The following is a 57,671-nucleotide window of genomic DNA, read 5'->3' on the forward strand; positions in this document are numbered from 1 at the left end:
CGCAACATCAGGGATAGCGCCATCAGGCTTTTGAGCATATTTTATATCATCAAGCCATTTCGTATACAGCCGGGCATTATCGAACAAAAAGCTTTCACTGTAAGCAACCATAGCACGATCACCCAGCCAGGGTTGCCTTTCGTTACGTTGGGGACAATCAATAGGCATCCCTTTATAATTAGAAGCTATTGCCCACCAGGAATTCTTATATATCTGGTTTAATACAGCATTAGATGATTCAAATGTGCTCACTGTAGCAATATCATCGTATACCAGTCTGCCTGTAATATCATTTTTTGAAAGTGTTCCGGGATAGCCGCTTACTTCAATATATCTGAAACCATGATAGGTAAAGCGGGGCTCCCAGCTTTCCATACCTTCCCCTTTTAAGGTATAGATATCCGTAGCTTTTGCATCGCGTAGATTCGTAGTGAATATTTCGCCGTTATCCTGCAAAGATTCAGCAAAGCGCAATGTTACTTTCTGGCCTTTTTTTCCTTTCACCTGAAGTTTTACCCAACCAGCCATATTCTGTCCCAGATCTACAATATACCTGTCGCCACCTTTTTTAATGATTGCTACGGGTGTCAGGTCTTTCATCACCTTCATATTCTCATTCATCTGCGCTTCATACCTTCCACCCGGCTCCTGTACAAATTCGGCTTTCAGCCATGACTTATCATCGAAGCCGGCTTTATCCCATCCCTTCATTTCCTTTTGTGCATCATACTCCTCACCATCATATTCGTTATTAGTTCTGATGGGGCCGTCAGCAGTTCCTTTCCAGGAATCATCCGTTTTTATAACAGCCCGTGAACCATCGGTGTACGTGATTATAAGCTGAAACATCAGCTTGGGATAACCGAACGAATTATTCTTATAGGCTTTGGTCTGACGCATGGCGTAAAAACGTCCATTTCCTAAAACCACCCCTATAGCGTGTTGTCCCTGTTTCAGTTGTTCTGTCACATCAAAGGTATTGTACTTGATATTCTTTGTATAGTCAGTTGGAGCAGGAGCTAACACCTGATCTCCCACCTTCTTACCATCGATAGACAATTCATAAAGCCCAAGTCCCATAATATAGGCGGTAGCCGATTTCACCTGTTTTGCTACAGCAAACTCCTTTCTAAAGTAACGGGCCGACAAACGGGAAGCAGCCGCGTTCTCCCAGGGAAAAAGACGATCAAAACCAATCCAACGTCCTTCCCAGTCCTTATAATACCGCAATCCGGTACCCCATTGCGCAGGACCACTCCATTCTGTTAAGCCTTTGTTGGTGTAAACACGTACTTTCCAATAGCAGGCTTTGTTACTTGCCAGGCGTTTACCCTGGTAGGCGATATAAACTGAATTATCAGTTTCAACTTTGCCGGAATTCCAGAGATCCCCCTCGCCTGCTGCAAGCTTTGCCGGATCAGAAGCCACTAATATTTCATAGGCCTCCTGCTTAAGGCCACGCTCTTTTCCTACAATCTCCCAGCTTAACCGGGGATTTTCAGCTGTTACACTTAAAGGATTCACCAGCATCTCGCAACGGAGGTTACGAAGATTTATCTGCGCTTTTACTGTCAGTAACGGAAGAAGGAATAATATACTAGCTAAGAATCTTTTCATCATTATTACTATTTACCTGAAAAATCGAAGTACAAAGTCATGTGTAATGCCCTTGTAGGATCTTTCTCGTAGTCATAGAAAATATTTTTCATACCCATTGGACCTGTTGTTTCATTCCGCTGTGTTTTAGTACCAATACTACTGATACCCTGCATAAAGGAAATGTCACCTGAAGGGAAGATAGGCTCATAATTATGCCATTGATCCGTTTTCCACGCAGGTGTAAATAAACGCAGGAAGAGATCTTCATTGTCAGTATATACTGTAAAAGGTTGTGTGGTGGTTTGAAACTTACACCAGTACATGCGGGAATGATAGCCTTTAAACTCCGGATATATCCATGTTTCACCGGTTTCTGTGGTATTATAGGTTTTATTCCATACTCCAAAACGATTTCCTTTCAGCCTGTTCTTCCATACACGGTAAGGACCATCGCCCATATACGTCACACCTTTTATTTCTTTTTCAGGAAAGGAAAAGTTAACACCTACCACCGAAGTAAAGTAAGCTGCCGGGAAATAACTCACGTGCATTTTCACAATACCGGAAGGGTAAACCATCCATTGTAAGGTATTATAGCTTTCTTTGCGGTCAAATGTTGAAGTAATTACCAGGGTATCTCCCTGGAACTTGTGGTTAAACTGGCGAAAGTTATTAGCGCCTTCCTGCAGTACAGGACCATTATCTAAAGGCAACAGTCCCTTGGCATTTTCCACCTTTATTAAAATACCCGTATTCTTGTTAAAGCTGAGATGAATACCATTGGCAGTAACGAGTATTAAAGAATCCTTTTCCTGTAAAACCGGACGCCCCCCGGCATTGACCGGCAACAAGCCAGCTGTCACAGCCACAGGCGTAACGATGGGATAAGACCAGGTAAATAATTCTTTATTATTCCTGTCAACTGCTGTTACATATAATGCCTGGTATTGTGCCCAATTGGCAGGTAATTGCAGTTGCAGGCTACCTTTTTCTCCGGGCTTCAATGAAGGAGCAACTATGTTTCCTGAAATAACACCCTTCACTATAGTATCAGGATAACCTAGTTTCACCAGTTTCCAATTGAAACGGCATTGATCCATATTGGTGAAATGATAACGGTTTTCAATATTGAACTTTCCATCAAATGTTGCAGTAATTTCCCGGCGTTCCATATGAACCGGGCTCCATACCTCCTTAATGGTAAAAAAGCTTGCTTCTTTTTCATGATAAGGCCCTACAATACCATCAGCTCCTCTGTCTTTATCTGTATCCAGAGAGTCATGTTTATCTTTCCGGACTACGCCCTGGTCTGCAAAATCCCAGAGAAAACCACCGGCACTCAGCGGATTATGCCACATCTTTTCCCAATAATCGTCAATGCCGGCACCATGACCACCATCGTATTGGCCATGTAAAAATTCGGTAGGCATCACTATCTCCCTCCCATTCTCGTAATTACCTATGCCATAATTATACTCACGGTAATGCTGTGTTTCTATGCCATTGAAAAGCTGCCAGGGATGTACAAGCGGGCGCTGTTGAGGATCAAGCTCGGGAAACCAATGATCCAGTTCAAAATTATGTCCGCCTTCATTTCCATTAGCCCAGAAAACAATGGAAGGATGATTTACATCATGCGCCAGCATCTCCTTTACCAGCTTACTGCCGGTTTCAGTATCATAATTGCCATGCCATCCTGCAAGTTCGTCCATCACGTATAATCCAAGAGAATCACATACATCAAGAAAATGAGCATCCGGGGGATAGTGCGACATGCGAACTGCATTCATGTTCATCTCCTTCATTAGCAATGCATCGGCAATGCTTATATTTTTATTGGTTGTTCTCCCCGACTCAGGATGAAAAGAGTGACGGTTAACACCTTTGAATTTTATTTTAACACCATTTACATAAATGCCATCACGTTGCTTTAACTCAACAGTACGAAAACCCAATCGTTGATCAACCGTATGCACCAACCTGCCATGCTGTAGCAGTGTAAATGTTGCCTTATATAAATTCGGATATTCAGATGACCAGGCTTTAACATTGTTAAAGACAGTAGATATGCTTATCGGCCCAGACTCTCCCGCTATAGGCTTTTTAACGGGTTCGCCAATCTTATTACCATTTAAATCATAAAGCTGTACAGCTATCTCATCAGCTTTTTTTGATTTTATAAATACATTAGCCTTAAAGCCACCATTTGCTTTGGCATCTATTTCTGTTCTAACAATATGTTCAACGGGTAGCGCTTCAAGATATACTGGCCTGAAAATGCCACCGAAAATCCAGAAATCAGCTTTACGTTCTGCTTCATTTACAGAAGCATTAGACGAATGTTTGGCAACTGTAACTTCCACAAGGTTTTTAGCATTCCCATATTTCAGCAGGGAGCTAATGTCATAGCTAAAAGTATAAAACGCTCCCTGATGAATAGGACCGGCCAGCTTACCGTTAATCTTCACGGTAGCATCAGTCATTACCCCCTCGAACACAATGTTGATCTGCTTTCCCTTCCAGGATGCAGGTACAGAGAAATTATGCTTATATAAGCCACTTTCCTTGCCCCTGATACTATCCTTGGCAAATCCATAATCATACTTTCCAAATCCTTGTAATTCCCAGCAGGAAGGCACGGGGATAGTAGCCCATTTACCGGAGTTGCTGCCACCGGTACAGTAAAATTGCCAGTTAACGGTATTATCGCTACCTGTACCTGAGAGGTATAACTGTTCAGTAGACTGCGCGGCAGCTACAGTAATGCCACCCGCCAATGCCAGCAGTCCGGTTACTCGCCTGATAATATATCTCGTCTTTTGTATCATACAGTTTGTTATAACGATGCAGAAGGGATTGCAGGAACTGTCCATTGCAAAGCACCGTCAGTACGGAACGGCAGTGCCGGCAAGCCTTCCTTGTTATATAAATTAGGTTGTGCCGCCTCATGAAAAGCGAATTTTACAGCGGTCGGATTTTTAACACCGGGCGCAGACACCAATACTTTGCTGCCTTTGATAAAGGCACTGGCAGCTACATATTTGCCATCCGCCCCTGCCACAGAAAACCAGTTCAAAGGTTTGCCGTCATGAGAGATCAATCCGCTGCCAGTATACTTAAAGCTGATCTCTATTTGATTCCCTTTTCTTTTCATACTCGCAAACATAGGGCCGCTATACACTATATTTTTTCCATAAGTATTTGCCAATGCCCATTTCGACAGACGTTCACCTATTACCCATTTGTAGGAAGGATGCAAATCATTCAGATCATCATTCAGATCGGTTGTAACAACCATACCTGTTGAAGGGATCTTCATACCTAATGCCTGTGCTTCACGGAAAACCGCTTCGAAACATGTATCAAGTACTACGGCATCTTTTGTTTTTGAATAAAAAAATGGCGCTATCTGAGTGTAGTAAAAAGGTAATTGCGCATTCCCCCAGGCACTGCGCCAGCTATTAATCAACGCCAGCATCTTAGTCGTATACTGAGTGGTATCTCTAAGAAAACAATTACTTTCTCCCTGGTACCATAAGAAGCCCTTTATGGCAAAAGGCACCAATGGGGCAACCATTGGCTCATAGAATTTACCTGGATCTCCTTCCTGCTTCAGATCGTAAGCAGTAAAAGCCTGTTGTGGGATCCAGGGCTCGATACGACTGCCAGGAACGGCAGTGGAGATCATACCTACAGGCACCTTAAGTTGCTGCTGAAGTGCTTTACCGAAGAAATAACCGGCCGCCGAAAAGGAACGTAAGGCAGAATCTTCAGCCACACTCCAGTCACGATGATCAGGATTGGATTTTACTAACGTTTTCCTGTTCACAAGGAAGATTCTGAGATTACTGTTATTTGCATTAGCCACTTCATCTTTTGGGAAAGGTTGTCCGTTGGCCGGAGGCTTTATCTTAACCAGTTTACGCATGGCATATTCCATATTGGACTGGCCGGAACAGATCCAGACCTCTCCTACCAGGATATTTTTCAATACGATAGTTTCAGACCCTGTAATACGCATGTCCCGGTTCTCAGTGCTGGCTCCCATGGGATCCAGCATCAACTTCCACTTGCCAGCGGCGTCTGCTGTTACCTGCTTTTGCTGGCCTGCAAAACGCACTGTTATTAATTCACCTGCATCCGCAGTTCCCCATATGGGAACCCGCTGATTGGCCTGCAATACCATATCATGCCCTATAATACGAGGCAATAGGATGGTTGCATGCGCCTTTTTAGCGGTGGTAAGACCTAACAACACTAATGCTATACTATAAATTCTTTTCATCTTTTCCTATTGAACACTCAGATTCTCTAAATAATAAACTGCTTCTCTATCGATACGACCTGCATCAGGCACATCCCACATTTGATCGGTAGGAGTATCGGCATCAGGAAAACGCCTGATATCACCTGTACGGAAAGAAATACGGTGTACTGCATCAATAGGTGCAAACAACAGGTTGGCCCCACCTTGTACCTTCCCATTAACAGAAACAGTATAAAAACGATTGGCAGTATTCAGTTCAACTTTTATATCCAGTTTTTCTCCCGCCTTATAAGTATAAAGCTTTTTATTTCTATAGCCTGCCTTGGTCTGTAATGAACCGGTACTGTCGAACATCAATCTGAGGCCCGCATAACCGCGTGCATCCTGGAATTCCACCTGCAGAGATCCATGATTATCTTGCTGCGGTATAACAGTGAAAGAAGCTACCAGTCGTTTAGACGCAGGAATCACTCTTTCTGCTTTTGCATAATCGAAAGGATCTTTATCGTGAATGGCAAGTACCTGCTTGCCTTTAAACTGCTCAATAGTAACTCTGGCCCATACAGGACTAAAGATGTTCCACTCATCAAGAGCTTTATCGGCTGGCATTGTACTGAACACGTCATTTACAGGACCTGCAACTTTGTCACGAACAGGTGTAGGAATAGAGGAAACCCATAAATCTTCTTTATTCATACTGTAAGTAACCCAGAACCTGTTTCCCGGAGGCACACCGTCCCCTTCCTGAATACCTCTAACATACTGCGGGCCATAAGATTTATAATTACCACCATAGCGCATCGTGCTGATTTCGCCATTTACCAATAACAGATTCTTATAGTCCAGCCCATTGTCACTCACAGATATGGCAAGCGGCCAGCGGAATTCAGATGGATTGTAAACCGTTGCAAATTTGCCGTCAGGCATCTTCTGCCCCCATATTTTCGCATTTGCATTTACAAAGCCAGGCGCTCTCAGAGGCACATATTGCCATGTTTTACCATCATCCTTGCTGATGCTGGTCAATGCATATTTCCACAGCCCAACCGTCCGTCCGTCCGGCAGGTGATAAAAACTGAATGCTTTATATTGCTTTTTCAGTGGAATCAATACATCGTCACGATCAGCTTCTTCCACCCATTGCTGCATCATCAGTGGTTTGGAAAGCAGTTCATTGCAAGCCGCAACAAAAGCTTTATCCTTGCTTGATGCATAAAATGGATAAGATGTGTTTTTGGGATTGAAGGCGTGGTTATAACGGATAAAATAAATGGGACCGAATGTACCATCGGTCTTTATCTCACGAACGACCCTGCCTATGCCATTACCATCATTAGGATCATCTTTTGCATCTAGCGTAATGCCGTAAAAACCCAGCGCCAGTAATTTTTTGTTCGAGGCAGTATAAAACCCAATACGCTGGTGCATGGTAGCATACAGATCTTTTGCAACGACCGGATTGCCTTCCTTACGTGTGCCGTCAGGAATTTTATATTGCGGGAAAATCACAACCGGTTTAGACCAGTTTGCACCGTCTTTGGAAGTCAATAACGAGGTTTGACTGGGAGGAATGTGCTCACCAACAGGATCGGCAAGATACTCCAGGTAAAAGGTTTCATTCCAGTAGGCAAGCATGGGCGCGTGATTATAAGTCCAACCAAAGCCATCTGTTAATTCAGGATGCTCACGACTGGCACGCAAAACCTGGATGTTATGCACTCCTACAGCGGGACTAAGTTGCCCGTGATGGTAATCAACGTTACTAAGGGTCGAACCTGTGTAACGAACCGTATCTTGTGCCTGCGCCATGGTTAATGCAGCCATAGCGAATACACTGTATCCTAATTTATATATAAAACCGTTCATCAAGTCAGGGGAAGCAAGGGGATCACAGGAGAAAATATCCTATGATCCCTTTCCTTCTATTTCACTGCTTTCAACCAGGCTTCAGCCATAAGCTGAGCACCAGCCAACGTGGGATGTACCCCATCGGTAGTCCAGTAAGAAGCAGGAGCCTGCTGTAACGCCTTATCAAATACAGATTGATATGGAACGAATACAGCACCGTGAGCATTCGAAAGCTCACGGGCAACCTTACGGTATTCATCGAACGCAGGATACCATTTTGCATCTACCGCACTCACGCCGGTCAGCGCAAAAGGCTCCCCTATGATCAGTTTCACACCCGGAAGGTTTTCTTTGGAACGCTTTAAAAGCGCATCGAAATCGCTTCTGTAAGTTTCAATAGTTCCTTTATAGGTGCCTAATAAAAGATGCCAGAAATTATTCACCCCAACCAAAATACTTAACGTAGTGGGTTTCAATTCCAGGCAATCGGCATCCCATCTTTCTGCCAGCTGGTAAACTTTATTACCACTGATTCCTCTGTTATAAATACGGAGGCCTTTGGCAGCATGATCAAATAATAATTGAGATGCGGCAATACAGGCATATCCCCTGCCAAGGGCAACAGCACTGTTAACATCGTTGTCTCCCTTTTTTCTACCGGCATCTGTGATTGAATCGCCCTGAAAAAGCACTATTTCATTCTTCTCAAGGGACAGTTTTTTTACTTTCTGCTCCCCCGCATAAGCAGAAGATACAATAGCAGGCAAACTAATCGCGGCCGCAGTTCCTAAAGAGAACTGGCGGATAAAATTCCTACGGCTGCTTTGCTTATTATCCATTTTGAAATTTTTAATACGCGTTAAAGTTGCTGCTTTTTATGCAATAAATCCTTTTGCAATTGCTTTAGCTTTTTACAGCTTATAGGAACGATAGTACCATGTTTATGCCCCTCAGGAACGTGAACGCTATCGCTGATATCACGAAAACTACGAAAGTCGGTAGTAGCTGCCGCTCCAAACCTTTTTTTACCATAGTCATCATAATAAATCACCCATTCCTTACCTGTATTCACCACCGCCGGCCCTTCGGTCAACAAACCGGTAAAAGCCGGTGAAATATTGTTGTAGGGCCCCAGAGGACTTGCAGCAAAAGCAACCTTCAGATTGCGGTTAGGTCTTGTGTTATCCTTTAACACTAAAACATAATCTTTGGCAGCCCGTTTCAGAATCACCGCGTCAATAACGCTAAACCCAGGTTCCAGGAATAAACAACCCGGCGTAAAAGTTTTAAAGTCCTTGGTCACAGTATAATACATACGGTGGTTATTCTTCTCCTCTTCCACTCCTTTCGGATAACGGTTAGGAATGGTTGAAGCCCAGATAATGATATACCTGGCGCTATCAGCATCATAAAACAATTCCGGAGCCCAGACATTAACTGTTTCAGGCTCGTTTTTCATCACAGGCAGGAATTGTTGTTCCGACCAATGAATAAGATCTTTGGAACTGGCATAGCCAAATCCATTATCACCACGCCAGGCTGTAGTCCACACAAGATGAAATGTCCCATCAGGCCCCTGTACCATCGACGGGTCACGCATGATCTTCTGGCTTCCTATAGCCGGCGCCAGCATGTTGGAATCGAGATGTTCCCATTTATATCCATCACGACTATATAACATGCGCAAACCCGAAGTGGCCGGCTCGTTAAAAGACGTGAAGAGATATGCTTTCTTCGCTGTACCACACGAGGCCAGTAAACAAACTAATATGATATAAATGCTGTTCCTCATTTGCTGCTAATTCCCATGGTGGATATTGTATGTGGTTCATTTGTTCCATCTAGAACCAGCACCCAGTCATTGCCGTTTGCAGGTTCACCCGGAGGATTGAACTCCCTGGTTCCTTTGTTTTCAAAATCGCCAATCTGCTTATACTGGCCTGTACGCGGGTCGTACCAGCTGGCATGTACCAGTTTACCTGTGATCTTACCCAAGGCAATATTCATGTTACGGCCGGTGTACGTGTACACATAAACATAGTTTTTACCCCTGGTAGCCAACAGTCTTTCATATTTCTCACCCTGGCCTGAAGCTATCAGCGACTGATCGGGTATCCTTTCAAAATAAGGCCTCGCCAGCATCAGGTTTTTCAAATGAATCATCTGACCTGCTCCGGGATCATTGATAGCTTCATCCCAATAATCGTGCGCACCATAAGCACCAGTAGCAGTTTCGCTATGTTTACGCATTTGCATCACGGCATTATTGCCATAAGTGTATCCGCACCCGCCGGCAAATACCGACCAGTATCCATAACGACGTACATCTTCTGCTTTCCAGCGAACCTCCAGCGTATCATGCAATCCCTGAGGAATGCCTTCATAAGATGGTTCCGCATCAAAACTTGGCTTAAGTGGTTTCAGCTTAAGATCTGCTTCAACAAACTTCCAGTTGTCCTCGCCATAATGCAGAGGCTCATTCTTAGTGGTGTCCTGGTCATAACGACGGTGACCGGATTGGAAAGTATTAAAGTGCAACCAGGGTTGTTTATGAAACCAGATGGAAGAGGTAGTCCGGCCGCGGGGATGGAAAGTAATAAGATGCTTTTTATCCAGTTTGTATAAAGTATTACCTATTGTATTCCATACAGCCAGAGAATCACTCCCCTTAATATCACCGCCATTCATCCAGATGATATTAGGACGGGGGCCGTAACGTTTGGCAAGAAAACTTGCATATACAGCCGCCTGCTTACTATTCACATAGCCTTCTTTCACATCTGTACCCCAGATAGGCACCATAGCTACATAAATACCCATGGCTGCTGCCTGGTCTACAATATAATCTACATGTTGCCAGTAATCATGATCTTTCTTTAATAAAGGAGTAGCAACATTCCTCTTTATAAGAGCGCTGTCTCCATACACATTTGCCGCTTTAACTGTATGCAATACCATTGCCTGTATTACATTAAACCCTTTAGCCTTTCTGTCGCTTAAATATCGAACAGCCTCTTCACGCGTAAGCTTCGAAAACAGTAACCAACCTGTATCGCCAAGCCAGAAAAATGGACTGCCGTCGGCATTTGCAAAAAAACGATTATTCGACGAAATTTTTAGTGCAGGAGTGGTCTGTTGCGCTTCAACCGCAATACCTGCCATCAATAATAAGCAAAGCCAGGCTGTTCGTAATCTGTTCATCTTTTTATTATTTAAACGTTGAATACTTTGTGTATTCAGCATAATTATAATTTAGTTACCCAGGCCACAACAGTACCCTTGCGTGGCGATTTTAACGGTATTGCCTTTCCTCCCTGTACCTTCTGCTCTTCTTTCAATACCGCTCCATCTGATGGATTTATCCAGCGAACACGGAATTTCCCGTTAACACCTGTCAGATCAAGGTCCACATCCCCAGATTCACTATAAAAAATATAGGTTTTACCAGGATTTGCCAACAGATAAATCCCCCTTCCTTCTTCTTTAACAACAGGAGAAGTAGTAGCAGCATCAGCCAGAAACGCCTTGTTAATAGCAGGAACGTTAGCCAAAGATCCACCAGCCATAAAAACAGCCCATCCATTGCCATATGCATTATCTCCTGAATACATTACCGCCTTTCCGGAATAAGCCCTCCGGTACTCGCTTACCGCGCGATACACAGTTTCAGCTGAAGCACCCTTCGGACGTAAGATACGCGCCCATTGACGGGGAGCCAGGTTTTTACCTCCTTCAGGAGCATATAATTTACCATTTGTCTGATAATGCCAGTAACGGATATCTATAATGTCTATCACCTTTGAGCGTACAGGATCAGCCAGTATCGCATCCTGAACATCTTTGGTAGTAGCCAGGCCAACTAATGCATGTTTACCCGTCTCTTTCTCCCATTCAGCAACTACATCCAGCCAGAACTGTACAAAATGCAACGGCCCTGTGAATTCTTCACCTATAAGATGTATTACGCCATTATTAGATACGAAATTATTTAAGCACTGCCTGATATAAGCTCTGTGCAATTCGCGGCGTGCCGGCACTGAAATATCATAAAATTGCTCCGCCAGGAAAAGACGCTTATCACCCGCATAAGGCACAGGTTCAGGGAATCCTGTATGATTGATATTGTTAGCACTCCTCCAGGGAAAATCAGCATAATGTGCGCCGGCTTCTATAATATTATGTTGGAAATAATGTTGATTCACCAGAAGCAAACCTTTCTGATCCGCCAGGTCAGCATATTGCTCCAGCCGGTCAAAATACCACGTATTATATTTGGTAAGATCATACTTGCTGAGTCCATCCCATGCCAGCTCTTTGCCGCTGCGCGCAAAAGGAAGCTCATAAAAAGGTGGCCATACTTCACCATCCATCCTTCTGATACGTTCATGGTCATCACGGCGACGTTCGTACCATAAGCCATAATTCTGCTCCATGCCAGCCTGATTGTTAGCTACCATTGAATCAGTTAATTCTTCCAGGTCATCAGTTAATCCCGCTCCGGTACGGCCAGGTACAAAACGGGTAATTGCCGGTTTTGCCTTCAAAAGATCTGGAGCCAGCACGCCGCCTGTCCACCAGGGTACAGATAACCTGCTGCCGGTAAGCAGAGCTGCTCCGCGCACTACCCAGCTATTGTTAACCTGGAGAGTCGCAGCATAGGTCTTTGCTGCCGGCTTTTTTATTCCTATCTGGTCGATAGTCTTCACACCACCGGCAGCTACCGGTATTGTATGCTGGCGCATCATCTGGGGAATCCACTCCTTCATCGTCAGTTGTGGTTTGGCAGACCAGGCTGTTAATTCTGTCGCCTGTTCTACAGAAGGACTGCTTGAAGCATTCGTATTATTAACCAGTAATTGTGCTCTGTCATTTACATTGGCTTTCAAACGGTCTGCCAACTGAGCATAGTATAAGCTTCTGGGGTTTATACTTTCATTGGATGCATCCCAGAAACCATCTCCGGCAAATTGCGCCCAACTACCAAATGCCCAGTTTTGAGCAGTTGGTGGTTTATAACAATCTATTCTTGCCGCTGTACATTGCCATAGAACACTATTAGCTGCGCTCCATCCTGCTCCCTGGCCATCCTGACCACGGTTGCCAAAACGTAACGCATTGCCATCAATATTTACAATATCAAACAATACTCCCGAAGCCCAGCTGTCGATAGTTCCGCTGAACTGGTTCGCATTTGAAGCATCGCATTGTACAAAAACATTAGGACCAGGTGCACAAAAACCAACCGCAAAATCATGATAGCCGGCTTCTGAATATAAACGTTGGAATAAGGTCTGCCCACCGGAGGTAAAGAAAGTATACCTCCGCTGTCCTCCGATTTCAGAAACCGGATCAAAAGACATACAGTCCTCAACGGTTATTCTCCTTGCGGTTTCCAGCACATTCACAGCAGATCCTGCAAAATGTGAAAACTTAATCTGTCTTACCCAGGCGTCTTCTGCATTCTCCAGAGTAATAGCCATCCACCGGTGTGCTTCGTCTTTTGGATTAGTATTATCAAAAGCAGATTCCAATGACAAATTTTCAACGCCAACCTGGTTAATTCTGCCCGGCCAATCGTAGACAGCTATGGTAGCTCCCCCGTAAGTTGTATCCAGAGCAGTTGTCAATGGCGCATCAAGCGTTACAGTATTACCATTTACTGCTGCTACGGTACGGTCCCAGATGATATCGCGTTCGCCCGGTTTCCAGCCCAGCGCCGATACTCCACCTCCAAAGGTTACCGTACCCAGTGTTTGTATCCAGGCTGCTGTGGAAGGACGATGAATAACTACTTTATCACCGGCTTTAAAAAGTCCGGATTTAGCCACCCGGACCATCATGGCATTTACTGCCACATATGGGTCAGTAATAGCCTGTGCCATTTTTACCACCCTGTCTTTTTTCCCGGCAATACGTATCAGGGTCTGACGATCATGCCCCATTCCTTTCACTACCGTTTCCGCCCCACTGCCCCGGAGTATCACACCAGAGGCGCCGATGCGTAAAGCACCGGCAACCTCATAAACACCTTTTTCCAATAACACAGCCCCACGAATTCCATCGCTGCCCGGTTGTAAACCAGCAACATAATCCAATGCCGACTGTATACGTAAAGTAGCATCTTCCTTCGTTACAGGTACAACTACTTTTACTGCAGCATCAGGAATAGCCACCATTCCTGCTTTATATCCACTATAGGAGAAATCAGGAATACGGTCGCCGCGTTCATCGGCTGAATAAACCAGACGGCCATCCGCAGCAAGCTCAACCGGCAACGCAGGCCGGGCCTTCTTCTGGGCCTGAACACCAGAACCAGCAACCGCAAACACCAATGCCAGCAGACATCCTTTCCGGAGCAAAAGCCGAACGCTATAAAAGGAATAAGAATCGTTTAACAACATTTTGCTTATTATTAGTTGCGTGAAACAACAGGTTTTACCTGCTGCAAATTCACCACACTGTTCAGATACACCTCAATATTGGTATATCCTCCACCATTTTTTGCTAAAACAGACGCATCAGCAGGATCTTTCGGATTCAAACCATGCGCCTTTTCCCAGCTGTCAGGAATACCATCACCATCGCTGTCTTTATAAGGACTGCCTTTGTATTCCGGATAACCACCAACCTGACTGATATCTGAAATAATACCCTGCTTGTAAGAGTCCGCCGGTAACCTCCGTTTAATGAATTGACCGCCTACAGGAGGCTTTGCAGCTTCGCTGTATACGATCTTACCGGTGCGCACCTCCTCTACAATACGGCGATCAACGGGATCACGTTTAGGTAACGCAGCGCCTGCATTATCCAGTACATATTTAAAAGACGCTTCAGCCGTTAAAGTAGTAACCGCAGCCATGGGGAATGGCTTATCCGAACGGATGCTCTCAGTATAGCTGCCAGCATCAGGAAGATCCTCTATCTGCACACCACCATTCCAGTTATCTTTCGTTACCGCTTCGTTTCCTTCTACGATATTCCCATGTACATAAGCACGCCCGTAAGTATTCTTCTTATCAGCAGCACGACCAGACTCAGGCTTCAATATTCTGTGGGAAATTGGTTTGTCCGCCGGAGTTATAGGACCAGGCTTATAGTAATTATTAATAAAATTGAACAAAGAATTATTGTCGCCACCATCAGCAGAACGATTCCACCAGTTGAAAATAACATTGTTCACAAAACCAAAATCACCATACATGCCTACGGAAGGATTACGCGCTACGTTGTTTGCCCAGAGGTTACGCATAAACGTACTGTTTAATCCACCAATTGTACTTCCGAAAGCATGATTATAAGTATCGAGTGCTTCTGCAAAAATAGAATTCTGGATAGTGATATTCACCGCCGGCAACTTCTCTTGTTTTGCCCCTCCTCTATCATAAACATGCCTGTAAATAGACATGTTTTCATCTAACCCCCAGCTGGCAGAAACGTGATCTATAATAATGTTACCGACAGGATTACCGCCGAGTCCGTCATCACGACGTAAAACATCGGTAGCACCCCTGCGAAAACGCATATAACGGATCACTACATCATGCGTATCAATCCAAACAGATTCACCTGCAATACAAACACCATCACCGGGAGCCGTTTGACCAGCTATGGTGATATAAGGTGCACGTATAATAACAGGTGACTGTAATTTGATGATACCTGCTACGTTAAAAACAATAGTTCTGGCACCACCTTGTTCACAGGCATCTCTGAAACTACCCGGACCACTATCAGCCAAATTGGTCACCACATATACTTTCCCGCCACGGCCTCCAAAAGAAAAGGCTCCGCCACCTTCCGCACCCGGAAAAGCCACAATAGCAGCTTGTGGAAGATCAGAAGGCTTTGACGCCCATGGCACATATGGTTTGCCTTCTTTTTCAATAACCGGCAAAGCTTTTTGCCATGCCAGGTCTGAACGTTTTTTTGCTTCTGCTAATGCAGAATCACCCTTTGCTTCCAGTGCTTTTGGAATCGTGGGATACTGGGCCTCCACCCTCAGAAACATACCAACACTGCAAATACCCAGCGCTATTGCCAAACATTTATTCATAACTGGTAAACTTCTATTGGTTTTAATTATTTGGAAGCAGTGGTTACAGGTCTTACTGTATTAATATCCACTACACTATTCAGATATACTTCGATATTAGTATAGCCTTTGCCATTACGGGCCAGCTTCGAAGCATCAGAAGCATCTTTAGGATTCAATCCCATCTTCACTTCATAAGCATCAGGCATACCATCATTGTCGGAATCTTTATAAGGAGTTCCTTTATATTCAGGATAACCACCTACCTGCGCAATCTCGGTGATGATACCCATTTTGTAGGAGTCACGTGGTAAACGTCTGTGTTCAAAATTGAATTCAGGCAGTTTTACATTTTCCAGGTACTTGATCTTGCCGGTTTTTACTTGCTCGATCACACGTGTATCAACAGGATCCCTCTTAGGCAAATTAGCACCAACATTTGTCAGCACATAACTATAAGCATCTTTGGTAGGAAGGATCGTAAACTTAGGCATCGGAAGAGGCTTGTTCACTTTCATCGCAGCAAAATAAGCGCTGGCTTGCTCAAATGTCATCAACTCGCCTTTCTTATCTTCAAGCTGCACACCGCCGTTCCAGTTATCTTTAGTAACCTTGTCATTACCTTCAATGATATTACCGTTCACATAACAACGTCCGAATACAACGTATGGCAGCTTACTGCGGCCTGATTCAGGTTTCAGAATACGATAGCTGATAGGATCGCTCAGGTTAGTTACCGGACCTGGCTTGTAATAGTTATTGATGATATTATATAAAGCGGTGTAATCACCACCATCGGTAGAACGGTTGTTCCAGTTAAACACTACGTTATTGGCAAAGTTGAAAATACCATTCCAGCCAATAGAGGGGTTACGGGCAGCGTTATCGGCCCACAGGTTACGCATGAATGAACAGTTTTCACCGCCTAATGTACTGCCAAATGCATGGTTCCAGTAATCCAGTGCTTCAGAGAAGATAGAGTTTTGAATAGTGATGTTCACTGTGCCCTTTTTCTCCTCCATTTTCCCGGTGCTGTCGTTATACATGTGACGATACATAGACATGTTCTCATCTAGTCCCCAGCTTGCAGAAACGTGGTCGATCATGATATTACCAATGGGATTTCCACCGATAGCATCATCGCGACGGCCCACAAACGTTTCTCCACGACGGAAACGCATGTAACGGATCACAACATCATGCGTGTTGATCCATACCGATTCTCCGGCCACACATACGCCATCACCCGGAGCAGTTTGCCCCGCAATGGTGATATAAGGCGCTCTAATGATCAAAGGAGTTTTCAAACGGATAATACCTGCTACATTGAACACAATGATACGCGCACCACCTTGCTCACAAGCCTCACGTAACGTACCCGGACCATTATCTTCCAGGCTTTTTACCACAATCACTTTGCCACCGCGGCCACCAAAGCTATAAGCACCGCCACCTTCTGCACCCGGAAAAGCCAATAATTCAGATTGAGGAAGATCGGTAGGACGGCCAGCCCAGGGAATATAAGGCTTGCCTGCTTCCGCTTCTTTCTTAATAACGGGCAATGCTTTTACCCAGGCCTCATCCGATTGTCTTGTAGCCGCTTTCATCAAACTATCAGATACACGTTTTGCTTCCTCTGGCACTTTAGGATATTGAGCCATAACTGGCTCTACTGCTAGAGAAGCTAGCACTACTGTTCCTAAAATATAATTTTTGATATTCATTCTTAAAACCTTTTTAATATATACGCAAGAAGATGTTAATTTTTTTAGCTACGTTTTAAATTAAAAAAGAACATCAAACAAATCATAAGATACGCATATGATTTGTTTGATATTCTCTATAGAAGAAGATGAATGACAGACAATTGAAATTAATAGTTCTGTCTGTCATTCATGCGGAATTATTTCCGGTATTCAAATGTACCAGGTACACCACTGTAATCCAACCAACCCTTGGTTTGTTGCAACCATGTATTATTGGAAAGAACAGAAGCGTTTAAACCAGAAATATAATAATGTGGCCTGAACAGGATGGTCAATGGCTGGCTGCTGGCATCCTTATCCATTGGGACATCTGTATCGGTAAGAACGAGGTTATCCTTATAAAATGTTCTCAGTTTTACAAGCTGATCCTGGAAGGTAGATGCATCAGGATCAATTGAGATACCAGTTCTTGCTGATGCCAGAGGATCGGCAGAGGCAGCGCCACCTGTTACTGTTTTATATTGCCAGTATTTACCTGTACGTTTTGTACCATTTAATGGAGTTACACCCAAGGCAGTACAGGTATTTCCGGTAGAAGCATCATCACTATACAGCATCCAACGGTGAAGATCCCAGAAACGTTTCCCTTCATAAGCAAGTTCAATACGACGCTCATACAGGCAAGCTTCAATTGCTGCATGCCTGCTGGCAAGAGTACCTATACCATAATGATTAGCAGCAGGAATCCCCACACGCTTACGGATTTGTTCCAGATAAGAAACAGCACTATTAATATCACCTGTAGCAGCATAACATTCAGCTATATTAAGCAGTAATTCGGCGTAACGATATTCAAAGATATCGGTACCGGAAAACGCTAAACCAGTAGAAGTACTTGCATTAGGATTAGACATTTTACGCACAACAACAGGACTCATCGTATTGTTATTGTCAGAATAGGTCACTGCAGATGTCGCAGCACCGTACTTCCACCTGTAAATCCACACTACAGCATCTGGACTTTCTTTGGTGCCCCATTTACATCCGGAGAAAGCGAACGTACGATAAAACCGGGGGTCTCTTTTCATAAAAAACGTGTCAGTAGCATAATTAACGCCTTTGACAGGGCGTGAACCATCCGCCATAGGGAATGCATCAATCATTTCCAGAGGAACAGAAACACCACCACTACCAGTTTGTGAGGTCAGTCGGATACTCCTTTCCCAGCCATTGCTATTGATACCTGAAGAAGCGTTCGAGCTGGAAAGTAATTGCACAATAATAGCCTCAGGATTGAATGCATTATCATTGGCATAAGTCATCTGCCCCCACTCTTTTGCAGTAGATCCATATAAGCCATAACCCGCAGTTTTAGCAGCAGTTTCCGCTGCAAGACCAGCAGCAAGTGCTTTCTGCCAGCGACTGTTACCTGCATTATCCCAGTCAGGATTAAACAAAGGACTTGCAAAAGTCAATAATACACGACTTTTTAAAGCAAGCGCTGCTACGCTTGAAAGGCGGCCCCAGCTATTGGCATTGGCTACTTGGTCCCATCTTGCTGGTAACAGGTTGGCTGCAGTATCAAGATCAGCCACTATCTGGTTAACAACTTCCTCAGGAGTAGCACGGGGAAGCTTAATGCTTTCATCGTAAGCATCAGCGTTCTGAACTGTAGTAACAATTGGCACACCACCGTATACACGCATCAGATCAAAATACTGCATGGCACGCATCACTAAAGCCTGGCCACGGGTAGTATTCCTAAAGCTCTGTGAAAGCGATTGGGCACCAACAGTGTTAATTTTATCAATGAGAAAATTCAGGTTGCGGATACGTGAATAAGAGTTGTTGGTAATACCAGTTGATGGTGGAGCGCCATAATAGTCGCTTGCATCAGACGCATTGATCAGCGTCTTTTGTGGGTTGATCCAATCTCCAATACCACCAATCTCCTCTGTCATTCCAGACCTGTCACCATTGTAGACCCCAACAAGAGTTTGGGTGGGAGATTTATAGGCATAAAAGAAATCGTAGTACATCCGGTCCAAATACCAACCGGTTTGAGTTTCATTTGTAAATATAGTTTCACCATATTTATCATAGCTCTTCATATCCTCCATGAATTTCTTGCTACAACCAGTAGCTACGAGAATAGCGAATGATAAAAAATAAAGTAATTTATGCTTGTTCATAACCTTTACAATTAATGATTAACAGCCAATTAGAATGACAGATTTACGCCCAGTGCCCAGGTTCTGAGTGTTGGGTATCCAAGTGTTGGAACATCGTACATATTCCTGTATTTATCAGGATAAGGGTTGTACAGGTCCCACAGATTCATTCCAGAAAGAAATACACGTGCATTATCAAGGCGCGCCTTTCTCACTAAATCCTTAGGCAAGGCATATCCAACACTGAGGCTGCGGATTACGCAACGGAAGGAAGATATTTGCCAGAAATCCGAATTAACCGAGTTTTGATCATAATAAGCCAGGTTAGGATATTTGCCGTTAGGATTATCAACCGGATCAAACATGTCATTCAGGTAAGACTCATGAGACCAGAACAAACTGGTTGAAGCAGTGTTCTGCTTAACATAATCGATGGAATTATATCCACCCCATGATGTGGCAATCTGAGCCTGAAAAGTCAATCCCTTCCAATCAAGGTTCAGGTTAGTGGTAATAGCTCTCGTTATATTCTTCTTAGCAAGTTTCACAAAATCCTGATCTTTAAGAATCTGGCCGTTCTTGCCCGCAATAGTCTTGTCAGTTGAATTCAGATTACCAGCCTGATCTTCATAAGCCAACATACCTGTTTTTAGGAAAGATTTTTGCGTATTTCCCATGTAAGCAGGACTAGTACCGGCAGCAGTAGCTAATTCAGTAAGATAGTTCCAGTAATTGTCGATATCAGCCTGAGTTCTTAACAATCCATCGCCAGTGCTTGTACCCTTCCAGGTCTGAAAGCCCCAGGCAGGATAAATTGTAGAAACACCTTCTTGTCTTTGATTGGTAGAAGGATAGTTATAGGCTATAGGGAAGTATTTAACCACCTTGTTATCGCCCCAGCTATAGTTCATTGAGATGCCATAATTCACATTACCAACCTTATCTTTCCAGTTAACGGTGATATCAGTACCCCAGGCATTTAAAGAAGCATAATTCTGTTCAGCAAAAGCACCACCAACAGAAACCGGTACACCAATCTGGCCTGCCATAGCAGTTAACATGTCCCTGATCTTATCATAGTAACCATCGATACTAACAGATAACCTGTTTTTCAGGAAAGCCGCATCAATACCAATGTTCTGCTTGATCGTACGATCCCATTTCACATCTCTGTTAGGAGTAACGGAAGGAGTAACACCTCCAACAAGCGCACCACCGTTAGTACCAAATCCTAATCCCTTGTCAGCCGCATATTCGTATAGCTGCATCCATTTCCAACGAGTCAGGTTATCGTTACCGGATTTACCAAGAGATGCACGTATCTTCAGATTATCCACCCAGCTCACACTATTCTTAAACCAGTCTTCACTGGAAATATTCCATCCGACAGACACACTTGGGAAGAAACCCCAGTAATTTTCAGGAGCAAACTTGGAAGAAGCGTCAGAACGGAACTGGAACTGAACCATGTACTTACTGCGATAGTTATAGCTTACGCGACCCAGGTACGACAAGTTACCACCCTCTGTACGGTTGGTTATCGTATTGCCTGTATTTAATGTACCCGCAGAAGAAGATGTTCCGTTATAACCATTCGCAATAGGGTTATCATATAATAACACCTTCTTACCATAATTCTGTATACCTTTTTCAATTGAACCTACTGCCGATACGTTATGAAATCCGAAAGTACGGTCATAGTTCACATAAAAGTTTGTTTGCTGAATTTTACCGGTAACATCGGTATAACTAACCCTTGAACCATTTTTGTTTTCAGCAACATTCCAGGTAGTTTGATCTCCATACAAATGTCGATCGGTTTGGTTTGTATTAGTTCCAATAGCTAAGGTAATAGGCATAGATACCTGCTCTGTATTTTCTGTAGAGTAAGTAATAGCATATGTACCTTTAATAGATAAACCTTTTACATAAGGAATATCATATTGTAAACCAAAATTGGTGTTGTATGAGAATGTTTTAGTGTTGGTATTAGAACCATTTTTCAATTGGCCAAAATAGTTCCAGCCAGCCATGTTGTTCTGTCCGGCAGGAGAAGATAATACTCTGTAGGGGCCTAATGCAGGTGAAATATAACGGTCTGTACCATTCACATTAAACTGCCATGGAATATATTTAGGCATGTGATTAAGAACGTTATAATCGGCTTGCTCGCCACCAGCCTGTGTATAAGGATCACCGCTCATGCTCAGTTTGGTAAATGATTTCAGTAAATCATTATTGTTTGCAGAAATGGTAGCAGTCAGTTTCAGGTTATTCATAACCTTTACTTCAGTACCTGTACGGAATGTCCAACGATTGTAATCCTGATCACCAAGGTTTGCTCCTTGTGTTAAATACGTAATACCTGCAAAATAAGTACCTCTGTCACTACCACCGTTTACGTTCAGTGAATGCTGAGCGTTGGTAGAAGCACGCCAGGCTTCTTTCAGCCAGTCATAATTTAATGACTTCATACTCTCCAGCTCGGCTGCACTAAACATATTGCTCTCAGCCCAACCGGATGCACGTCCAAAACGGTTTGCAAAGATACCGTGTTCGTATGCACTCATGGTTTTAATATGGCTAACAGCATCGGAACGCTGAAATTTACCGGAATAACTGATTTTGGCAGGTCCGTTCTTACCTTTTTTGGTCTTTACCAGAATCGCACCCTGAGATGCACGGGAACCATAAATAGCAGCGCTACCATCACGTAATACGGTAATGCTTTCTACTTCTGAAGGATCCAGTAGGTTGAACTGATCCATACTAGGTAAACCTGTATTAGGATCAAGCTGGATCACATCATCTATAATAACCAGTGGTAAAGAAGATCCACCATCTTTACCAAAAGCAAATTGCTGACGAATGCTGATGGTTGGGTTAGTACCAGGACGGGTACTGCCACCGGAAACGTTCAATCCGGGAGCTTGTCCACGTAATGCCTCACCAACAGTGGCTACCGGCATATCTTCCAGTTTCTTAACGTCAAGAGAAACCACAGAACCTGTAACGTTCTTGGCTTTTTGTGTACCGTAACCAACGACGATAACTTCTTCCAGGTTCGATTCTACAACGGCAGCCATCTGAACATCTACAGTAGATCTTCCTGCTACGCTGATCTCCTGTTTTCCCATACCAACGAAAGAAAACACAAGAGTACCATTTGATGGTACATTAAGACTGTAAGAGCCATTGGATCCTGTCTTTGTGGCTGTCTGAGATCCTTTGATCTGAACTGTAACATCGGATAAAGGTTCGCCTTTATCATTGGTTACCTTTCCGACAACCAATTTCCTGACGGAAGAGGCTGTTGCTGAAGAGGACTGCTTGGTTGAATCCTGCGCTTGTAATGCTATGGGGGCAGCTGTGGTTAAAAAGACACCCATGACAAGCAATATCTGTTTCATAAGCATGTATTTAGGCAATCGATTAAATTGTGATGTAAAATTATTAGGGCTGTACATGGTAAACAATGTCAAATTTTGTTATACTAATGGACTATTTTCCTATTTGGAATTATTGCGGGCTTTTATACGCGCCTGCCACTCTTCGCCTGCCTTCTTCATATCGATACCGGCAGCCGATAAATAGTTGTTGATACGACCTTTGTATTTGCCGAACCAGGCGTGTTTCGCTTTCGAAGACTCGGCATCCATCGCATACTCACGGGCTTCGGTAAGCCAGGTGAGGATCTGTGCTTTCTGCTCCTTCGTTAGATCAGGAAGCATATCCTGGTAAGCCGCATAAGTATTGGGCAATACATTATAGGTCATCCCGTTTTTGATCGTTTCTATCTGGGAGGTTGTTAAATCGGCCGACAGGTTGGCCAGATACTGTTTGTGTAATTTGTTTACACGCACTTCTGCTGCTGTGGTAATAACTTTTAGCTGAGAATCTATCCCCTGTTTTGTACCGCCGGAAGCTTTAGCAGCCTTTACAGCAGCATCACGTTCTTCCTGGATGGCACTAAGCTGAAGGTATTGCTGCGCAACAACCTTGGTTACCCGGGCCGATTTTGCAACATTCTTAATAGCCAAAGGAGCTACTACTTTAGCTGCACGTTCCTGGATAACTCTTTGAAAAGCTGTATCGGGGTTTTGCTGGGCAATGAGGGGAGAGAAAAAAGCTGCAAGAATAAGCAGGCAAAAGGCACTGAACAATCGTTGCATAAGTCTGTTTTTAATCACTTATTTATGGCACTAAATTACCGGCATCGCCGAGGGTAAACAATGTCAGATTTAGCTATTATAATGGAACATCTTCCTATTTGTTAATAATCATATTCTAACAAAAGCCTACTAACAACCCCTGAAACTAGAGGTTACAGGTATACTGAACCGTGTCCCCCGGAACAACGGCAAAACAATATCATGGATTTTTTATCGAAATGGGAAGGTCACAGGTATGGGAGGTGGTCTCACTTCGCCTTCGATCACAATTCTCTGGATCCAAAGTTTTAGCTTTTTTGGCTAACAACCAAAAGCCAAAACAAATTTCAGCCAACTTTAATATATAAACCTAAGATTAAGGACAATATAACTATTTGATCGTAAATATATAACTGCCTGATCCAACATCAACCGGGATCCTGCCCTGCTTTTCGGCATTTACCTTTATCGCCTGCCCGTTACGCAACAGCTTACCACTCTCATAAATAGCAGCTCCCTTAACAGCCGGCAGGTATACTGTCGCCGTGGTATTACACGGTATTTCCACCTTTAACGCAAAAACATTCTCTTCTTTTTTCCAGCTGCTGGCAATACGGCCATAAGGTGAATCGTACCATGCATCTGCCCAGGTAAGATCTCCTGCCAGCTCAGGCTTAATTACGATTTTATTGAAAGCAACGGAACCTTCGGCAGGTTTGATCCCCGCAAGTCCGCTGTAAAACCATTCCAGGATATGCCCCAGCATAAAGTGGTTGTTGGAAACAACAGGCGAAGCAACCCACGACTCCGTAAGCGCTGTAGCCCCCTTCGCCAGTTGGTAACCATAACCCGGCACATCAGGGTTACTGTTCATATCATAAATAACATCTGAACGCCCCTCATCGGCAAGTACCTGTATCAGGTAACGATAACCGATATCTCCTGCTGTAAGACTGTTATTCCTGCTGCGGATATCCTTTACAATATTTTCTACTACCGCATTCTTATATTGCGGCTCAACCAGCTTCATGTAAACCGCTATCGCATTGGCAGCCTGGCTCCCCGTCCCATATTGTCTTTTGTTCTTATCAAAGAATTTATCATTGAAAGCCTGCTTCACCTTGGCTGCCAGCGCAGCATAACGTGCTATATCTGCAGTTTTACCCAGGAGTTTTGCAGCACGCTGCATGATCACCAGGTCGTAATAATAGTAGGCTGTTGCCGTAAGCCCCATGGGCGTTAACTGGCTGAAACCCGAACGTTCCGGCCCTACATCATACCAGTCACTTAAACCATGCGCTACAATATACCCCTTCGACTTCGATCCCAGGTAATCAACATATCGCTGCATAACGGTATAACTGTTTTTCAGCGTAGCCACGTCTCCATACCATTCATATAAATACCAGGGTAAAATAACCCCGTTGCTTCCCCATTCGGGAGAATCACGGAATACACCATCCGCAAAATCCATAATAGTATATTCAGGTACCGTTGCAGGAATAAGACCGTCAGCCGTTTGCGCAGTTTTTATATCCCCCATCACCTTACGGCATAAACTTGCTATATCATAATTGTACCGGATAGAATTTCCAACCAGGTGCACTTCCTCCTGCCATCCAAGCCTTTCACGGTGTGGACAGTCGGTAAAAATACTAACCATATTACTGCGAATAGACCAGTCTATCAGCTTGCTGGTACGATTGAATAAATCGTTTGAAGAGATGAAGGCGCCGCATTGTTCAGCTGCATTCCGGGTATGCAGCATTTTTACTTCTTTAAGTACATTGTTACTGCCGGCTGCCCCTTCCGGAGCCGCTCCTTCTATTTGTATATAGCGGAGACCATAATAGGTAAAACGGGGCTGCCATTCTTCTATCCCCTCTCCCTTCAGAATATAATCGTAATAAGCAGGTTTACCGGTGGCCTTCTGGCTGGCAGAGCCGTCTTCCGCCAATAACTCAGCCGGTATGATCCTTATAGTATCCCCTCTTTTCCCCTGCACGCTTATCATGGGAATACCTGAAGCATTTTGCCCCATATCGAAAACATATACACCTTCGCTCAAACGGCTGGTCTTAACAGGGCTGAAATGTTCAAAGATCTTTAAAGGAGCCGCCATCTGCGATTTCAGAACCGGCGTACCATCGGTAACTTTTGCCTTATTCCAGCCAGCATCATTAAAGCCGGCAGTGTTCCATCCTTTTTGCTCCAGGCGTGCATCATAATCTTCTCCACCATAAATACTGCTATAAGTAACCGGAGACGCCGCCGTTTTCCAGGAAGCATCACTTATCACATCTTCCACACTTCCATTCTGATACTCCAGCTGAATACGGCACATCATCTTGGGATAACCATAAGCGCTCGTAAGTTTCCTGTAACGTTTATCACGTGGAGTGTAATAAAAGCCATTACCCAGCATTACCCCTATTGCATTATTGCCTGATGCCAGCTGATCTGTAATATCAAAGCTTACATACAGCGCTTCCTTATCATATTTAGTCCATCCCGGATCAAGGAAATGATCACCGGTCTTGACTCCGTTAACGCTCATCTCAAATTGACCCAGTCCCACAATAAAAGCAGTAGCCTTTTTTAGCGGACTTTTTACTGTAAATGTTTTACGCAATAAAGGCAGTATATTATTCGAAGTTCCAAGGCTTTTATCACCTTTTCCATGCAATGCCGGAACAATCTTCTCTGCATCGGGCAATATATCATGGGCAATCCATTGCGCCCCCTTCCAGTCTGTTTTGGTAAAAAGACCTGCACGCCAGTAAGCAGGCGCACTCCATGCCGACATATTTCCTTTATTATCCCACACTCTTACTTTCCAGAAATACTGTTTGGCAGCCTGTAATGGCTTGCCGGCATATTTTACCATCACAGATGCACCAGTGTTCACTTTCTTCGAATCCCACATATTTCCCTTGCCAGCTGCCAGCAAAGCAGCATCATCCGATACCAGTACCTGGTACGCAGCCTGTATAGTATTTCTTTGCGCAGCTTGTATATTCCAGCCGAAATGAGGCTCTTTTACATCAATACCAACAGGATTTACACTATTTTCACAGCTCAGCCGGCCAAGAGAGAGAGACTGGGCGCCAACAATATTTACCGAAAAAAGAAATAGAATGGCAAGCGTGAATTTATACATGATAAGGTTTTTCCTTAGTTTTAGGTCGCAAATTTACCTACCTCTGAACAACTACACCGCAATTTTACTTTTTACTTTGTCAGTTTTTACGGTAACGATTGCATATGGATACTAATAACAAGGGAAGGTCACATAAGAATATCTGGTACGGGTTAGGACGACAGCGTATTGAAATACCAAAACCAGTATTGAAATCGAGAGTACATACCAATAGCTGGTTAAAACAAATGCATCTTTGCGGACTGGGTTATTACCCACGCGCAGAAGGCCATTACACTTACCGTAAAAAAGGTTTACCCGAAAACTTTTTGTTCTATTGTGTTGATGGACACGGATGGTATCAGTTAGGCGATAAACAATATACCGTAGGGCCCAATGAATTTTTTATGCTGCCCCAGAACGTAGAACATGCCTACGGCAGCGCAGAAGATGATCCCTGGACAATATACTGGATCCACTTCGGAGGAGACTTCCTTCCGGAATTCAACAACATGATCTCCGCAAAAGAGGTCATGAAACCAACCTATATCCAGAACAACGAGGAAATATATAAACTCTTTAGCCGCATTTATAAAACATTGGAATTGGGTTACAGTACCGATAACCTCATGTTCGTAAATATGTGCCTGTCGCATTTCCTGACTTTGTTCATGTATAGTCCCCGCCATCATACGGCTATCCCTCATGATAGTACAGACTGTATAGATAGCGCTATTGTTTATATGCAGGAACATATCAGCGAAAACCTTACGCTGAATGAACTAAGCCAGCATTACAACTATTCCCCTTCCCGCTTTTCAGGATTGTTCAAGCAGAAAACAGGCTATGCCCCTATCGATTATTTTATTCAGATGAAAATGCAGAAGGCCAGCCAGCAACTGGCGCTTACAAGTAAATCTATCAAGGATATTGCACTGAGCATGGGATTCGACGACCCTTACTATTTCAGCAGGCGTTTCAGAAAAATCATCGGGGTACCTCCAACAGCTTACCGGAATATGCGCCAGGATGGGTAAACTGCTGTAAAGGCACACCACCCGCTGCATTCGACTGGTAGGCAGCCTCAACACAGGCCATCGTATAAAAAGCATCGGTAACGGTGTTATCAGGTCCGCCCATATTTTCCGCCCCCGTGGCCATTACCTGCTTCATGGCACCGATAAAAGCATGCGGAAACCAGCTCCCCTCAACCGGAAGGGTCTTCCATTCAGGCGTACAGCCGTCTTCCAGTGTTACATATTCAAAAACATCAGGTATTCCACCCGGATAATTGATCAGCGACCCCATCGTCATTTTAATGGCGCCACGCGTACCTTCCAGCTTTATATAAGCCTGCTGATGCGCTTCGCCATATACATGTGTATGGTTGGTAGCTATGGCGGCGCGTATGCTGTCGCCATAATCCATAATGATATTGGAACGTACAGAAGATAACTGCGACATCAAAGGATGCCGTGTAGTTTTAGCATATACCGAGTGAGGATTTCCCAGGAAGGAACGCACCAGGTCTATATAATGTACACTATGATAAAGTATCTCTACCCGCGGGCTGTTATAAAGGAATTCCCATAAATGCCAGGGCGTAAAAACATTGACATTGACTTCTACATCACAAAGCTCTCCTATAACACCTGCCGCCAGCAACTCCCGCGCAGTTTTTACATAAGGAGCATAACGGAGCTGAAAATTGACCCCGGCCTTCATATGCTTACGGCTGGTAAGCGCTACTATCTGGCCCGCTTCCTCCAGATTATTACCCATAGGCTTCTGCATAAGCACAGTTGCACCATCAGGTAACTGGTTTAATACCGGCAATACGGCGTCCGCCGGCAGGGCTATGTCAAAAACGGCGTCGGCAGGCGCCTGGGCCAGTAATTCTTTCAGGCTATTGAAAACACGTGTGACGCCAAAACGGGTCGCAGTAGCATGCGCTTTCACCACATCCCTGTCATAAATACCCTCAACGGCATAACCTGCCAACTGGTAAGCTGGCAAATGCGCATCGTTAACAATTCCCCCGGCACCTATGATATAAATGGGTCTCATTCTCAATCGTAAAGAATCAAAAATAGAAATTCAGCAGCACAAAAGGAGTGACCGTAATTACCCTCCCCCAACCGGTTTCCGAAATTTAACTTTTTCAGACCCCGTAAAAGCCGGCCGCCGTTGTAAACAGCACTTTTTCCTGCCCCGCAACATCCCATAAACGGGCCAGCACCTCCCGGTACTGGGTCCAGGTATGAACGTAACTGCCCGCCGGCAGGGAAACCGGCCAGTCTCCACCGCAACAACAACGGTCTTCACCGAAATGCTCGGCAACGAATGAGATATAAGGAAAAACGGTGTCGGCAGACCAGCTGCCGCCAGCAGCTGCCGTTCCCAGACCCGATATTTTAACAAAGAAGTTGGAATGAGCCGCCGCCTCGCGCATTAATACACCCCACTCTCCAAAGCGTACGCCGGCGGCAACAGGAGGTTGATTCATATGGTCGAAGATCATCCGGAGCGAAGGTACCTTGCCGGCCAATTCCAGCGCCGTTTCTATATGAGAAGGCAATACGCCCACCAGATCGTAAGGCAATCCGTGGGCAGCGACCAATTTAAGGCTTTCTACGACGTTTTCCCGCAAAAGCCACCTTGGGTCTGCCTCGTCGTGGATCAGGTGCCTGATGCCCTTTAAAAGCCCGTTTTGGCCGTATTCTCCCGCCAGCAGGGCAGCAGTTTTATCCGGCTCAGCCAATGGCAGCCATCCCACTACACCAGAGATCCATTCTGCAGACGCTGCCGTTTTCAGCATCCATTCCGTGTCAGCAAGCGTATTATCGGCCTGTACCAGTATTCCGGCATGAATTCCCGCCGCTACACGATCGGCTTCCAGCTCCTCTAAAGCATAACTGCGCAACAAAGAGGCAGGCGCCGCCTGAAGCCAGTTGTATGGCGACAAGCTTCGCTCCCAGATATGTACATGCGTGTCGATGGTTTTGCCGGACATGCAGGCAATATAAATATTGTTTTAATAGGAAACGAGTCCAAACTGTTTTTCTATCAAACTGTTATGCTCCCCTAATAAAGGAGCCCCCTGTTCAGAATGAAATATCTCAGCGTCAATTTTTATGGGACAACGGGTAGTTTTTATAGAAAGGCCATTGCTGGTTTTCACCTGCAGATCCATATGCAGCGCCTGGTAGGCGGGCTCTTTCATCATGGTATCGTAATTCATGACCGGGGCGCACCAGATATCTGCGGGCTCCAGGATCGACAGCCAGTACTTTGTAGCTTGCGTGGTCAAATGCTTCGCCAATACCTGTTTAATCTCATCCCGCTTACTAAACCAGTCGCCGGCATCGGTATACGGCGCCAGCGCTTCACAGTCCAATAACTTACAAAGTATCCTGATATCGCCCATGGCAAGCGCCAGATGGCCGTCTGCCGTACGGTAAATGCCATACGGAGCCGCGATATAGGCATGCGCTCCATTCACAGCGCTGCGAACAGGCAGCTGACCGCCATCATTATAAAAACAGGTAAGCACCTCGAACTGGAAATCCAGGGCCGCTTCCAGCATACTCACCTGCACCAGTGCGCCGGTGCCGTGGATCGCACGTTGATAAAGTGCTGCCAGAATGCCCTGCGCTATATGTGTACCCGCCAGTATATCCACTACAGATACGCCCATGGGGGTCGGATAATCCGTTTGTTTGTTATTCAGCCAGGTTAAACCCGATAAGGCCTGCACCAACAGATCCTGCCCGGGCAGTTCTTTCCAGGGACCTTCCTCACCATACCCGTTCACCTCGGCATATACTATCGAAGGATTGACCGCTTTCACCGATTCATAGTCCAACCCAAGCCTTGTCATCACACCCGGCCGGAAATTATGCATCACAACATCGGCGCTCTTTAAAAGCTGCTTTACCTTTTCCAGGTCTTCTTTATTCTTCAGATCAGCAGCATAACTCTGCTTGTTACGGTTAATGGCGTGAAAAATAGTGGACTCCCCTTCTATCACTACTTCGGATACATAAAGATGACGGCAGATATCGCCCGTACCGGGCTTCTCTATCTTGATCACCTGTGCTCCCATATCGGCCAGCCGAAGGCTTGCCGAGGGCCCGGAGAGAAACTGACTGAAATCTATGACTATGATATCCTGCAACGGCTTCATTACACAATCGTTATTTAGTGAATTCTTCGGTTATCTGTTTAGTATGCTGCCCCAGCAACGGCGCCGCTTTTTTTGAAGTAAGCCTTTCTCCGTTGAAACGCACCGGACAGCGTGTAGTGGTGATCTGCTGGCCACCCGCAGTGGTAATTACTTGCTCCATCCCAATCCTACGGTAACCTTCCTGCTCACTTAGCTGTTGCCAGTTAAATACCTGCATGGCCCATAGATCATGTTCATGAAGAAGTGCCAGCCAATAGGCAGAAGAACGCTGCGATAAATGAGCAGCCAGGCACTGCTTTATAAGGTCTCTTTTCAAAAACACATCCGCCTGATCAAACGTCAGCAGGTCGTCACAGCCAATATGTTTTCCCAACTCATGAATATTCATCATAGCAATGGCTATATGGCCATCACTGGTGGCATAAATGCCATAAGGAGCTCCCAGCAACGGGTTACCGTTGCTTACGCCACTTCGCTGCGGCAATGTTCCGCTTGCATGGTAAGTGGTCACCAGCTCAAACTGGAAGTCAATCAATGACTCCAGCAGGCTTATTTCCACTCGCGCGCCCTTACCCGTTTTATGACGGCGGATAAGCGCTCCCAGAATTCCCTGCACCAGCTGGGCGCCGCAAAGCGTATCTCCTATCGATAAACCAAAAGGTACCGGGTCGTCTCCTGCATTGCCACTGGTATAAGCTAAACCGCTCACCGACTGCAACAACAGGTCCTGCCCCGGCCTGTTCTTCCACGGACCTTCCTTGCCGTAACCGGAGATCTCGGCATAAATGATCCGTGGATGCCAGTCCTGGATACTATCATAGTCCAGTCCTATTTTTTCCATAACGCCCGGACGGAAATTATGAATAAGCACATCCGCTTTTAAGATCAGCTTTTTTACCAGTTCCCGGTCTTCTTCCTTTTTCAGATCGGCAGTAAAACTTTCTTTATTGCGGTTGATGGTATGAAATAATAAACTATCCTCTTCCACCCAAAGGTCTTTGATAGCCAGCCTGCGGCCGGCATCACCACCCTGCGGGCGTTCTATTTTAATAACCCTTGCTCCCAGATCTGCAAGGCGTAACCCCGCAGATGGCCCCGACAAGTACTGGCTGAATTCCAGCACCACTAATCCCTGTAATGGCAATTGGTTCATAACGACGGATTTAAAGCAGGAAGATCATAAAGGGAGTGTTGATATAAATTGTTCATGGTATCCAGCACCTTGCCGGCATCTCCGCCATACTGCAGAAAATCCTGCAACGGCACACCTGCGCGGTCCTGGAAATACAAATGCCCGCTATAACGCGGCCTCAGGAAGGCATTGTCCATAGAAGGCAACAGGTCACGAAAGAAATTATCTGTAATATAATTCGCATCTTCATCAAGCCATGCAAGCCTGTGACCGGGCTGTCCTCCGTTCTGTACGTAAAACTGCGCCTGGAAATCGGAAGAGGCAACCATTTCAGCAAAAAGCAGCGCCTCTTCGCGGTGCGATGAATATGCCGATACGGCAAGCCCCGTGCCTCCAATAGTGCCACGGAGTTTTTGTCCGTTGGCAAACGTTACCAGGTCGCCATACTTTAAACGGAATTCAGAATAACCTTTACGTGCATAGTTCGAATAGCTATAGGCAAAAGGACAGTACAGGTAATCGTCTTCAGACGACATCAGCTCTGCTACTGCTATAGGATTATAGCTATACATCTTTTTATCGATCAGCGCATAAAACTCGCGCATCGTTTCCAGGGCTTTTAAACCGGTGGCGCGGTCTATCACCTCATCTTCTGTTTTAAAAGGAGCATTACCATGAACGATGCAAAAAGTATAAAAATTCATGAGCAGGTCAATAGGAATGGCAGGCACCGCAACTTTTCCCAACCTGGCCAGCGCCAGCACGTCTTCCCATGTTTCAGGAACAGCAATACCTTCACGCTCCAGCAGGTCGGCACGGTAACTCGCTGCCGGCGATGCGGCATCTATTGCCAGTGCCCACTGATGACCGCCATAAAAATAACTGGAATGAGAAGCACCAACAGAATGAGCAGCCTGGTCTGCCAGGTAATGCTTCGATATATATTGATCCAGTGGCAAAACACCCAATGTAGCGGCGGCAGTACCTACCCAGGGATGATCTATAACCAGTAAATCGTAATGTGTAACCAGTTTTTCAATCGGATAGTCGGCAAATTCTTGGAGTGATCTTTTTTTCCAGATAAATTCAATCTCAGGATATATTTCAGAAAAACGCTGTGCAGCGGCAAATAATGGTGTAATACCCCGGCTATGTCCCCAGGTGATTCCATTGACAACAATCTTTGGCATTTGCAATGTTTTTTTAGGCTGACTTCTTCTTCGCCAGCAGAATGTGCTCACAAACCATTACCAGTTCCTGGTTTTGATTGAAGGTTTCTACCAACTCAGTCACCAGGCCATAACCCGGTTTCTTATGTTCTTTCAGCGCTGTTATCGTTATTTTCACTTTTATAGTGTCTCCAATGAACACAGGCTTTGTAAAACGCAACCGCTCATACCCATAGGTCATGGCGAGCTCGTTGATATGGCCTGCTGTTAATCCCACTGCTACACTGAAAATAAGCGTTCCGTGTGCCATCCGCTGTTTAAAAGGTTGCGTCTTGCACCACTCCGCATCCATATGATGCGGAAAAAAATCGCCCGTCTGACCAGCATGTATTACAATGTCTGTTTCAGTGATGGTACGACCTCCTGTTTCCCTTACCTCATGTAACTCAAATTCCTCGAAATACTTATTCAAAATCATACGCCCTGTGCTATCTGTTTCAACACACATAAATGTCCACCTTAATGCGGGGGCGTACAATAGATTATTTAGGCATTTTAATGGACTATTTTGCTATCCGGTTCAAATCTATTATTTATTCTGATAGGAAAATATGACATCTGTTTGCCTTTTGGCAGGAGTTACCTGCAACCGTTGCAACTTACCGTCTTTTACAGCGCCTTCAATCACCGTATTATAGGGAGCATGCAGTTTGAACCTTGCATTCCACCCTTCCGGCCACGCCGGTAACAGGTAAATTTTCTTTCCATCTGTTTGCACCAGCATCTCCTGCAAGCCTATCATAGCCGCACCACCCCAGTTATGATCGGGTGTCCAGTCAAATCCCGGCCCCCAGAAACTGGGAAACCGGTGACGCCCGTTCGCAAACTTCAAAGCGGCATAATACCCCGCTTCTTCCCGGAGCCCCAGCCTTGCGGCAAAAATGTTATACTGCCTCCACCCTACATGACTGCGGTATTTTACAACATGAGGGTCGTAGTTCCAGGTATTGAGCGCCGTATCCAGACCTGGTTTGCCCACACCATAAATACCCCAGGGGTATACAGGATACAACTGCGGCGCCTCGCTGTTTTGTACCCTGGCCCATGTTACAGCAGGCGATAACATGGTATGCCCTTCCACCTGGCGGTAAGGAAGCTCAGGTATCCGTTGCAACATTATTTTCCATTGCCCGCGGCGGGCGCTGTCGAGGTACTGCTCAGGCAATTCAAGTAACCGCCCCAGCGTCACCCGCAAGGCAGCTATTACCGTCGTAGAATTATAGGCCATTTTAAACGTCTCTGCCGCCGAACTGGGATAAAATACATATTTCCCGTTCTCATCCCAGATCCTGGCCCCCAGTTTGCGTGCGAGATACTGGTAATGTTCATCATAAAACTGCAGGCAGCTCTCTATAAAAGGAATATAGGCATGAATATCACGCCCTTCATACCGCTCCAGTTCCAGCATCATCAGGCAAAACTCAAAAACGGTCTCCCACTGGTATTCCAGCCAGGCATTGTATTCTATGCCTGCATCATAGCCGGCAGGCCGCTTTAACCCGTATTCCGTAACATTGGGTAAACCAAAATTCTCCAGCTGCTCGGTAAAACACGCGCCGCCATGATTCCAGTACACCTGGCTCCGAAGCTCCGCGTTTTTCAGCATACGCAAATAATAGTCAAGTTGAGAAGGTAGCAGGTCAAAATCGCCATTGCGCAGCATCGGGAAATATACCAGCCGCTGATTCTGCGCGGTCATCAGCCCGCCGCCCCATAACCTGAAATCAGGCGTAAAATGATATTGTGTATCTACATACACCGGATCAAAAGTGAACAAACCGCCATTGAAACGGGTAGGATATTTTCCATAGGCATTACATCCCAGCTGGTAGCGGAATAACTGGTAGTTGCGTGAAATAGCTTGTAAGCTGTCTGCGGCATTGTCTATCACAATATAACTTCTGTCCCAAAACTGCTGCCACCATTTTTCCGTGGCTGCACGGGCCGTTTTCCTGTTTTTATAAGCAGCCTGTATAACAGAGTCCAGTCCGCTTTTCCAGCGGTGAACAGATTCCGCCTGCTCTATGTGCATCCCTATCTCCAGCTGCTGCGAACGTGCCGGGGCCTTGCTCTGCAAACTCCATGAATAAAAAGACGTACCTGCATAAGAACCACTATCAACTCCCTTTGCATACATTCCTTCTCCGCGCATGACACCCCCGGAAGTAAGATCTTTTAACGGATTGAACAGCTGGGCTTTCACCGTTTCCATCTGCTCCACCTTCACGGTATAATCAAAGATATCCTGCACATCACGCCTGTTCCTGTGATAGAAAACAACCGCATCCTTATCAAAAGTCACTTCATCTTTATAGGTAATGACCGGAAACGGCTGTTTGGCTTTATAGGAATTGCCTCTCATTTCCTTTAAGGCCTGCTGACGATCGGCATAACGCCAGTTCTCGTAAGCAGCCGCTACCGTAACAGGCTTTTTGCTTTTAATAGCCACATGCACTACGGGACGGTACACATCTACCCATAATTCAATACTAACACCACCACCACTCACCACCACATAACCTTCCTGCAACTTTAACTCCTGCCTGAAATCGGTTCCACTGAATGGATCTGAAGACAGCTTCAAGCGCACCCGGCCCTGCTTCAGCATAGCATTGCTTTCGTCAAAAGCCCCGCTCCGCGACAAATAAAAAAGCAGCGCACCATTTTCCACCCACACATTCAGCCCTATATCGCCACCGCCACAGGGCATAGACTCCGAGGCATTTTTACTTTGGCTGGTCCATACCACGTTATAAGCGTCTTTGGCGGGAGGCTGCGCCGCCGCAACCAACGCAGATAATAGGAAAGAAGAAAGGATCAAAAATTTCATGTGATGGCAGATATTCAAAAGAACAATAAGGATTCAAAATTAGACTAACTCAGCGTTTTAAACATACATTCACATTTCCCTGTCTATATTTATTGCATTCTAATCACAACAAAACAAACATATGGCATTCAGATTCCTGCTGGCATTGGCGCTTATGCCGCTTGCATTACAGGCGCAAACCTTTAATACCGGCGCTAACAAAACCGGCAGAAGCTTTTTTCCCGCAGGGAATGTAGAAGGACGGCTGGTTGACAGTACCAACAAACCCGTTAAAGGCGCCACGGTTATATTACAGCAGCAGGATTTTAATATAGGTACTCCCGAAGCAGGCGCTCCCGATCCCTACTATAAAGAAGTCACCACTAAAAAGAATGGCAAATTCAGCTTTGGCATGTTACGCCCGTTTCACAGGTATAAACTTACCGTTATGGCCGACGGTTACCGCAGGCTGGAAAAAAACATCAATTACGCCACCCCCTCCGGAAACAAAACGGCCAGGGAAATGGAAGATTCCCTGGCGCTTGCATTACCTAACAGAAGAATTTCCTCTACCGGAAAAGACCTCGGCGATCTTCATCTGATTGCTTTACCCCGTTAGGCCCGGGAATTTCATTTATTTGAACTCCAGCGTGCTTTTCCCAAGATCAACGGAAGTGGCTACCGCTATTCCACGCTTATCTTTTTGATTCACGGCGTTGTAGAAATGATATACAACACCATTCCATTTCACCACAAACGACTTGTGTGCAAATCTTGCATCGTAAGGCTCTGAAGAATTGATCAGATCAGGGCCTTTCCAGTCGGTCCAGTTCACCAGATCGTAAGAACAGGCGAAACGATTGAAGGCATCTTTCCTGCCTTCCCAGAAGGCGCCGAAATAAAACATCACCCATACATCGCCGATCTTCTGGATAATAGCATCACCGGTAATCCCTTTTGAATGATGCATTACAGGCTCCTGTTTGAAACGCTGCCAGTGAATCATATCATTCGATACCGCCATGCCAATACGTTCGTACCAGCGGGTTTTGATATTGTTTGCCGCAGAATCGCCATTGGCATTATAGTACATCACAAACGGATAGCCTGTGAGCTTCTCCTTATCCCATATCACTGTGCTTTTGAACAGTTTCCTGTTTTCCCACCAGCGTACATCTTTATCGGTAGCGGTAAAAACAGGCTTCGGCAAACGTGTCCACTCGTGTACTTTGGCAGGAGATTTCTTTGTATATGCAATGCCCAGCGCCAATGCACCGGCCTCATACCCTTTTTCATTACCGCCGAAATAAGACAACCAGTATTTGTTCTTATATTTCTGCAGTTCATAACTGCCGCCCCATGTATAATCTTCCAGGGCAAGATAACCGGCTTTATGATGGGTATCCCAGTCGGTAGTATCGGAGAACGACATAATACGCCCCTTGTTGCTCCAATGTAACAGATCGTTACTTTCAGCCAGCCATGTTTCATAACCGCGGCCATCAAACACAACATAGGTCATATACCATTTATTGTCTTTACGGAATACAGTAGGACAATCCATCTTTTTGGCTTCACTATCTGTAACCATCACCAATCCATACTTATAAGGCGTTTTAACAGAGTCGTAGATCCGCTGCATTACAGCAGCAGGAACAGCGTCAGGGAGATTTGCTTTCTGCGCTGCTGCATTCGCCGTTACCAGTATGCCAACCAGAAAACACGCAAGCATCGTATTCAATTGTTTCATCCGTATATTTTTTATTTTTTCAATGGTCGGATGGAACTCCGCACATAAATTTTCCGGAGTGCAGTTTTTTATAAAGCTCCGTTTCATAAAAGTGTAAAATTATCTTCTCACCATCGCCGGGCAATAGCATGTTTTCCTATAATGATGGATTATATTATTATTCTGCTGCAATGGTCACCGGGCCCAGTAAACCCGCCGCCTCCAATGGTTTGCCTTCCAGGCGGAAAGGAGCTGTGGTCCATGTTACAGGCTTCTGATCTTTCAGGATATGATCTCCTATCAAACGGTTAGCCCAGGTATTTGTAACACTGATCTCCAGTTTATTCATGCCTTTCTTCAATGCCTTTGTAATGTCTACGCGATAAGGCGCAGTCCAGCTGATACCACAATCCACACCATTCAGTTTCACAGCTGCCAGATTTGCCACCTCTCCCAGCTGCAGCCAGGTACGGCCCGAAGGCAGGCTCTGATTCCATTCAAGATCATACGTATATACGGCCGTTCCGGAATAATACTTCACACCAGGCAGCTCATGTTTCGACCAGTCCTGTAAACGGGAGAATGGCACAGCGGCAGCGGGGCCGCCAAATGCAGTATCGAACTGTACTTTCCAGCCGCCTTGCAGTGTTTGTATCACTTTAGGAGTAGTATAGTTATTTCCTGACGCCTGTTTTGCAGGCACTGCTTTTTTACGCAGCACAACGAATACGGAAGCATTGGCCTCAAGCTTTACAGGCAATACCGTACGTCCGCCCTGTACCTTCCAGTTCCTCGCCACCATTGTATCGCCGGTAACAGGATCCCAGAGTTCAGGCAGGCGGCCTGTTTCGCGCAACGATAATTCCAGTATCCTGGGCTTATCCAGTTGGTTGGCTACAAAATACAGGTCGAAATCAGCAGCGGTGCGGTGCGTCCACGCCATCGCTTTAGCCTGTTTGCCGGTACTGTCTTTCATGATAAGATCCGGAGCAATTCCTAGTGCTGCGAAACTAGCATCATTGTAAGGCGCTTTCAGCAATTTACCTTTGCCTGTAACCACAGGTAAAGCAACAGCTTCCTGGTGCAAACCCGGCGCTTTTAACGAGCGGTCGCCTGCAATTACAGTAGCACCTGCTTTAACCAGCTCTCCAATTCGTTTTGCTACAGCAGGATTCATATAGCCGCCATCAGGCGTAGCTGCGCCCGGAACCGGTAATACCAGCACACCATAGCTGGCGCCGCCAGGTAAAACAATACGGCCATCGTGCACAGTAGCCAGCCGCAGGATGGCATCTTCATTAAAAGAGTCGTAAGCATAACCTCTTAATGGATCGGTCCAGTTCTCAGGATCCGCCATATTCGCAGCGTGTGTTACACCATCAGGTTTAACTCGCAATGGTTGTCCCACGTTTGCAAGACGCAGCTTTTCTTCACGAACCCGGTCGGCTCCCATTATTCCGGGCAATGTAGTTACCAGCCTGTCGGGAAGAATGGAGCGGCGTGGCAGTTCCTCGCCGGTAAATACGGCAACATCAGCAACAGGTTTTCCCAGCTGCAGTAACGACTGGCAACGGCGGGCATAGTCAACCCAGGCAACTCCCGGCTTCCACCAGGTTTGATCACGCTGAAAATACAGGCCTACCCCATCCAGTGTAGAACCGGGTTTGCGGTCAGTCCAGGGATTCTGTACAAAAACATGGTATGCCACACTGTTCAGGCCAAGTGCATAGTTGCGGTCCTGTATCGTCTTTAAACTGCCGGGATGTTCATTCCAGGCCATACGCACGGTGGTAAATGCTTCTGCCTGAATCACCGGCTTACCATAAATATGCGCACCGGAAATGGCATCCAGCATATCATTGGGTTTGTCGTGCGTAGGACTGTTGAACCAGAATTCACCCATAGGCATGTCTACCTTGCTAAAATGCAGCATGCCATCGCTCATCATGGTAGGCGCTACGCTCTCGGCAACAAGCTCACAACCATTATCATGCGCCAGCTTCGCAAATGTGGCAAAGCAGGTATCACTTATCAGCTGCGCGATCGTCTGGCGAACATCATATAAAAAACCTTCAGCTATAGCTACAGAGCCTACCGGAATACCTGCCATGGCCGGCAGGTAAGGCAAAGGATCATATCCTCTTAAACGCTGAAAAGCATCACGGAAAACAGGCGACCAGTTCTGACTGCCCGATTCCCAGCTTTCAAGAAATAATCTCGTAAGGTTGGAAGCCAGCTCAGGCCCGCCGCGACGACGGGCTTCCCTGAACCAGTTATTGAATTGTAATTCTATAGCAGCAGGATTAAACCTGTCGCATTCCAATCCTATCCCTGCGCCACCGGTGGCATTTGTATGCCCTGTGGCGGTATGTCCCATACGCAGAATGGTCCACCTGCCCGCAGGTACCTCCCAAACCAGTTGCCCGCGTGCATTTACCTTACCGGAAAGCGGTATGACCTTATCTATAGGTACACATAACGAATCAGGCAATTGCTGCTCAGTGGTACGCGGACTAATACGCCATACCAATCCTGATTTCCCTTCGTACTGGTGCAACCTGGGTGCGGTTAACAGTTCAATTCCCTTTAGCTTAAGGGTTGGTTTCCACTTGGCAGCATCCAGGTCTTCCGATCCCGGCTCGGTGCCTTCTTTATCATATACAAAACGGAAATACTTTGCGGTAACAGGTTCTATGGCATGCGTAACATCTGCATCCGTATCCTGCCAGCCATGGCGCGGCGCCTGTAAACGTCCGGCATTGCGGAAGCGGACACCATCGTCACTAACTTGTATCAGCAGCCGGTGCGCCTGGTAATTATTACCATTGGTTCTTATAACAATAGCACGGCAGGTAAAAGGCCGGGCATAACTATATTGAATCCAGCAGGGATCATTGGAACTGAAAGTTTTGGTATTATTCTTCGAAGCCAGACCCGAAACATCTCCGTCCGCCCTGGAGCTGGTTATAACGGGCAATGGAGCCGTTATAGCGGGTTCCTGGGAAGGATAAGCATACACGGCTATATCGCGGTAATACCCTTTATAAGTTTCCGGTAAAGGCAATGTGTCCTGAAAACGTTTTCCTCCTTCTACTTCCAGCGAACTGTACACTACTTTCTGCATCGCCAGATCCGGTGTGATCCAGGGACCACCTGCCAGCGAAAATCCATCACTCGCCACCATCGACAGTCTTACACCAATACGTTTTGCTTCCTTCATCGCAAACACCATCATCTCCCACCACTCAGGAGTCAGCTGCCGCATCGCAGGCTGATAAACAGGCGGATTGGCAGCATCTTTAATGGTCATAAGATAAGCGCCTGCGATACCCGCTTCTTTCATTGCCATTAAATCGGCAGTGATCCCTTCCCGCGACACAGCGCCTTGTACCCAATGCCAGAACACCCATGGCGCGGCAGCGGCCGGAGGCTGATGAAATTGCCGGTATAACTCAGCGGCACTCACTTCATGATACAACGGACTAGTTACCTGTGCATGAGCCGCACAAGTCAACAGCAAGAGGGGGAAACATAATTTCTTCATATCTGGCATGCCAAATAATAATTTACGGTAAGATGGAAGATCAATACACTCTTACACAAGCAAGCCAGACAGCCGGCTACGCCGGGTCGCAAATATCCGATTTTTTAATGAAGTCGTTCTACAAAAGGAGGTTAATTGAACACCTGTAGCGGTAACGGCCTGAAAAAATGATTCAGCGGCCCCGGACCTTCGCCCGATACCACATCTTTGCCCGCAGCTATTGCCTGGTTCATATAGTTTTTGGCTTCGGCAATGGCATCTTTCAACGCCATTCCCCTTGCCAGCAGCGCCGCTATTGCCGACGACAGCGTACAGCCTGTACCATGCAGGTTCAGCGAATCGATACGCGCAGCGCGGTATACCTGCTCATCACCGGCGGCATCGCGGTACACATCGTATAGTTCAGCCGTATTTTTTAAATGTCCGCCTTTCACCAATACGGCACGGGCGCCCATGGCCAGTATGCGCGAGGCTGCCTGTTGCATGGAAGGCAGATCGGTAACGGCAATACCCGTTAGTAACGCAGCCTCCTTCAGGTTAGGCGTTACCAGCGTTGCCATAGGGAATAAGCACTGCTGTAGAGACTCATGGATCCCCTCCTCCGCAAGGGATTGCCCCCGGGAGGAAGACATTACAGGATCTACAATAAGTGGAGTAGCCGGGTAAGAAAGCAAAGCTGTTGCAATAGCAAACACCTGCCCTTTGCCGGCGATCATACCCGTTTTAATAGCAGCAGGAGGCATATCGTCCATGATAGTCCGGATCTGCGCTTCCACAACAGAAGCCGGAATAACATGAATATCGGTAACCCCCAGGGTATTCTGGGCAGTAACGGCAGTAACAGCAGTGGTAGCATAAGCTCCAAGCGCCGATATCGTTTTAATATCAGCCTGGATACCCGCACCACCACCACTGTCCGATCCTGCGATCGTTAATACAGTAGGATATCGTTTCATATGTATGCTGTAAACTGGAATCATTCAAGATCCCTGATCGTTAAGCTTGCTTATTGCAAGTGGTGTTTACGGTCCTTTGTGGAGATATTCATCTTCGCCACTTCTAAGGCGAGTATTCTTTCCTTCAAACTAACGTAATACATTGTACGCCTAAGCTACAGCAGCCATAACACACCGCTGGCTAGTAACGATTGTTGAATCCGCCACGGTCATCACCGCCGCTGCGGTAACCTCCGCCACTACCACCACGATCGCCACCGCCACGGTATCCGCCGCGATCACCACCACGGTCATCACCACCACTGCGGTAACCACCACGATCGCCACCGCCACGATAACCACCACGGTCGCCGCCACGATCGCCACCGCCACGGTATCCGCCGCGATCACCACCACGGTCGCCACCACCACGATAACCACCACCGCCGCCACCGCTGCGGAAACCACCGCCGCCGCCACCTTGCGCCTGCTGGGCATCAGCTTCTTTTACTGACATTTTCTTTCCACGTAATCCAGCACCATCCAGTGTTTCAATGGCTTGCCTGGCGTCATTGCTATCCGGCATATCAACAAAACCAAATCCCCTGCTTTTACCTGTTTCCCTGTCTAAGATCACTTTCGCCGAAGTCACATCACCGTATAACTCGAACATCTCTTTTAAATCTACATCGTCCAGGTCGTTCGATAAACCTGCTACAAAAAGCTTCATGGTGCTATATTTTATATGGGTAAAAATACAAATAGCGTCCGAACTGAAGAATTTATTATTTTCTACAGCCGCCAGCCCCTGTTTTTCCCTCAACAGAACCCCATTACACATCATAAAACAAATAGTTTCATACCATTCGTCATAATTCCTGTTCATTTAGTCTATCAAATAGATAGGAATTACTAGTTTTGCGGTATCCTCACATTCCTATGAAGGATAACTATTAAACCACATACATGAAACAGAAACTAACGCAACGTATCCGATGTTGTTTCAACACCTGATTCTCCAGCATCACCAACCAGCTCGCCTGCACTTAATGTAAGCAATTACAGGGGCCGTTTACGTCCCGGCAAATCCCTGCTCCGGCAGCGATAGGGCCATGTATTGCCCCAGGCTATTTTATTATCTCAAACTTTTACCACTTAGTATGCCTAAAGCTATCTATATCGCCCTGTTATGCCTGTTACCCGGCTTAACTGCGATAGCACAGTCTTCCCCCCGCACGATCAGAGGCTCCGTTCGTGCAGCAGAAACCAATCAGCCGTTACAGGGAGCCACCATCGTTTTAAACAGGTCGTCCCGGTTCGCCACTACCGACAACCATGGCAACTTCAGCCTGCAAACACAAAACGAAAAGAACTTTATAAGTGTATCCTATGTAGGGCGTGAAACCGTTGAACTGCAACTCCGCTCCGATACCGTCACCGTATTATTATCAGCATCCAATAGAGAGCTGGATACGGTGGTAGCGGTAGCCTATACCAGCGTCAAACGCTCCGGTTATCCCGGCGCCGTCTCCACCATCAGCGCCGACAAACTCGAGGCCCGGCAAACGCCGAACCTTACCAATGCATTACAGGGACTTGTTCCCGGCCTGCAAACCACGCTGGCCAATGGCCAGCCCGGCAACAGCTCAACATTACGCATCAGGGGCATAGGCTCCATCAATGCCGGCAGCGCCCCGTTCTTCGTAGTGGACGGCGCTCCTTTCGACGGCGACATCAATGCGTTTAATGCGGCAGATATTCAGTCGGTAAGCATCTTAAAAGATGCCGCTGCCGCCAACCTGTATGGCTCACGTGCCGCCAACGGCGTTATTCTTATCACTACCCGGCAGGGACGTAAATCCGACAATGTTGCCGTTAATGCAATCGTTACCCAGGGCTGGAGCGGCAGGGCCATAAAGGACTATAAGAAACTTAACACCAAAGATTATTTCGAACTCTATTGGGAAGCCTTACGCAACGGCCGGCTCGAAAGCGGCGCTACACCTGCACAGGCGGCCGCTTACGCAAGCAGCATTCTCGTTTCCAATCTCAATATCAACCCCTACGGCCCCACGCTGCCTCAGCCTGTAAATACCAGCGGCAAACTCGAAGACACGGCAAAGCTTCTATGGAACGACGACTGGGAAGCAGCCATGCATCAACCAGCCAGATACACACAGGCACAGCTAAGCTTCAGCGGTGGCGGAGACAAGGGCACTTACTATATTTCGGGCGGATATCTCAATAATGACGGCGCTTTCCTCGCCTCCGGCTTTAAACGTTATACCTTCCGCGGCAACTTTACTTCACAGGCAAAGAAATGGCTGCGCGCAGGCCTGAACCTCAGCGGCGCCAGCACCATCCAGCATAACCCAACATCATCCGATTCAAAAACAAGCAACATCATTATGTATGGCAGAGTGATGCCAGGCTTCTACCCTATTTACCAACGCAAAGAAGATGGCTCCCTGTTACTTGATGAAAATGGCAACGCCCAATACGATTATGGCAACTACCGCCCCAGCGCCGCCCTACCCAGATCAAACCTTATGGGCACACTGCCACTGGATAAATCACAGGTTACAAGAGAAAACGCATCCATCCGTTCTTTCGTGGAGCTGTTATTCTCAAAGGACCTGTCTTTTAAAACCAGCTATAACATTGACTACATCAACGGCAACAGCCATTACTACACCAACCCGTTGTATGGCGATGACGCTGAGATCGGTGGCTGGGTAAGCAAAAGCAACAACCGCACGTTGTCTTATACCTGGAACAATATCTTTATTTACAACCACGATTTCAACGGCGGACATCATCTGAACGTACTGGGTGGCCATGAATACTATTCGTTTAATACCAGTGGCATTGAAGGCTCACGCCAGAAGTTTGTACTGCCCGGACTGGAAGAACCTGTTGCGGCTTCACAGTTGAACGACTTTACCGGCACTTCCGACAATTACGCCAAACTCAGCTTCTTTGGGCAAACGCAGTATAATTTCCTGAACAGGTATTTCGTTACTGCTTCACTTCGCAGCGACGGCTCTTCCCGCTTTTCACCGGATTCACGCTGGGGCACTTTCTGGTCTGCAGGCGCCTCCTGGCGTTTAGCAGAAGAAGCTTTTCTTAAATCGGAAAAATGGCTGAATACCTTAACACTGAAAGCCAGTTATGGCGCTTCAGGCAATGATAACCTCAGCAGCTACTATGCTTACCTGGCGTTGTATTCCGTGAAAAACAACCTCGGCAGCGGTGGCGTTATTACATCAAGGCTGGCCACACCTTCATTGAAATGGGAAACCAATCTTAACCTGAACATCGGTCTCGATTTCGCAGCATTGGATAACCGCCTATCAGGTACTGTGAACTATTATAAACGCACCAGCAAGAACCTGCTTTACGCAAAACCACTTGCGGGTTCAACAGGCTTCGCATCTATCAGCGCCAACATCGGCACCTTACAGAATAAAGGAATTGAGCTTGAATTAAACGCCATTGCGATAAGAACAGCACAGTTCAACTGGAACATCCAGCTCAACATTGCACATAACAGAAATGAGATCACATCACTGCCACAGCAATATATTACCAGCGGCACCAAACGACTGGCAGTGGGTAAATCGATTTACGATTTTTACCTGAGAGAATGGGCAGGCGTTGACGCTGCAGACGGCAGACCGCTATGGTATCGTACCGATGCCAATGGCAAAAAGGACACAACACATGATTACACGGCCGCAACGCAATACTATGCAGGCAGCGCATTACCCGCAGTAACAGGCGGTATCACCAACACTTTCAACTATAAGGGTATAGAGCTCTCGTTCCTGCTTGCTTACAGCCTGGGCGGCAAAGTGCTCGATGGCGATATGCTTTATCTGTTATCGGGCGCTTCAAGTCCCGGACGTACCTGGAGCACAGAATTACTTGAACGCTGGACACCGGAAAACAGACACACCAATGTCCCCGTTCTTACTACCGGCAAAGGCAACCTGAACTGGACCGCCACTTCTACGCGCTTTTTATACAGCGCCACCTATGCACGTCTGAAAACAGCGTCCCTTGGTTATTATTTACCGAAGGCGCTGCTCTCCCGTGCCGGCATTTCGAGCCTGAAAGTATACGCCACCGGCGAAAACCTGCTCACCTTCTTCGGTCATAAAGGAATGGACCCCGAGCAATCTATTGATGGCACTACCTACTATCAATATCCATCCATGCGCACCGTATCGGTAGGTATCCAGGTAGGACTTTAAGCAACGCTGAAAAAAAATAATCATGAAAAGAAAATATAGAAACCCCTTTTTACTTGCAGTGCTGTTGTTAACAGTCTTCACAGCTTGTAACAAACAACTGAACACGGCGCCCTCGAATGCCGTACCGGAAGAGATCCTGTTCCGCGATATAAACAATCTCGCTACTATCTGGGAAGGCACCTGGGCCTCAATGATGGATGATTTTTATGGAGGTACCTACTCCAATCCCGGTTTTAAATCCATAGGCCTTGTAAGCGACGTCATGGGGTACGATGTTGCTGTCATTACCACCAAATATGCATTTCCAGCCACCTATAGGTTCCAGCAGATGCACGATAAAACACAAGCCCGTGTAACGGCTTTCTGGAACCAGCTTTATAAGATCATCAACAATATGAATATCATCATAGCGCATGTTGATGACGTTGCAGGCAGTGAATCGGCAAAGAAGATTCTGAAAGGCCAGTCGCTGGCATTACGGGCTCATATCTATACCACGCTGGCTTCATTCTACCAGTTTTCTTACCAGAAAGATCCTGACGCCAAAGCCGTGCCATTATATACCGTTCCCGCCGCTGATACAACTCAGGGGAATCCCCGCGCCTCACTCAGACAAATATACCAGCAGGTGATCACCGATCTCACACAAGCGAAAACATTGCTGACGGGTTACAGCCGCCCTGCCAAATACAAAATAGATCTGGATGTTGTGAACGGACTGCTCGCAAGAGCCTATCTGAATACAGGACAGTGGGCCAATGCCGCAGCCAGCGCCGGCGAGGTGCTGAAGAACTATACACTCATGTCTGCTGCAGATTACAGCAAGGGCTTCAACGATGTCAGCAATGTAGAATGGGTTTGGGGCCATCCTGAAATCCCCAGTCAAAGCGATGGCAGCTACAGCTTTCATTTCCTCGATGTAAGCTCATCCGCTTCAGGCTACTACAGCTTTATGGCAGATCCTTATTTCATGCTTTTGTTCAACGATGCAGATATCCGAAAATCGCTGTTCAAATGGAACGGAGCAACAGGAAGAGAAGGTTTTCTGCAGTATAAAAAATTTACTTTCCGCCAGGATGAAACAGCTGACCTGGTACTGATGAGAAGTGCAGAAATGTATCTGATAGAAGCTGAAGGTTATGCACGGAACAATCAATTCACAGAAGCAGCAACGGCATTGAATACACTAAGAGTAAAAAGAAACGCTCCTGCATTTCAGTTAAACAGCAACACGCAGCCATTAATGGTCGACTCTATCCTTATTGAAAGGCGAAAAGAACTTTTTGGAGAAGGGTTCGCACTATCAGACATCATCCGTAATCAGCTTCCCGTTGTAAGGAAGCCATATGAAGATGCAGATCACAATGCCATTCAGGTCACGGTTATTACTCCCAGTGGTGCAGAGAAGCAGGTAGCTTCACGTTCGCATGAACCATTAAGCCTTCCTGCCAATAGCCCGCTATTCATTTTTGCGATTCCGCAAAGTGAAGAAGAGAACAATCCCAACCTATACAAATAGCCCATATTTCAGCGGCTCCGGTTATACCAGCAATGATGTACACAGGTATAACCAGAGCCGCTTTTTTAAGGCCCTGAAAAAATAAAATGAAAAATATTTTTTGGTTTGCAGAATTTCATCTTATATTTGCAACCCGTTAAGGGAAAAGGCCCCGTAGCTCAACTGAATAGAGCATCTGACTACGGATCAGAAGGTTTCAGGTTTGAATCCTGACGAGGTCACAAAAACTAAAAGGCTGAAATCTAGCAATAGCAAAGGTTTCAGCCTTTTTTCTTTTTTCTCTCCTCGCGGCATTTTTGTTACCCGTCACTGAAAAGTGACCAAAAATGCAGCAGCTACCTAACAACTGCCGTGCAGGCAAAATGTCTGTATTCCCTAAGAATTGGAATACCGCTAAAGCTAATGTTAAACTTACAGGTACATTAAGTACCGATTCCACGACGACAATCTAAAAAAGAGCAAACAGGTTACAATTAAGGGCATGAATATGCTGACCAGGTTGGCCGAAAAGCAAGCTGCGGTCAGAAGTCAACTGAAGGATGAAGTGGATTGGATTGAACGCGGGTATAATAGAATAACCGAATCATTCCCGGCAATCACAGAACCGGAAATGACTGCCGAACCCAAAATACAATTGGAGGATGGCATATAAAAGACAAACTGGGCATAAGCTCAGACTTCTACCGGCTAAAACACCTAAATACTACCCAGGTTATGGATGCTCTCAGCGAGAAACTGATTGCTATAATGCAAGCAGAAGAAGAGGTAGCCGGCATGAATGGACATACCACTACCGCAATGGTTAGACGCATTTATGATACGAAAAACAAATTCCGTCGCATCGACCTGATCAAAGATGTTAAAAACAATTTCGCATAAGCTGTGTGAATCTATCCCTATTGTAGTTAAATTAAACTAAAGTGCCCGTGTAGACACACGGGCACAGTTTTAAAATGACCAATTGTCGACTCAACCGTCACCCGTTTACAAGACGGCTTTTTAGAGCCAATTGAAACCCTAAAAAAGTTTAAAAAGGCCCGGCAGGACTACCAGGCCGGTGGAAATACTGTGCATCGCGTACCCTTTACGAACAATGCACCAGCTATTGCTAAAAATGTATTTTAACAGGCCAATTCATAATGGCTATTGCCAGGCAGCAGCCACAGATCAATACAATGGCTATCCAGGCTAAAACCAGCGATCGCTCTCTTTCTTTTTTCATAACTAATAACCGCCGCGTTCCCTACCCTTTCGGGCAGAGATGGTACATAAGGGAAAATGGGTTATATGCCAGCGCACCACGACAGTCAATATTTTTAGATTACACAGGACACATAGATAGTAAGGTGAACAACGGAAGGTAATAAAAAACGCAGGCCACCTACTACCACCAATTCAGGCACGACCAAGCGCCCAGCAAAGCAGGTTCAGTAGCCCGCGTACGATTATGCACGACGGGCGTTCCGTAACCTCTCGCTTGCTTTCGCTTTTCTAAATTGGTCGTTTTGAATTGCGAGACGTTAACGAACACATCCTTATGTGTTATCAAAAGAAGGTTCGCAAGATATTTAATAATGTTTTCCGGCTATCAAAATTTGAATTTACAGGTTGAAAATAGTAAATAGACTAATATTTATAAGTCCAAGATTTATATATTTTAATCAAAGATTCATAAAACTAAGTTTTACACTTACTTATACACAGCTCGGATTAACTTTTGGCCATAATTTCGCGCCCCAATGGCTAAACGAGCATACAGCGAGAACAGAGATAAGGTCTTAAAGCAAAGGTTGCTAAACCTTGGTGAAGCCATCATTGGCGGCAAGGTAAAGACATGGGACCAGGTATTCGCATTTGTAGAACCTACTCCACTGGCGGAGACTTTAAATATCCCTTACTACACGTTTCTTAATAAAATAGCCACAACCGATAAATTCACAGTCGGAGACTGCAAGGTCCTGGCAAAGCACGCCGGCATTGATGCCAATGTAGCTTTTACCTTCATTGCTTCTGTGAAGCCGAAGAAGGCTTAAGCAATATGATATTGAAGGAAGGCTGTGCCCCCTTTGCACTCAACAAGCGTATAACTCATCACCACTTCTTCATTGGATATATCTTGCGGTTCATAAAGCCAAGATAGAATCAATAGATAATTCTTTTTTATGGCTACCCGTAAATATGACAACAGATTTTACCAGTAAAAAATCCCAGGCATAGAAATGCACGGGCAGTTTAATTGTTATCTAAATAAGACCTGAATTTGGTTAGTCTGTAGCAGGAGTTATACGACAATTGTCAGTTTATTTTGATTGGTTAGCTTCAACCTCAGCCAGCCGCTTTTTCATTTCTAACATTTCTTTGTTCTGCTGGATGATATAAAGGGTAAGCTCTTCGATCTTTTTGAGCAGTACAGCCTGGTTATCGCCGAGATCGAGACCATCCTTTTTCACTTCTGCCGCGGAAGGAACTTCGGGAAGATGCTTATTTTCTTTAATGAAGGTTTCAACATTGGTTAGTGAAGGGAGCTGATAAGACGAATCGAATACATAGTCGGCCCAGGCTTCCTGAGTGACTTTCATTTTGCGGGCACCAATCGTGCCTTCAACGGCCAGCTTATAAACTCCAGGATTGGAAGTACCAATACCTATATTACCATTACCCAATATCCGCATCCTCTCATTATATGCCGCCATGCCATTGTAGAAAATCATATCTGCCCCCTGCATAACATCTATCGCAGCATAACTACCGGAAGAAGGCCATGTAATACCGCCTCCTACGTTCGAAACAACCAACCGGGAAGTACCAACCTCGCCATTTACATCCAGCTTATAAGCAGGAGCCATAGTACCAATACCTACATTTCCTGAGGGTTTTAGAATAAACTGAGGGCTTGCACTACCTGCAGCAAGTAAGATATCCCCAACATCATTTCTTATACCAAAGTCATTTAGACCTCCTGTAGCATTAAAAAACATATAGCCATCGCCTAGATACTGGCTTTTACTATTGAATCCTATTCTTGTTTGAAAATCGGCAGCACCGTTTACAGACAATTTATTAGTTGGAGAAGTTGTTCCTATGCCTACGTTGCCGCCATACACTGGTTGTAAAACAATGGGTTGAGTTCCATCCCGTGATTCAAGAATCAGTCCGGCGGCCATATCATATCTAACATGGAATGACTTATCTCCGGCATTTCGGAAATCGATCAAACTTCCATTAAAGTCAGGATTAATGGCGAGCACTTTATAGCCCTGATAACTACCCAGAGCATTTCCCCCTATAGCAATACTCTGAGTTGTTGTATTTCCTCTATCTGTAACACTCTGTAAGGTTTCTTGACAAAAAGAATAGCTGGATAAGAAAGTCATAGCCATGAGGCCGATCATTTCCTTCATAGTAAAGAGTTTAGGTTATTGAATTGCCAGCAAGGTATAAAAAAGCCCGGTGTAAAAACACTCAGGCCATTTTTATGAAAAACACTTTGGACAAAACAACACTTCCCATGCGCTCACAGAATGACAATTATCATATCGAACAGGTTCAGAAAAAACTATTTACCCCCAGTTCCAATATGATCCGCCGCCCACTTTGCTCCTGTGTGGAACCTCATCCATTACTATCGCATGAACGGAAAACTGCAACCAGCTTTAACGCTGAAGTACAATCCCTTTCGGCGTAACCACATTAAGCGTTACGTTAACCTGGTCTTTCGACCGTAACGTATCTTTTCCAACCACCTTGATTGTTCTCAGGAAATAAGCGCCTGGCGATATATCGTATTTAGCAGCAATACCCGCGTTATTAGACGTTATGGAATAAAGACTGTTAGCATAGGTTGAATCCAGATCCGCAATAACGCCGCTTCTATAAACATAAGTAACGGCAGCATTTATCGGCGCAGCGTTAATATCAGTTATCGTAAGCTCAACACCTGTTCTGTTAATAGTATACGGCTGCAACGTTAAAACAACTGGCTTAATACCTGTTTGATCTACCACTACCTCCTGCTCACCTCTTACATTAACGCTCCCCAATTTAGTCATCACCCTCAGGTAATATTTCCCGGGAGCAATATTGATCTTATTACTTACACCATAGATATTTGAAACCATGTCAAATATCTTCCCGGCGCTTGAATCGGCCTGGAACGCTGCCAGGTTATTAAAAACCCACGCCGTTGTATTACCAACCCTGTCGCCCGCCTCATTCCTTACCATCAGAAGAATGCCATTCTGATTAACAGCATAAGGACGCAGCAGCAGGCTATCAGATTCACCATCTTTAAACCCATTGGCCTTGTAAGTCAACTCGCCGCTATACTTGACTGAACCGGTATCTGTAGCTGCATAAATGGTATAGCTGGCTCCCGGATCAATACCATTAAAGCTGTATTGCCCCTTGGCATCTGCAGTTACTTTATACAAATAACCATTTTCAGTCTCAGCTTTTTTAAGAAATACAGTGATGTTTCCAGCCGTCCTGTACTGATGAATTCCACTCAAAGAGTCGGTCATAATAATCACACCTTTCAGTGTTGCGGTTCCCGACAGATCATTAAACTCAAGATCTTTTGCACAGCTGTGCAGAAAAACAGCTGCAATTAGTATAAACAGATACTGCCTTATAATCATTTGAAAAATAATTTAACGAACTGAACAAATAATACCGGGTTAACCATCACAGAATAATAAGGACCCGATTTAGCGTATCCGCGTGAGGTATTAACAACAGTATTGTTTTCTACTTTATACCGGGTTTGCAGATAATAATTCTGCCCTACAGAGAATGAAAAGCCAGGCACAATATCGTAGGCGCCTCCGATATAGAAATTATTCAGCGGACGCAGTATTTCAAAGCCCGCAAATGCACTGAATCTCCTGAAGAAATACCGGGGAATGATCTGATTATCTCTGTTATAATTTTTGAAAGGATATAACTTAAATCCGAAGATAGCCTTAGAAACATTGTCAGACGTACTTACCCGGAACCCGTTACCAGCCGTATCAATAGTAGTAGTGGTTGCCGGCGTTTTGTTATAGGCAATACCCGCAGCCAGTTGAATAAATCTTAAAGCGCCAACCTTGATATAGGTTTTGGAAAGCGTTTTTACCGAATCCTTTTTGGTTACATCCAGGAAACTGATACTATCACGGTAAGGCGCTTCAAAACCGGTACCGGAACTGGAGCCGGTAAGCTTCATCACCGTTTTAAAGCGGGGAGCCGACTGCACCTGCGATTCAAACAGCTTCAGTGACGGCGGGAAACTAACGGAACCAGCCTCTATTTTTTTCTGCAAGTCTTCGAGATATGGCTTTATCTCCAGACAACCAGGCGCATCAGCGCCATCGCCGTAGCTGGAAGCCTCCATTGCTTTCTCGCTGGCAAATGATCTGAGAAACGATTGCAATGGCCCTACAGACGCAGCAATAGCCGAAAAATCGATCTTTGACAACTGCTCCTGGAGTAATGCAGTAAACTCCTCCCTATCGTCGAAATTCAGCCGCTTTTCGTCGACCTGAATCTCCCTGCCGCCACTCACATTCTGAATGAGAATATAAACCTTCTCGTCTTCAGGCACTTCAGACACTTTTCTGAGCAGCCGGCGCTGTTGAGGTATTGCCATATAATCCTGAGCCTCATCAAATTGCTTCTGGGGGTTCTTATTTCCCCATTTGGTTATAACCATCTCTCCCTGGTACAACAAATCGTCTGTGCGTAATTTATCTACATCGCCCGTCTCCTTTAGCTGGGCCTGCAATCTGGCTTTATCGGCCTTCAGGCTCTTCAATCTGGCGTCGTCCTCAAGCAATGCGCTTTGTACCCTATCGAACTCCTCGAACCTGGATACACTCTTCTCAATGTTGGCCTTTACACTATCCAGGAAAACAAATCTCGGCTGCCTCACAGCAATCTCCTTATCAATAGCATTTATACGCTCGTTGATACCTGCATTCCTTTCCTTGGCAGGCACGCTGAGCGGATCAAGCGTCAATTCACCACCTGTATACCAAAACCAACTAATGAACCAGGGCATTAGCTTTTTCAAATCATCAATCTTTGAATCCAACTTATCCTTATCCGTTTCTTTAGCGCCGGCTTCAATTGCCCCAAGAATAGTTTTACGACTGGAAGCCATGCCCGTTTCATCCATCTTTTTCAACAAATCTGACGCAGATACATTATACCAGTCCCTCACTACCCTGCTCAAAGGATCATGACGCACCAGCTTAAACCCAACACGCTGCTGTGCAATGCCTGAACAACTCTTACAGTCCAGATCATTAATATTAATACAATCATAAACGAAGTCAACGCAATTATCTTCACATTCGTTTAAAACAGCATGTAAAGGAATCTTTTTTACACAGGAAGCACCGCGGTAGATCTCTACTTCATATTGATAGTTCAATACAGCATTGATATAACCGGCAACAGGAATAGCTTTACTCAACAAAGCGCCTTCCGGAGCTTTATCAGGCGCTTCTTTCTTTTTCTCAACGCCCGAGGTATCTGCTTCTTTTTTATCCGCAACAACCTTAGGCGCAGCAACCATAGGGGCGGACTTATTCATTTTACATATAGTAGTAGCCTCCAACCTCTTAATTTCATTATCCAGCTCTACATAAAAGCTATTAAAATCATAAACATCACTCAACGCTCCAAAGAAGCAGTCATATGCTTTTTTCACTCCCGGGCGACCTAGAAATTCCTTTGTAACTTCCAGCCTTTTCTTTAACGCTGCCATTTGCTGCGTTAGCATCCCCATAGGCACCCTTACCTTAAAACACAAGTCCGAGTTCTTCAATACATAAATGGAAGGAAAAGAAATCATACGCCCGCTGGAATCGAAGATGATCTCCTGCCGGGGCGCCCAAACATAATTCGTAAGCGGCACCTGCGCGCTCAGGAAGCTGGAATAAACCAATGCAAACAATAACAGAACCTTTGTTTTCATATACATATACCTCTCAATATTGAAATGGGATAACTCAAACAACATTCATCTGCTTCAAACGCTTCGTCAGCAACGCCAACGATTCGTTAGACGGCGACTGACCATCCGCCTTCAGCCATACATTCGACAAAACCACTACCGATTCGTCGTTATACAATTCATAGAATGCGTAACTCATCGACACTTTTCTACCGCAGGAAATAGCGATAAAGTAATTACTAACACAGCCCAGGACCGCTACACAATGAAGCTTTATATCTTTATCTTTTAAATTTGCCGGAGGCACCTCCCATTTAGCCTGCGCCTCTACATGAGAGGGCATTTGCAAACCAACCATAGCGCCACCAAACCAATAAACGCCATATTCCAGCACTGAAGCAATTTTCTTCTTTATAAACAAGCGCCGCACGAACGACTCACCGCCAAAACCATTATCATCCCAATAAATTAAAAAATCCTCCAGCTTACATCCAACGTCATTACTGTTCCCATCGTACCCCGATACCGCTTTATAAGCCTGCAACACCTCCTGATCCGATAACACCCTGGGAACAGATTTCGTATTTGCAGACCAACACGTAATTAAATGAGCCGCGGCAGCCGGAACACAGGATTTAATCCGGTAGTTATCATACTCTTTCCAGACACCAGTATATTTCTCATGCCAGTTACAGAAATCAGTTGCGGCAATACCCGCTTCGGCAACTGCTGCGACCTTTGCATCAAAAGTCTTTTCCATTAACTCATGAAGACCATGTGCTTCTACAGTTTCATCGGCAGGCAGCTTACCAAATTGCGCCTTTCGCGGCAACTCGGGATTTTCTGTCGGGGGTTTGCCAGCTTCAGGCTTTGTAACAGCCTTCTTACGATCTGTTATTACAGACTGCCTGGCTTTTTCCAAAGCCACTTCCTGGTTGATACGTGTAATCCTGAACTGAAACAACCAGGAAGGAATGGATACAATCGCCTTCAGAATATTTATAGGAATAGATATGAAACCCTCTACCTCACTGCCATGACTTACATATTTCTCCACCAGGATGCCGTTACTGAACTTTGGCAGTTCCTTATGCTTCACAAAAAGATAACGGCGCACAGGTACATTCACTGCCATACTTTCATCCGGTATCAGGCAGGAAAGAGTGGACTGAAATGCAGCTTTTACTCCGGTCAGCGGGCTGTTATCTGACAGATCCCAATTCACCATGGTGAGCGGACGGGTAAGCAAACCATCGTAGGAGCCGGATAGCTCCACCTTTTTGCTTATCCCCTTTCTGCTAAACCTGAATGAAGCATTTACGACCTGGAGATCATTTTGTATACCGTCGACAGGAATACGCCAATCTCTTTCGAAGCCTGCTCCCTGAACCTCCCCGGAGGAAACTACAAATGAACGTTCAAACTCCCTTGTTTCAACCTGGAAAACCCTTTCTGCTTTTTGGGAGATAGTAGCTTGTTGTTTCGCCGCTACCTCATGAAGCTGCTTGTTGGCAAACTGATCGGGCGCCTGCGCAATCTGCGCTACTATTGAACTGACTCTATCCTCCGACACAACGGATACATTTTGTAACAGGCCGGTTTCCGTAGTAGTTATCTGTATTTCATCCTCGCTAAAAGCATCCGGCTTATACGTGATCCCGATTAGCCTGGATGTATCCGGCTCAATATGCACTGTGCTTTCGAAACGAAGCCCGGACAAGAACGCATTTTCAATAATTCCTGTATCTCTATCCCGCAGAATGGTAACCGTTGCATATCCTTTTACGCTCAAAGAGGCTACAGGCAGGTAATAGAAATGGTCGGCGGCAACAACCTGCCCGCCGGGGCAAACCTCACTGATCACAATTGTTTTACGGCTACGTGCTTTGATAACAACGTAGGCAACAAGTACAATAAGAAGGCATACACCCAATAAAATCAATACCGTCGGAATCAGCCAGTCGAGCTGTTCAGGCATAGGAAGCAGTTTGAATTGTTAGCGAAGCACAAAACCAGTCAGTCAATTTATCTAAACACGTACAAAATAGAAAAACTTATAATTAAAACAAACTTTATAAATAAAAAAAACAAAAACTACCTAACAGTGAGTAATCATGGACATATAGAGAGAATTCATATTTTGATAACCTTGAAACCGGTCTTCCGTGCGGGTCGATTCCTGCCATCTACGTGCTACGCCTGTGGCGACTAATATCGCAAGAGCAATATCTTCAGTTTTGGATAGTGAATGGTCTGCAAAACTATATAATGCCATTTCTACTCCGGCCTTGCTTTTTTATATACTGCGCGCACCGATCTGTTCACTGCACCAGTCGATGATCTTATCATCAAGCTCGAACGGGTAGCGCGTCACAAAGAGACATTGAAGGGCGCTTTCATCGCAGCCGGGAGTTGCAGGCTTATCAAGCACCCATTTGCCTTTATAGTTTCTGAGATAAAACACAACAGAAGCAAGCTT

The 57,671-nt window shown here is 45.5% G+C and carries 39 protein-coding genes and 1 tRNA gene (2 of these 40 running past the window's edge); 10 read left to right on the top strand and 30 right to left on the bottom strand.

All coding sequences use genetic code 11. The features are described from left to right. From ESB13_RS07905 to ESB13_RS07970, 14 genes are all read right to left on the bottom strand, one after another. Positions 1 to 1,620, bottom strand: partial view of an alpha-L-rhamnosidase gene (locus ESB13_RS07905; RefSeq protein ID WP_246022468.1) — the 5' portion only. Its footprint begins 1,125 nt before the window's first position; 1,620 of the gene's 2,745 nt are visible here — the first part of the coding sequence; the start codon lies at positions 1,618 to 1,620; the stop codon falls past the left edge of the window. 5 nt (positions 1,621 to 1,625) lie between these two features. Continuing rightward, complete coding sequence (locus ESB13_RS07910) at positions 1,626 to 4,427, bottom strand: glycoside hydrolase family 2 protein (protein WP_129002464.1); 2,802 nt, start codon at positions 4,425 to 4,427, stop codon at positions 1,626 to 1,628. A gap of 8 nt (positions 4,428 to 4,435) precedes the next feature. Then, on the bottom strand, positions 4,436 to 5,884 hold the full coding sequence (locus tag ESB13_RS07915) for a sialate O-acetylesterase (protein WP_129002465.1): 1,449 nt from the start codon (positions 5,882 to 5,884) through the stop codon (positions 4,436 to 4,438). Between the two features lie 6 nt (positions 5,885 to 5,890). Then, positions 5,891 to 7,690 (bottom strand): exo-alpha-sialidase, encoded by a 1,800-nt coding sequence (locus tag ESB13_RS07920; protein ID WP_129002466.1) that lies wholly within the window; start codon positions 7,688 to 7,690, stop codon positions 5,891 to 5,893. Positions 7,691 to 7,788: 98 nt separating this feature from the next. Then, a complete protein-coding gene (locus tag ESB13_RS07925) occupies positions 7,789 to 8,553 on the bottom strand; it encodes an SGNH/GDSL hydrolase family protein (protein WP_129002467.1) in 765 nt (254 codons plus the stop codon). Between the two features lie 20 nt (positions 8,554 to 8,573). After that, positions 8,574 to 9,506 carry a glycoside hydrolase family 43 protein gene (locus tag ESB13_RS07930; RefSeq protein WP_129002468.1) on the bottom strand — a complete coding sequence of 311 codons (933 nt, stop codon included), beginning with the start codon at positions 9,504 to 9,506 and terminating at the stop codon, positions 8,574 to 8,576. Next, positions 9,503 to 10,915: a glycoside hydrolase family 140 protein gene (locus tag ESB13_RS07935; protein WP_129002469.1), complete on the bottom strand. Its 1,413-nt coding sequence runs from the start codon at positions 10,913 to 10,915 to the stop codon at positions 9,503 to 9,505. The genes ESB13_RS07930 and ESB13_RS07935 overlap by 4 nt, the downstream gene beginning before the upstream one ends. Positions 10,916 to 10,959: 44 nt before the next feature. Beyond that, positions 10,960 to 14,115, bottom strand: a complete 3,156-nt coding sequence (locus ESB13_RS07940) for a DUF6298 domain-containing protein (RefSeq protein ID WP_129002470.1) — start codon at positions 14,113 to 14,115, stop codon at positions 10,960 to 10,962. Between the two features lie 11 nt (positions 14,116 to 14,126). Next, positions 14,127 to 15,767, bottom strand: coding sequence for a polysaccharide lyase (locus tag ESB13_RS07945; RefSeq protein ID WP_220399569.1), 1,641 nt, complete (start codon positions 15,765 to 15,767; stop codon positions 14,127 to 14,129). Between the two features lie 26 nt (positions 15,768 to 15,793). Continuing rightward, on the bottom strand, positions 15,794 to 17,470 hold the full coding sequence (locus ESB13_RS07950; RefSeq protein ID WP_220399571.1) for a polysaccharide lyase: 1,677 nt from the start codon (positions 17,468 to 17,470) through the stop codon (positions 15,794 to 15,796). Between the two features lie 179 nt (positions 17,471 to 17,649). Further along, the gene (locus ESB13_RS07955; protein ID WP_129002471.1) at positions 17,650 to 19,644 is read right to left on the bottom strand and encodes a RagB/SusD family nutrient uptake outer membrane protein; all 1,995 of its coding nucleotides are present in this window, start codon (positions 19,642 to 19,644) and stop codon (positions 17,650 to 17,652) included. Positions 19,645 to 19,673: 29 nt separating this feature from the next. Beyond that, complete coding sequence (locus ESB13_RS07960) at positions 19,674 to 23,033, bottom strand: SusC/RagA family TonB-linked outer membrane protein (protein ID WP_164974128.1); 3,360 nt, start codon at positions 23,031 to 23,033, stop codon at positions 19,674 to 19,676. Positions 23,034 to 23,132: 99 nt separating this feature from the next. Next, positions 23,133 to 23,795 carry a DUF3826 domain-containing protein gene (locus ESB13_RS07965; RefSeq protein ID WP_129002473.1) on the bottom strand — a complete coding sequence of 221 codons (663 nt, stop codon included), beginning with the start codon at positions 23,793 to 23,795 and terminating at the stop codon, positions 23,133 to 23,135. Between the two features lie 370 nt (positions 23,796 to 24,165). Continuing rightward, positions 24,166 to 26,934 carry a family 78 glycoside hydrolase catalytic domain gene (locus ESB13_RS07970; RefSeq protein WP_129002474.1) on the bottom strand — a complete coding sequence of 923 codons (2,769 nt, stop codon included), beginning with the start codon at positions 26,932 to 26,934 and terminating at the stop codon, positions 24,166 to 24,168. A 104-nt stretch (positions 26,935 to 27,038) separates the two neighbouring features. On the opposite strand from ESB13_RS07970, the gene ESB13_RS07975 reads away from it, so the two are divergent. After that, complete coding sequence (locus ESB13_RS07975; protein WP_129002475.1) at positions 27,039 to 27,950, top strand: AraC family transcriptional regulator; 912 nt, start codon at positions 27,039 to 27,041, stop codon at positions 27,948 to 27,950. Here ESB13_RS07975 and ESB13_RS07980 read toward each other — a convergent pair. From ESB13_RS07980 to ESB13_RS08010, 7 genes are all read right to left on the bottom strand, one after another. Beyond that, the gene (locus tag ESB13_RS07980) at positions 27,901 to 28,980 is read right to left on the bottom strand and encodes a Gfo/Idh/MocA family protein (protein ID WP_129002476.1); all 1,080 of its coding nucleotides are present in this window, start codon (positions 28,978 to 28,980) and stop codon (positions 27,901 to 27,903) included. The two genes, ESB13_RS07975 and ESB13_RS07980, sit on opposite strands and share 50 nt — an antisense overlap. Before the next feature lie 94 nt (positions 28,981 to 29,074). Next, positions 29,075 to 29,926 (bottom strand): amidohydrolase family protein, encoded by an 852-nt coding sequence (locus tag ESB13_RS07985; protein WP_129002477.1) that lies wholly within the window; start codon positions 29,924 to 29,926, stop codon positions 29,075 to 29,077. 21 nt (positions 29,927 to 29,947) lie between these two features. Then, entirely contained in the window at positions 29,948 to 31,099 is a 1,152-nt protein-coding gene (locus ESB13_RS07990; RefSeq protein ID WP_129002478.1) for a CaiB/BaiF CoA transferase family protein, read from the bottom strand. 10 nt (positions 31,100 to 31,109) lie between these two features. Further along, positions 31,110 to 32,252, bottom strand: coding sequence for a CaiB/BaiF CoA transferase family protein (locus tag ESB13_RS07995; protein ID WP_129002479.1), 1,143 nt, complete (start codon positions 32,250 to 32,252; stop codon positions 31,110 to 31,112). Further along, positions 32,249 to 33,421: an ABC transporter substrate-binding protein gene (locus tag ESB13_RS08000; protein ID WP_129002480.1), complete on the bottom strand. Its 1,173-nt coding sequence runs from the start codon at positions 33,419 to 33,421 to the stop codon at positions 32,249 to 32,251. Before ESB13_RS08000 ends, ESB13_RS07995 begins: the two co-directional genes overlap by 4 nt. Before the next feature lie 13 nt (positions 33,422 to 33,434). Continuing rightward, on the bottom strand, positions 33,435 to 33,878 hold the full coding sequence (locus ESB13_RS08005; protein WP_129002481.1) for a MaoC family dehydratase: 444 nt from the start codon (positions 33,876 to 33,878) through the stop codon (positions 33,435 to 33,437). Positions 33,879 to 33,989: 111 nt separating this feature from the next. After that, positions 33,990 to 36,290, bottom strand: coding sequence for a DUF5703 domain-containing protein (locus tag ESB13_RS08010; protein ID WP_129002482.1), 2,301 nt, complete (start codon positions 36,288 to 36,290; stop codon positions 33,990 to 33,992). Positions 36,291 to 36,411: 121 nt separating this feature from the next. Between ESB13_RS08010 and ESB13_RS08015 the strand changes: the two genes are divergently transcribed. Next, positions 36,412 to 36,888: a carboxypeptidase-like regulatory domain-containing protein gene (locus tag ESB13_RS08015; protein ID WP_129002483.1), complete on the top strand. Its 477-nt coding sequence runs from the start codon at positions 36,412 to 36,414 to the stop codon at positions 36,886 to 36,888. 15 nt (positions 36,889 to 36,903) lie between these two features. On the opposite strand, the gene ESB13_RS08020 is transcribed toward ESB13_RS08015, so the two are convergent. The 4 genes from ESB13_RS08020 to ESB13_RS24180 all read right to left on the bottom strand — a co-directional run bounded on the left by ESB13_RS08020 (position 36,904) and on the right by ESB13_RS24180 (position 43,207). Next, positions 36,904 to 38,019, bottom strand: a complete 1,116-nt coding sequence (locus tag ESB13_RS08020) for a glycoside hydrolase family protein (RefSeq protein ID WP_246022470.1) — start codon at positions 38,017 to 38,019, stop codon at positions 36,904 to 36,906. A gap of 157 nt (positions 38,020 to 38,176) precedes the next feature. After that, positions 38,177 to 41,542, bottom strand: a complete 3,366-nt coding sequence (locus ESB13_RS08025) for a glycosyl hydrolase (protein ID WP_129002484.1) — start codon at positions 41,540 to 41,542, stop codon at positions 38,177 to 38,179. Between the two features lie 131 nt (positions 41,543 to 41,673). Beyond that, positions 41,674 to 42,498, bottom strand: coding sequence for a bifunctional hydroxymethylpyrimidine kinase/phosphomethylpyrimidine kinase (gene thiD / locus ESB13_RS08030; RefSeq protein ID WP_129002485.1), 825 nt, complete (start codon positions 42,496 to 42,498; stop codon positions 41,674 to 41,676). Positions 42,499 to 42,679: 181 nt separating this feature from the next. Then, a complete protein-coding gene (locus ESB13_RS24180; RefSeq protein ID WP_129002486.1) occupies positions 42,680 to 43,207 on the bottom strand; it encodes an RNA recognition motif domain-containing protein in 528 nt (175 codons plus the stop codon). Positions 43,208 to 43,637: 430 nt separating this feature from the next. On the opposite strand from ESB13_RS24180, the gene ESB13_RS08040 reads away from it, so the two are divergent. The 7 genes from ESB13_RS08040 to ESB13_RS08060 all read left to right on the top strand — a co-directional run bounded on the left by ESB13_RS08040 (position 43,638) and on the right by ESB13_RS08060 (position 50,285). After that, entirely contained in the window at positions 43,638 to 46,733 is a 3,096-nt protein-coding gene (locus ESB13_RS08040; protein ID WP_129002487.1) for a SusC/RagA family TonB-linked outer membrane protein, read from the top strand. A gap of 22 nt (positions 46,734 to 46,755) precedes the next feature. Further along, positions 46,756 to 48,252: a RagB/SusD family nutrient uptake outer membrane protein gene (locus ESB13_RS08045; RefSeq protein WP_129002488.1), complete on the top strand. Its 1,497-nt coding sequence runs from the start codon at positions 46,756 to 46,758 to the stop codon at positions 48,250 to 48,252. A gap of 147 nt (positions 48,253 to 48,399) precedes the next feature. Further along, positions 48,400 to 48,473: transfer RNA gene (locus ESB13_RS08050), tRNA-Arg, on the top strand. 260 nt (positions 48,474 to 48,733) lie between these two features. Then, complete coding sequence (locus ESB13_RS23740; RefSeq protein ID WP_164974129.1) at positions 48,734 to 48,904, top strand: hypothetical protein; 171 nt, start codon at positions 48,734 to 48,736, stop codon at positions 48,902 to 48,904. A 95-nt stretch (positions 48,905 to 48,999) separates the two neighbouring features. Next, on the top strand, positions 49,000 to 49,131 hold the full coding sequence (locus ESB13_RS24185; RefSeq protein WP_281275044.1) for a hypothetical protein: 132 nt from the start codon (positions 49,000 to 49,002) through the stop codon (positions 49,129 to 49,131). Positions 49,132 to 49,391: 260 nt separating this feature from the next. Further along, positions 49,392 to 49,616, top strand: a complete 225-nt coding sequence (locus ESB13_RS08055) for a hypothetical protein (protein ID WP_129002489.1) — start codon at positions 49,392 to 49,394, stop codon at positions 49,614 to 49,616. A gap of 375 nt (positions 49,617 to 49,991) precedes the next feature. After that, positions 49,992 to 50,285, top strand: coding sequence for a hypothetical protein (locus tag ESB13_RS08060; protein WP_129002490.1), 294 nt, complete (start codon positions 49,992 to 49,994; stop codon positions 50,283 to 50,285). 267 nt (positions 50,286 to 50,552) lie between these two features. Here ESB13_RS08060 and ESB13_RS08065 read toward each other — a convergent pair whose 3' ends face one another. Continuing rightward, a complete protein-coding gene (locus ESB13_RS08065; protein WP_129002491.1) occupies positions 50,553 to 51,653 on the bottom strand; it encodes a hypothetical protein in 1,101 nt (366 codons plus the stop codon). Positions 51,654 to 51,727: 74 nt separating this feature from the next. Here ESB13_RS08065 and ESB13_RS08070 point away from each other — a divergent pair, with 74 nt between their 5' ends. After that, positions 51,728 to 51,937: a hypothetical protein gene (locus ESB13_RS08070; RefSeq protein WP_129002492.1), complete on the top strand. Its 210-nt coding sequence runs from the start codon at positions 51,728 to 51,730 to the stop codon at positions 51,935 to 51,937. Here ESB13_RS08070 and ESB13_RS08075 read toward each other — a convergent pair. The 4 genes from ESB13_RS08075 to ESB13_RS08090 form a co-directional block, all read right to left on the bottom strand. Next, positions 51,906 to 52,889, bottom strand: coding sequence for a hypothetical protein (locus ESB13_RS08075; RefSeq protein WP_129002493.1), 984 nt, complete (start codon positions 52,887 to 52,889; stop codon positions 51,906 to 51,908). The two genes, ESB13_RS08070 and ESB13_RS08075, sit on opposite strands and share 32 nt — an antisense overlap. Next, on the bottom strand, positions 52,886 to 55,213 hold the full coding sequence (locus tag ESB13_RS08080) for a hypothetical protein (RefSeq protein WP_129002494.1): 2,328 nt from the start codon (positions 55,211 to 55,213) through the stop codon (positions 52,886 to 52,888). The genes ESB13_RS08075 and ESB13_RS08080 overlap by 4 nt, the downstream gene beginning before the upstream one ends. A gap of 34 nt (positions 55,214 to 55,247) precedes the next feature. After that, the gene (locus ESB13_RS08085; protein WP_129002495.1) at positions 55,248 to 57,170 is read right to left on the bottom strand and encodes a hypothetical protein; all 1,923 of its coding nucleotides are present in this window, start codon (positions 57,168 to 57,170) and stop codon (positions 55,248 to 55,250) included. Positions 57,171 to 57,488: 318 nt separating this feature from the next. Further along, positions 57,489 to 57,671 carry the 3' portion of a hypothetical protein gene (locus tag ESB13_RS08090; RefSeq protein ID WP_129002496.1) on the bottom strand. It continues 177 nt past the right edge of the window, so only the last 183 of its 360 coding nucleotides appear in the window; its start codon lies off the right edge, out of view; it ends in the stop codon at positions 57,489 to 57,491.

This window comes from Filimonas effusa, assembly GCF_004118675.1.
Lineage (GTDB): Bacteria > Bacteroidota > Bacteroidia > Chitinophagales > Chitinophagaceae > Filimonas > Filimonas effusa.

Bases quoted from the DNA above. Each gene is read 5' to 3' on its own strand.
- ESB13_RS07955 (WP_129002471.1), bottom strand. From the start codon at position 19,644: ATGAACAAGCATAAATTACTTTATTTTTTATCATTCGCTATTCTCGTA.
- ESB13_RS08020 (WP_246022470.1), bottom strand. From the start codon at position 38,019: ATGAAACAATTGAATACGATGCTTGCGTGTTTTCTGGTTGGCATACTG.
- ESB13_RS08055 (WP_129002489.1), top strand. From the start codon at position 49,392: ATGGCTATTGCCAGGCAGCAGCCACAGATCAATACAATGGCTATCCAG.
- ESB13_RS08060 (WP_129002490.1), top strand. From the start codon at position 49,992: ATGGCTAAACGAGCATACAGCGAGAACAGAGATAAGGTCTTAAAGCAA.
- ESB13_RS07915 (WP_129002465.1), bottom strand. From the start codon at position 5,884: ATGAAAAGAATTTATAGTATAGCATTAGTGTTGTTAGGTCTTACCACC.
- ESB13_RS07935 (WP_129002469.1), bottom strand. From the start codon at position 10,915: ATGAACAGATTACGAACAGCCTGGCTTTGCTTATTATTGATGGCAGGT.
- ESB13_RS08075 (WP_129002493.1), bottom strand. From the start codon at position 52,889: ATGATTATAAGGCAGTATCTGTTTATACTAATTGCAGCTGTTTTTCTG.
- ESB13_RS08005 (WP_129002481.1), bottom strand. From the start codon at position 33,878: ATGATTTTGAATAAGTATTTCGAGGAATTTGAGTTACATGAGGTAAGG.
- ESB13_RS08015 (WP_129002483.1), top strand. From the start codon at position 36,412: ATGGCATTCAGATTCCTGCTGGCATTGGCGCTTATGCCGCTTGCATTA.
- ESB13_RS08000 (WP_129002480.1), bottom strand. From the start codon at position 33,421: ATGCCAAAGATTGTTGTCAATGGAATCACCTGGGGACATAGCCGGGGT.
- ESB13_RS08070 (WP_129002492.1), top strand. From the start codon at position 51,728: ATGAAAAACACTTTGGACAAAACAACACTTCCCATGCGCTCACAGAAT.
- ESB13_RS07965 (WP_129002473.1), bottom strand. From the start codon at position 23,795: ATGCAACGATTGTTCAGTGCCTTTTGCCTGCTTATTCTTGCAGCTTTT.
- ESB13_RS08080 (WP_129002494.1), bottom strand. From the start codon at position 55,213: ATGAAAACAAAGGTTCTGTTATTGTTTGCATTGGTTTATTCCAGCTTC.
- ESB13_RS07945 (WP_220399569.1), bottom strand. From the start codon at position 15,767: ATGAATAAATGTTTGGCAATAGCGCTGGGTATTTGCAGTGTTGGTATG.
- ESB13_RS07975 (WP_129002475.1), top strand. From the start codon at position 27,039: ATGGATACTAATAACAAGGGAAGGTCACATAAGAATATCTGGTACGGG.
- ESB13_RS07925 (WP_129002467.1), bottom strand. From the start codon at position 8,553: ATGGATAATAAGCAAAGCAGCCGTAGGAATTTTATCCGCCAGTTCTCT.
- ESB13_RS08040 (WP_129002487.1), top strand. From the start codon at position 43,638: ATGCCTAAAGCTATCTATATCGCCCTGTTATGCCTGTTACCCGGCTTA.
- ESB13_RS07910 (WP_129002464.1), bottom strand. From the start codon at position 4,427: ATGATACAAAAGACGAGATATATTATCAGGCGAGTAACCGGACTGCTG.
- ESB13_RS07940 (WP_129002470.1), bottom strand. From the start codon at position 14,115: ATGTTGTTAAACGATTCTTATTCCTTTTATAGCGTTCGGCTTTTGCTC.
- ESB13_RS07930 (WP_129002468.1), bottom strand. From the start codon at position 9,506: ATGAGGAACAGCATTTATATCATATTAGTTTGTTTACTGGCCTCGTGT.
- ESB13_RS24185 (WP_281275044.1), top strand. From the start codon at position 49,000: ATGCAAGCAGAAGAAGAGGTAGCCGGCATGAATGGACATACCACTACC.
- thiD (WP_129002485.1), bottom strand. From the start codon at position 42,498: ATGAAACGATATCCTACTGTATTAACGATCGCAGGATCGGACAGTGGT.
- ESB13_RS08065 (WP_129002491.1), bottom strand. From the start codon at position 51,653: ATGAAGGAAATGATCGGCCTCATGGCTATGACTTTCTTATCCAGCTAT.
- ESB13_RS07990 (WP_129002478.1), bottom strand. From the start codon at position 31,099: ATGAAGCCGTTGCAGGATATCATAGTCATAGATTTCAGTCAGTTTCTC.
- ESB13_RS24180 (WP_129002486.1), bottom strand. From the start codon at position 43,207: ATGAAGCTTTTTGTAGCAGGTTTATCGAACGACCTGGACGATGTAGAT.
- ESB13_RS07960 (WP_164974128.1), bottom strand. From the start codon at position 23,033: ATGAAACAGATATTGCTTGTCATGGGTGTCTTTTTAACCACAGCTGCC.
- ESB13_RS07980 (WP_129002476.1), bottom strand. From the start codon at position 28,980: ATGAGACCCATTTATATCATAGGTGCCGGGGGAATTGTTAACGATGCG.
- ESB13_RS07985 (WP_129002477.1), bottom strand. From the start codon at position 29,926: ATGTCCGGCAAAACCATCGACACGCATGTACATATCTGGGAGCGAAGC.
- ESB13_RS08025 (WP_129002484.1), bottom strand. From the start codon at position 41,542: ATGAAGAAATTATGTTTCCCCCTCTTGCTGTTGACTTGTGCGGCTCAT.
- ESB13_RS08045 (WP_129002488.1), top strand. From the start codon at position 46,756: ATGAAAAGAAAATATAGAAACCCCTTTTTACTTGCAGTGCTGTTGTTA.
- ESB13_RS07950 (WP_220399571.1), bottom strand. From the start codon at position 17,470: ATGAATATCAAAAATTATATTTTAGGAACAGTAGTGCTAGCTTCTCTA.
- ESB13_RS07995 (WP_129002479.1), bottom strand. From the start codon at position 32,252: ATGAACCAATTGCCATTACAGGGATTAGTGGTGCTGGAATTCAGCCAG.
- ESB13_RS07920 (WP_129002466.1), bottom strand. From the start codon at position 7,690: ATGGCTGCATTAACCATGGCGCAGGCACAAGATACGGTTCGTTACACA.
- ESB13_RS08085 (WP_129002495.1), bottom strand. From the start codon at position 57,170: ATGCCTGAACAGCTCGACTGGCTGATTCCGACGGTATTGATTTTATTG.
- ESB13_RS23740 (WP_164974129.1), top strand. From the start codon at position 48,734: ATGAATATGCTGACCAGGTTGGCCGAAAAGCAAGCTGCGGTCAGAAGT.
- ESB13_RS08010 (WP_129002482.1), bottom strand. From the start codon at position 36,290: ATGAAATTTTTGATCCTTTCTTCTTTCCTATTATCTGCGTTGGTTGCG.
- ESB13_RS07970 (WP_129002474.1), bottom strand. From the start codon at position 26,934: ATGTATAAATTCACGCTTGCCATTCTATTTCTTTTTTCGGTAAATATT.